This window comes from Dyadobacter bucti (assembly GCF_005869225.1).
GTDB classification, from domain to species: domain Bacteria; phylum Bacteroidota; class Bacteroidia; order Cytophagales; family Spirosomataceae; genus Dyadobacter; species Dyadobacter bucti.
This window is the reverse complement of record NZ_SWFP01000014.1, coordinates 1-57671: the sequence shown is the minus strand read 5'-3', so window position 1 is coordinate 57671 and position 57671 is coordinate 1. Positions and strand designations below refer to the sequence as shown.

Below are 57671 nucleotides of genomic sequence, written 5' to 3'. Positions count from 1 at the left end.
ATTGAACTGGCTGCGCTCGCTCTGGCACTCGATTGGAACGAAGCCGAAGAAACAGACCGCGAGCGCGAAGTAGCTGATCATGCGATCAGTGTATTGCAGCGTTTTCCTGGTGCGATGCTGAATACAGTCCAGATTCCTACCGGGCGCCATAATCTCGAAGAACGCCAGAAAAGGCTCGTCAATATCGTAAACCGGGTATCTGCCCGTGCGGCTGAAAAAGGTGTGCCTTGCAGCTACCATCCCAATTCCCCGCATACTTCGATCATCAGGACCGAGGAGGATTATAAAATTGTCCTGGAAGCATTGGACCCGTCGGTTACCGGCTGGACACCCGATGTGGGACATATTATCAATGGCGGAATGGATCCGCTGGCCAAGATGAAAGAGTACCAGTCGCTGATCAATCACGTGCATTTTAAGGATTGGGACGGAAATCCTGAGTTCACTTTGATGGGCAAGGGGAAAGTAGACCTTTTGGGCGTAACCCAGTGGCTGAAAGACATTAATTACAGCGGTTGGATTATCTGCGAAGACGAAGGGGAAGAAGCCCTGGAAGATCCTGATTTTGTAACCTTGCACGACGGAAAGTGGATCCAGCAAGATCTTATCCCGGCATTGAAATAGTTTTGGCAGCCGGCTGTCAGCAGTCGGCTTTCGGTTTTCCTGCCAGATTCTTTAAAAATCAAACTAATTATTAAAAAAAGCCGACGGCCCATAGCCGAAGGCCGACCGTCTCCAAAATGCCCACGATTAAATCAAACGGAATCAATTTCTATTATGAAGAAAGAGGCAGCGGAGAACCGCTGTTGCTGATTATGGGAATAACTGCCCCCGGAGCTGTCTGGAACGTGCATGTTGCCGACTGGAAACATCATTTCAGGTGCATCATCGGGGATAACCGCGGGGTGGGGCAAACCGACAAACCGGCAGGGCCCTACTCTTCCGAGCAAATGGCAGATGACTATGCCGGTTTGCTGGATTCGCTTGGCCTGGATAGTGTGCATGTGGTAGGCTGCTCCATGGGCAGTACAATTGCTCAGCAACTGGCGATCCGTCATCCGCATAAAGTGAAATCCCTGGTGCTGATGTGCCCCTGGGCCCGGTGCGACAATTACGCAAAAGGTTTGTTCCGCCATATCATGAATGCCAAAGCCAAATTCCGTCCGGAAGAATTCAGTCTTTATATACAGCTGCTGATTTTTTCAAAATCATCGTGGGACAATGAAGAAAAACACGCCGAACTGGAAGCCGGGCGGAATCAGGATGCAGTTAATCCCTTTCCCCAACCCTTACATGGATTGGAAGGGCAGGCGGCAGCATGTATCTCTCATAATGCATTGAATGATCTGGGCAAAATAAATAAACCGACATTGGTCATAGGCGGTCGCGAAGATATTTTCACGCCGGTATGGATGGCCGAAGAAGTGGCCGGGGCTATCCCGGGTGCTGAGCTTTTTTTATACGAAAAACTGGGGCACGCGTTCCATTTTGAAAATACGGATGACTTCAATATCAGGGTTAAGAACTGGTTATCCAGTGTGCCTGCCTGACAGGTGGAAGGTGTGTTTTTTATTTCAAAGACATTAAAACCGTATACGTTAAGCCTTTTTTAGTTTTAGACATTATCAGAATAAATTACAATGGAGCGTGCGGATTCAATAAACCAGGACTGGAAAGATAAGGTATCCAATCATTTGCAAGTGGGTGGAATTGAAACATCCGTTATCGATAATGGAGCTGGCCGGGGTACCCGTATCGCTTGGATTAATACAGGTACAGGCCTTCGTTTTAAAGTAGTGATTGACCGTGCGATGGATATCGCGGATGCTTTTTATAATCAGCACAGCCTCGCCTGGCTGAGTCACGGCGGTATAACCTATCCGCAGCCTTTTTCCGACAAGGGAATTGATTGGCTGCGCACTTTCGGAGGCGGCTTGGTCACTACCTGCGGACTTACGCACGTGGGCGGCCCGGAATCTGACGAATATGGAGATCGTGGTTTGCATGGTCTGATCAGTAATTCACCAGCTGAAATAGAGTCGATCATCCAGCCTGACCCGAGGACCGGCAGGCTCGAAATGAGCATAACAGGGATTATTAAAGAAACCAAACCATTTGGCCCAAGCCTTGAACTCAGACGAACGATATCTGCAACTTTAGGACAACCTTCGATCCGTATTCATGATGAAGTGATCAACCGGGCTAATACTGCTTCACCGCACATGCTGCTGTATCATTTCAATTTCGGCTGGCCGCTGGCAGATGAGGGTACAGAGATTCTTTGGAACGGAAAATGGTTTCCGCGGCATGGAGAAGAAAATGCGAAGATCTTTAAAGAAGGAAATGATTTCAAAACCTGCCCGGCTCCGCTGGAAAGTCACTTGGGAAGCGGAGAAGAAGTGGCGCTCATCGATATTGAAGCCGATATTTTTGGAGATAGCGTCTGCGGGCTGCATAATGCAAAATTAGGTCTGGCGGTTGCATTAAAGTTTAAAAAAGAACAGTTGCCCTGGCTTGCCAATTGGCAACATTGGGGAAAAGGGGAGTACGTGACTGGTCTGGAACCAAGCACGCACCCGCTGTCGGGACAAGCCAAAGCAAGGGAAGACGGAACGCTGATTTTCATTGAACCTGGCGAAGGTCGTTCCTATGACCTGGAACTGGAAATTTTGACAGAAGAAAGGGAGATTGAGGAGTTGCTCTTGAAAGTGAAAGTTGTTTGAGGGAGGAAGGGGAGTAAGGAGGAAAGGGAGAATGGTAGGAAGGAAGAAAGGGGATGAAGAACGAAAAACATACTTTTTCTAAAAAGAGCCCAACGGGCTCCCATATCTCCGCCCCGGGCAAAGCCCGGGAGAGCAAAACTAAAATTGAAGAGTGGGGCAAAAAGAGATTTTTTAAGAAATGAATATTAGAGTTTTATCAATATTAAATTTTAACTAAACCAAATTTTTAATCAATAACAATGGGACTTTCAAGTATAGCAGAGAAGGCTTTAGAACAGGGAAAAGGAATATTGCGTTTGGCCCCAACCTGGGTGCCAAGGTCATTTTGTGTTCCCGGCCGCAGGATCAAGCTGCACCCGGACGATTACTATGTGCTTGGAGGAGAACGTGGCGGTATCGACGAGCGTTGGTTGTCATCTACGACTCCTGCGGAAAATGGGCCGCTTACAGGCGAAAATGAAGGTTTGAGCCAAATCGTTTTGGAAGATGAATCAGGGGTTCAAAAAGTCACATTGCGCGACGCGGTGGAAGAACTGAAAGGTCAGATCATAGGCGACAGACTTTGGGATCAATACAAGAGCTGGCCGATGTATTCCAAGTTTTTTGACAATATGGGGCCGCTTCCGCATCATATTCACCACAGAGATGAGCACGCCGCGATGGTTGGCCAGAACGGAAAGCCGGAAGCCTACTATTTCCCACCTCAATTGAACAACCACGGCGGTGATTTTCCATACACATTCATTGGTATCGCTCCAGGTACTACCAAAGAGCAGATCAAAGAGTGCCTGATGAACTTCACCAAGGGCGACAATAAGATTACCAATTACTCGCAGGCATTTCGTCTTGAGCCAGGAACTGGCTGGGATGTTCCTCCCGGCATGTTGCACGCGCCTGGCAGCTTGTGTACTTACGAGCCTCAAAAAGCATCTGATATTTTCGCAATGTATCAATCGCTTGTCAATGAAGCGGTTATCCCGGAAGAGCTACTTTGGAAAGGTACGCCGAAAGACAGAATCGGCGATTACGACCTTCTGATGGAAGTGATTGACTGGGATTTGAATGTGAATCCGAATCTGATGGAAAAACATTTCATGCGTCCGAAACCGGTAAAAGATGTGGCCGAGATGGAAGCGGAGGGATATAGTGAAAACTGGATTTGCTACAAAAACGAGGCTTACAGTGCCAAGGAACTGACCGTTTTCCCGGGGCAAACTGTAATCATCAAAGACGGCGGTGCATACGGAATGATCGTAATGCAGGGCCACGGCAAATTCGGTGAGTGGGATATTGAAACGCCAGCTCTGATCCGTTATGGACAACTTACTAACGATGAATTCTTTGTAAGTGAGAAGGCTGCTTTGGAAGGTGTAACAATCAGTAACCCTTCTAAAACAGATCCGATCGTAATACTGAAACATTTCGGACCAGGAAATCCGGAACTAGGATTGTAAGGGGCTATCGGCGGTCGGCCGTCGGCTATTAAAAAAGCCGAAAGCTGACCGCCGGCTGCCGAAGTTGCAAAAAAATGGCCGACAGCTGAAAGCCGACAGCCGATGTATTTAACAAATAAAAAAACATCTTAAACCATGCCTGAAAATAATTATCCAAAGCTTCACAATGCCACCTGGCCTGGTATTGTAGGCAAAGGTTCTGATTCGGAGCCTATTATTTCTTTTGATACATTGCTTGAAAAAACCGCTGCCGCGGATGTGGACGGTGTGAAATTTGACGGTGTCGATATCGGGCTTTTTGAGCCGCATGTCGGCATCTATATGAACGACGAAGGCGGAGCTGCGCGTCTGGCTGATAAGTTGGGCGGGCTTAACCTGGAAGCTGGAAGTCTGGTCGCCAATGTGTGGGCGGGATCGGCTATGGGAAGCAAGGAAGCCCGTGATGAATTTGTTGAGCAGGTCCGTATCGCATGTGTTTTTGGTAAAAAACTCCGTGATGAGGGAATCCGCAAAGGCGGGGTTATCCGCATCGATTCGGCGGCTTCGCCAGAGGCCTGGTCGGCTGATCCTGCAGGCAATACAAAACAAATTGCTGAAACATGGAGACGTGCCTGTGATGTAGCTGCGGATTTTGGTGAAAAATTAGCCGCCGAAGGCGAAATATGCTGGGGAGGTATGCATAGCTGGAAAACCATGCTGGATACACTCGAAGCAGTTGGTCGCCCGAACATTGGTTTCCAGGCAGATATGTCACATACTTTCCTTTATTTATTGGGTTATAATGCACCGGAACACCGCATTCTTCCCGTGGATTTCCAGTGGAATGACCGCGCTGCATTGGACGAAGGACTGAAAACGATGACTGCCGCGCTTCGTCCGTGGACGTTGGATTTTCACGTTGCGCAAAACGACGGAACTGTTCACGGAACTGGTTCGCATGATAAGACAGGTCGTCACTGTCTGGCTACCGATCCCAATGGAAAACTGGATATTACCCATGACGCAGGTTATTGGTTGCGGGATGAAAATGGCAATATCACAAAAGCTTTCCGGCATATCTGCTGGGATGGTTGTATGTTCCCCAACTCGGTAATGGACAGTCAGCAAACCTGGAATGATATTCTGGCAGCTTTGATCAATGTGAGAAAAGCACATGGCTGGTACCAGGAAGCTTAGTGGAAGCTGTCGGCTTTCAGCGGTCGGCAGAGGTCACTTGTTGAGAATTAATCAATCACAACATTAAACGTTCTTAAGGCACAATAAGAGTCGAAAGCTGAACGCCGACAGCCGATAGCGACAAGCTCTTAAAACTTATTCAATACCATGTCAGACAAAAAAGAAATAAGAATTGGATTAATCGGGACAGGCTTGATGGGCCGTACCCACACCAATGGATATAAAAGAATCGGCGACTTCTTTCCGGAACTGGAATATCGTCCGGTTTTGAAAGCCGTTTGTTCACGCAACGAGGAGAAAGTAAAAGCCTTTGCAGAACAATGGGGCTACGAATCGGTTGAAACCGACTGGAAAGCGATCATTGCCCGTGATGATATTGATGCGGTTGATATTTGTACACCCAATGATACCCATGCGGAAATCGCAGTGGCTGCGGCTGCGGCAGGTAAAATGATCCTTTGCGAAAAACCGCTTGCGAGGACATTGGAAGAAGCAAAAACGATGGTGGATGCGATTGAAAAGTCGGGAGTGAAAAATACGGTCTGGTATAACTACCGCCGGATCCCTGCGGTTACACTTGCCAAGCAGATCGTGGATTCCGGAAAACTGGGCCGGATTTTTCACTACCGCTCAAACTTTCTTCAGGACTGGACCATTAATCCGGATGTTCCACAGGGCGGAGCCGCTACATGGCGTCTGGATGTAGATGCGGCAGGCTCCGGCGTGACGGGCGATTTGCTCGCACACTGTATCGACACCGCGATGTGGATCAATGGAGGTATTAAAGATGTTTCCGCAGTTACCGAGACATTTATTAAAGAACGTGTACACCAGTCCAGCGGCCAGGTACAAAAAGTGGGAATTGATGACGCATGTATCTTCCACTGCCATTTTGATAACGGTTCGCTGGGGCTTTTCGAGTCCACACGTTATGCACGCGGCCACAAAGCGCTGTATACTTTCGAGATCAACGGTGAGCACGCGTCTATTCGCTGGGACCTGCATGATCTGAACCGTCTGGAGTATTTCGACCATTCGGATGAATCCATCGTTCGCGGATGGAGATCGATATTGGTTACAGATGGAGATCAGCCTTATATGAAAAGATGGTGGATTCCCGGTACGAGCATTGGTTACGAGCATTCATTCATCCATCAGGCCGCAGATTTCTTCGAAAGCCTGCAGACAGGAAAGCCTTGCCATCCTACATTCAAAGATGCCTACGAGACGCAAAAAGTCTGTGAGGCAGTTCTCGATTCCGCCTCTTCCAAAAGTTGGAAAGATACAGGCGTGGCTTGGAGCGAGAAGTGATACCACACTGGGCTTTGCCCAGTGGAGAAGTATAAGGCCCTTTCAGGGCTCTGGCGAGTCCAGCCCTGAAAGGGCCTCATACTTCAAGATAGGGCGATAGCCCTATTTTACTACATAATACACACACACATGTCACAATCACTATCAAAAATCTGCGTACACATCGTGTTCGCGACCAAGTACCGTCAGCCACTCATCGATGATAGAATAGAAAATGAGCTTCATAGCTATATAGGCGGGATCTGTAATTCGATGGGCTGTATTCCTGTCAAAGTCGGAGGTTATGTCGATCATGTTCATATTCTCTGTGTACTATCCAGAAAAATTACGGTGATGAAATTGCTGGAAGAGGTCAAGAAAAGTTCGTCCAGATGGCTGAAAACAAAGTTTCCTGAGTATAGCAACTTTTATTGGCAGGATGGTTACGGTGTATTCTCGGTTAATCCGTATGAACTTGAAATCGTAGTAAGGTATATCGCCAATCAGAAAGTACATCATCAAAAGAGAACATTTAAAGATGAATTCAGGGGCTTTTTGAAAAAATATAATGTAGAATACGATGAGCGATATGTCTGGGATTAGCAGATGTATTGTCCCAAAATAGATATGACAGACGTTATCCTCGAAGTTACCAACCTTTCTAAATCCTTCTCAGGCATTAAAGCGCTGGATGGGGTGCAGCTTGCATTGAGAAAAGGTGAGGTGCACGCACTGATGGGGGAGAACGGCGCGGGCAAATCGACCTTCATGAAAATACTGATCGGGCTACTGCAGCCTGATTCAGGAGAAATTATCTTTGAAGGAATCGGTCTGAAAAACCATGGTGTAAATGACATCCTGAAACGGGGGATTTCGATGATCCATCAGGAAATACTCATTATTCCGGAGCTTACGGTCGCACAGAATATTTTTTTGGGAAGAGAAAAGGAAATCACCGGTAAAAGTTCGGGTTGGCTTAATGATAAGGTGCTCAATGCCAGAGCTGCTGAGCTGCTGAGCCAGATGGAGGTAAGTATTGCCGCCGATATAAAAATGAAATATCTGAGTGTGGCTGAAATGCAGATGGTGGAAATTGCAAAGGCAATTTCAAACGAGGCAAAAGTGATTATCATGGACGAACCCACCTCGGCCATATCCGACAAGGAAGTAGACACACTTTTTAAGATCATCCGTAATCTGAAAGAAAAAGGGGTAGCGATCATTTATATATCTCATAAAATGGACGAGATATATAAGATTTCTGATACAATTACCGTCCTGCGTGACGGTAAATACATTGGTACCCACGCAGCATCTGCACTAAGTAACAGCAGCTTGATTTCCATGATGGTAGGAAGAGAGATTGACAGTATGTTCCCTGATTCGACATTTGTAAAAGGCGAAAAAGTGCTGTCTGTCAGGAATTTGAGGTCTGGTAAAAAGTTTTCAGAAATCAGTTTTGATGTTCACGCCGGAGAGATATTGGGTATTGCCGGTTTGATGGGAGCGGGAAGAACAGAAATTGCAAGGGCTATTTTTGGCCTCGACAAACCTGACAGCGGTGATGTGCTGATTAATGATGAGACGATATCGGTAAAATCTCCCCGAGACGCGATTAAACTTGGGTTGGGATATGTAAGTGAGGATAGAAAGGCCCTGGGTTTTGTACCTGCACTTTCTATCAGGCACAATCTCACATTGGCCAGTCTGCCCGATCACAGGAAAGGGATATTTGTAAGTGGCCCGAGCGAGAGCAAAACTGCACTTCAGATGATCAGCGATCTGCGCATAAAATCTTCCGGAATGGATCAGAAAGTGAAGTATCTCAGCGGAGGTAACCAGCAGAAAGTGGTAATCGGAAAAGTGCTTCTGGCATCTCCTTCAGTCATAATTCTTGACGAACCTACCCGGGGCGTCGATGTGGGCGCGAAATTCGAGATTTATAAATTGATCCGTGGCCTGGCGGAAAAGGGAATTGCTATCATCATGATTTCATCCGAATTACCGGAAATAGTAGGTATGAGTGACCGGATTATGGTTTTATCAAAAGGGAAACAAACTGCGATGCTTTCAAAAGAGGAAGCAACCCAGGAAACAATTATGAAATATGCGGTAGCGTAAGGCTTTCAGCTGTCGACATCGGTGAAAGCTGAGGCCGAGTTGTACTTTGGTGCCGACTATTCCCTGAGTGATAATCGAAACAACAAAAGCCCGCCAAAATATATTAATAAAAAGCCTAAAGCGGATTGCTGGCGGCCGATAGCCCAAAAATTTGCAATCGTGAACAATACATTAAATGCCCGTTTCAGGAATTTCGGCCAATATGGTATTTATCTGGCTTTTGCGGTAATCTGCCTGGCATTGGCGTTGAGTACCCCGAAGTTTTTTACAATTCCCAACCTGAAAATTATTGGAACGCAGGTTTCTATCAATGCGCTTCTGGCATTTGGAGTTACGTTCGTGATCATTACCGGAGGGATTGATCTTTCGTTGGGATCGATGGTGGCCGTCACAGGCGTAGTTACGGCTACGTTCGCACATCCTGACACTTATCCCGTATTGGTCCCTTTGCTGGCCGGATTGGGCGCAGGAGTTGTGTTCGGCGCTTTTAACGGTTTCGTTATTACAAAGAGCAAAGTGCCGCCTTTTATTGTAACATTGGGAACAATGACCATCGGCAGGGGGCTTGCGCTTATTCTGAGCAAAGGACGGCCGATTTCCAATTTGTCCGATTCGTTCAATTTCATAGGAGGAGGGAATGTTTTTGGCATTCCTTTTCCAATCGTTATTCTGATTGTCGCGTTTGTGTTATGCTCCGTACTTTTAAACAAAACCATTTTGGGCCGGTATATGTATGCCGTCGGTGGAAATGAGCCTGCGGCCATTGCCTCGGGAATCCGCGTGAACCGGGTAAAAATTTGGGTATATACGATGTGTGGGCTGCTTTCTGCACTGGGCGGCATTTTACTGACTTCACGAATTACAACGGGTCAGCCCAACGCAGGAGCAGGTTTTGAGCTGGATGCTATTGCAGCGGCGATCATAGGCGGTACCAGCACTTCGGGCGGCACCGGAACGATGACCGGCACGCTGATAGGCGCGTTGTTGATCGGAGTGATAAGTAACAGCCTGGACCTGCTGAATGTAACATCGTATTACCAGCAGGTTGTTATGGGCATCATCATCATAGGCGCCGTAGTACTGGACAGCATCGGCAAAAAACAGTAGATAAAGGATTATTCATAGTAACGCACACGTAAAGCCCGCAAGGGCAAAAAAAGGCCTGAAAGGCCCCATACCTCAACCCCGGGCAAAGCCCGCAGGACCCCAACCATACCACGAAACCCCATGAAGCACATAACCATCCTGGCCCTGGCCATCATTATCGCAAGCTGCAATCAGTCCAAAACAAGCGAATCGGAAGAATCCGGTGAAGGCAAAAAGCTCGTAATCGGCGCGACGATGCTAAGTATGCAAAATGAGTTCATCGTCAGTGTCAGCGACGAAATGGAAGCCAAAGCCAAAGAACTGGGTGTTGAACTGATTACGGTTGATGCCGAACGTTCCGCATTAAAGCAGGTGGAGCAGGTTGAAAGCTTTATTGCGCAGGGTGTAGATGCAATTGTAATGAACCCTTGCGAAGTAGAGGCAAGCTCACCTGCTATTAAGCTGGCCATGAATGCCAATATTCCGATCATTAATGTAAATTCCGAAACCAGCACAAAACCTACTGCTTTCATCGGGTCTGATGATACCGAATCGGCCAGGATAGCTATGAAATACATTGCTGAAAAGCTGGGAGGCAAGGGGAATGTAATTATGATCCATGGTTTTATGGGGCAGGCTGCACAGCTGAAAAGGGATCAGGGAGCAAAAGAAGTACTGAAAGCAAATCCGGGATTGAAGCTTCTGGCAGAACAGTCCGGCGAATGGGATCGTGCCAAAGGCATGTCTCTGACGGAGAACTGGATACAATCTTTTGGGCCGCAGATCAACGCGATCTTTGCCCAAAATGATGAAATGGGAATGGGCGCCGTAAAAGCATTGGAAGCAGCCGGACTGAAAAACAAAATTATCGTAGTAAGTGTCGACGCTATTCCCGACGCACTTCAGGCTGTTAAAAAAGGTGTGTTGGATGCTTCCGTCTTTCAGAACGCCAGGCTACAAGGAGGGACCGCCATAGAAACTGCTGTAAAAGCTGCGAAAAAAGAAGCCTTTGAAAAAGAGGTACTCATTCCTTTTCAATTGGTTACGAAAGAAAATGTAGGGGAGTTTTTGAAGTGATTCAGGCGAATCAAACAGATTTCTTGACAATATTGCTTAAATCAACCTTTTCTAAACTTTTTAAGGCCTTTTCTAATTTTGCCTGAGTAAAAGCACCCACAGAAGCGTGCTTCTGTGGAGCTTGGTTTGATTGAACCGGATTTTTGGTCGGTGTTTTCATAGTACTTCACAAGTTTTAACATTACCGCAATCCAATAACGAAAGAATCGTAAGACCGGTTCGGATGAAAAGATTCTATTTCAGATTCAATTATACCATAAATTTGAAAATACTTATTAGCCTCAGTTATTTCTCTGGCAATAATTATCCGGTAAAGCCTGGTTCTTTCGGCCGTACTTCCAATAATATAAATTAAACAGTCGGGATACTTTTTGAAAAAGTGGAACATGGTTTGAATCACTGTGGAAATGACCTTCTCCATATCCGAATTGTTACTAACACTCATATCACTTACTTCACCATTATCTAATAAATCCCCTAGTGCCAGATTAAACAGATTTGGATTGTCAGGAAAGGGCGAGTAAGCAATAATTTTCCGAATGATCTTTAAGTCGCTGATACTATTAAATTCAAATAGCAAGCAACTTTCATCACTTATGTACGAATAGAACTCTGATTTCATCCAAAATACATCATCCTGTTATAATTTATATAAGTTGAGTAAGTCGGATCCTCAAATATAAAATATTAAATTAATAAGGGTCGTCAAAAATCCCCTGGCTCGAAACAAAGTTCACCATCATCAAAGTATACCAAACCTGAAAATCTCTTTATAAAGTCGTACAGAGAAATTCGCTGTCTTATAAAATCCTGAAAACAATCATTTTGTCAATGAATAATTTCAACATCAACCGTCGTAGTTTTCTTCACGGAGCCACTGCTGCGCTTGCATTGTCTTCTTTTGGTGCCCGTGGAATGGATTTGATAAACCCTGCCAAAACGCTTCGTGTTGGTTTGATCGGTACCGGATGGTACGGAAAAAGTGATTTGTTCCGGTTGATGCAGGTGGCACCTGTGGATGTGATCGCACTTTGTGATGTAGATAAAAATCAATTGAACGAAGCGGGAAAGCTGGTAAGCCAGCGCCAGAAATCGGGCAAAACACCTAAGCTTTATGGGGATTATCAAAAGCTACTCTCCGAAAATGAGCTGGATATCGTGATCATCGGCACACCGGATCATTGGCACGCACTGCAAATGATCGATGCAGTAAAAGCCGGGGCCCATGTATATGTCCAAAAGCCGATCAGCGTGGATGTAATGGAAGGTGAGGCGATGGTGGCTGCGGCAAGGAAGTACAAAAAAGTGGTGCAGGTAGGTACTCAACGCAAAAGTACCCCTCACCTGATCGAAGCAAAGAAAAATATAGTGGACGCAGGGCTGCTCGGAAAAATTTCCCACGTGGAAATGTGTTGCTACTTTCACATGCGAAACAATGGAAATCCGCCCGTTGAAGCAGTTCCTGATTTCCTTGACTACGAAAAATGGACAGGCCCGGCACCACTTCGTCCATACGACGGACTCCCGCATATCCGCTGGTGGAGAACTTTTATGGAGTATGGAAATGGCATTACCGGTGATATGTGTGTGCACATGTTCGATACTGTGCGCTGGATGCTGAAACTTGGCTGGCCCACAAAGATCAGTTCTACCGGAGGCATTTATGTCCAGAAAGAAGGGAAATCAAATATATCTGACACACAATCGGCAATTTTTGAATATCCTGAATTGAATTGTGTGTGGCAGCACCGTACCTGGGGAACTCCTAACAACCCGGATTATCCCTGGTCGTTTACACTCTATGGTGAAAAAGGGACTTTGTGGGCGAGTACGATGGCTTACGATTTTATTCCGCAGGGAAAAGGGGAAAAAATCCATAAGGATGTGGTTTTTGAAAAAGAAAAATATCCTGAAGATTTAAAAGAAGAACGCATAGAATTGAACGCCGCACCAGCAACCCGGCTGCACATGCTCGATTTCCTCAGTGCAATCGACAACAGTACCAAGCCGGTGGCAGATATTGAGGAAGGACATATTTCGACAGCAAGCTGTATCCTGGCAAATTTGTCCATGAAAACGGGCCGGCCGATTGTATACGATCCGGTAAAACGTGAAATTGTCGGTGACCGGGAGGCCAATGCATTGCTGGCCAGGCCATACCGCGATCCCTATAAACATCCGGACTATAAAAAAGTTTAAAGTCAGTTAACAAGAATTTGTGGTCCTCGAATAAATCCCAGTACGAAGCGCGTCCGACTAAACCCGGACGCGTATTTTGTTTTAATTATTAATAAAAAATCATGAAAATACGGCCTGGTTCTATCTTTACCTTAATTCTGATCTTTATCTCAAATCTGACGCAGGCCCAGTCGGATACTTACTTGTTTTCATATTTCGTGGATAACGGGCAGGACGGCCTTCATTTTGCTTATAGCAAGGATGGTTTGAAATGGGAGGCACTCAAAAACGGGAAATCATTTCTGACACCCACCGTTGGCAAGGACAAGCTGATGCGAGATCCTTGTATCATTCAAGGCCCGGACGGAACATTCCACATGGTTTTTACAACCAGCTGGACTGATAAAAACGTCGGCTATGCATCTTCGAAGGATCTGATACACTGGTCTGAGCAAAAGGCTGTTCCGGTCATGGAGCACGAACCGGCAGCCAGAAATACCTGGGCCCCCGAGATTTTTTATGATGATAAGAAAAAGAACTTTATCATTTACTGGGCCACTACAATTCCCGGGAGGCATTCGGAAATCAAGACATCGAAAGCAGAAGATGATTACAACGACAGGATATATTATACTACGACAAAAGATTTCAAGACATTCACTCCCACAAAGATGTTCTTTAACCCGGATTTTAGCGTAATAGACACAAGCATACTGAAAAAGGGTTCGTGGTATTACATGTTTTTGAAAAATGAAAACCCTGAGCCTGCTGAAAAGAATATCCGTATCACCAAATCAAAAAATGCGGAAGGGCCATACCCTGTAAAAGTATCTCCACCTTTGACGGGAAATTACTGGGCAGAGGGCCCAACAGCAGTGGATATCAACGGAAGCGTTTATGTTTATTTCGACAAATATATGGACCACCGGTATGGTGCGATCAAGTCGGACGATATGCAAAGCTGGACAGACATTTCCGATCAGGTTTCATTTCCCAAGGGAATCCGCCATGGAACCGTTTTCAAGGTTACTGACCAGGTTTTTAAGGCTTTGCGAGCACTCGAATAGACTAAATTTTTGAACGGATATAATAAGCGTAATTGTTATTAGTTTAATAGATATTGCTGTCGGAGAATTAAACTTTTACCCTCCGAAACTGTCAGATAATTGTTAACTAAAAACTCAAACAAATATGAAAAGCATAGTGAAGTTGATGAAAACTGCCGCAGTGGTGGTTGTGGCGGGAATCTTAATGATGGCATGCAGCCAGGCACTTCAGGTAAGTTACGATTACGACTCCTCTGTTAATCTCAAACAATTCAAAACCTTCAAAGTAGAGGCAGAGCACAACATGGAAACAGATCCTTTGCTGGGTAGTGAGCTGAACAGGAGAAGATTAGGTGATGCCGTAGTGGAAGTAATGCAGTCCAAAGGATATAAGCTAGATCAGCAAAATCCTGAGATTATCGTGAGGTTTATGACGGATGTCAAAGATCGTCAGCAGGTTCGTTCCAACAACATGTACTCACCTTACATGTGGTGGTATGGCGGCGGAAATAACATTTCTACGTATAACTACCAGGAAAGCCGTTTTATCCTGAATATTTATCAGAAAAACAGCGACAGGATGATCTGGCAAGGTTGGGCGTCCGGTAAAGTAAAAGCGCCCACCAAAAAAGACGACCGTGAAAGTATGGTTAAAAATACCATGGCTGATATCCTGAGAACCTTCCCGGAAGCTACCGGCGATACTTACAGCAGGAAGTAATTCACAAAGTCTTGTAAAGCAAGAGCCCGGCTTCGGAATTGTCCCGAGCCGGGCTCTTTTTATTGTCCAACCTTTTAACCGTCTGCTAAATAATAGCTCCTTTTGCTCATTGGTTTATGATGTAGTTTGAAGTAAATGCAAAATTTGAATGTGGCTTAAAGGCCTAATTCAAATTTTTCTTACCACCTCAGATTTAAAATCAGATGAAACCACACTACAAGGTTGTCTTTGTTGCACTATTGGTGCTCGCAATTTCCGCCATTGGCTTTTGGCCAATTGTTAATGTTCATGTCCCGAGCAAGTCTGCCGGGCAAGGTCCTGTTGGCACAAAGCCCGAAGGCCGGAAAAACGATGTAATCCCCGAAAAAACAGTTTCCAGCATCCAGCAAAATTTGGCCAAAAGGGAATATAACATGTCCTTTGACGAGCAGGCCCGGTCGTTTCAAAGCCCCAACCGCAAGCATAACCTGCGGGCCTACTACAAGCCGGGAAGCTTCAAAGTCCGCAACCGTATAGATTCCACCGGTCACAACTTTCAACTGGAACTGGTCAACAAAGGTATTTTTGCCAACGGCAAACAACTTTATGCCCCACAACCCAATGCTGCCATCGAAAACCTGGACAATAAGCTGCTGATCAAACACCGGGGCTTTACCGAAGAATTCGTCAACAGCGAAGATGGTGTCCGCCAGAATTTTATCATCGGGACGGCACCGGCAGATACCAAACAATTGCAGGTACGGCTTGCCGCAAATGGGTTGAAAGTAAATGATCTGCAAACCAACGAACTGCATTTTTACACACAAAACAAAACTGGTGCGCCCGAAAAACAGCTCGTGTACAAAGACCTCAAATGCTGGGATGCCGATGGGAAAATACTCGCTGCGTCGCTCCACTATCAAAACGGGCTTGTTGTACTTTCTGTAAATGTTGAAAACGCCGCATACCCCGTCACTATCGACCCGCTCGTTATCCACGGCAACCCCGATAATGCCAAAGCCAAACTGGAAAGCAACCAGGCGGGTGCCCAGGCAGGCTACTCCGTTTCGTCGGCGGGGGATGTCAATGGCGATGGGTACAGCGATGTGATCGCGGGCGCACCTTTTTACGATAAAGGCCAGACCAACGAAGGGGCCGTGTTTATATACCACGGCTCAGCAACAGGGCTGGGGGGCAATCCGGCACTGGTACTGGAAAGCAACCAGCCAGAAGCGCAGTTTGGTACCAGTGTCTCCACAGCAGGCGATGTCAACAAGGACGGGTACAGCGATATTATAGCCGGGGCACCCATGTATGACAAAGGCGAGGCCAACGAAGGGGCCGCTTTTGTATACCACGGTTCGGCAGCCGGTATCAACGCCAATAACCCGGTGATTTTGGAAAGCAACCAGGCCGATGCCAAGTTCGGCAGGGCCGTGGACGGGGTTGGGGATGTAAATGGCGACGGGTACAGTGATGTGGCCGTTGGCGCGCCGCTTTATGACAAGGGGCAAAGCAACGAGGGCGCAGTGTTTGTGTACCAGGGTTCTGCATTGGGCATCAATGTAAATACGGCCCTGACACTCGAATCCAACCAGGCCGAAGCATCTTTCGGGCAATCGGTGGCGGGTGCGGGCGATGTGAACGGCGATGGGTTCAGTGACCTGGTGACAGGCGCTATTTTATTTGATAAGGGGCAAAACAACGAAGGGGCGGCATTTGTGTTCCACGGCAGCGCGGCAGGGGTTAATACCAATGCGGCGGTTGTGCTGGAGAACAACCAGGCCAGCGCCGCCCATGGCTGGTCAGTGGCATCGGCAGGCGATGTGAACGGCGACGGATATGGTGACCTTGTTGTGGGCAGCTATCTATACGATAACGGGCAGGTGAACGAAGGGGCGGCATTTGTATACCATGGCTCACAAGCAGGTGCTAACCCGGTAGCTGCTGTAACCCTTGAAAGTAACCAGGCCGAAGCCCGGGGCGGTATCTCTGTGGCCTGCGCCGGAGATGTGAACGGGGACGGGTACAGTGACATCCTGGTAGGAGTCTGGCAATTTGACCAGGGTGAAGCCAATGAAGGGGCAGTAATGGTCCACCAGGGGTCTGCCACAGGGATTATCAAAACACCCGTCTCTACGATGGAAGGCAACCAGGCCCATGCAGCCATGGGCTGGTCGGTAAAAAGTGCAGGGGACGTCAACGGCGACGGTTACAGCGACATCATCGCCGGTGCCAATATGTTCGACAACGGGCAAGTTGATGAAGGCGCGGCGTTTGTCTGGTGTGGTGGGGCTGAGGGGGTGAATATAGCACCTGTATTTTCTCATAAAGGCAATCAGAACGAGGCGCAATTTGGATGGAGCGTCAAAGGTGCCGGAGATGTGAATGGAGATGGGTTTGGGGATATTATCGTCGGGGCACCAGCTTACGACAATGGCCAATCTGACGAAGGCACCGCATTTATCTATCACGGTTCGGCAAACGGAATCAGCAATGTAAATGCTTATGTTGAAAGCAATCAGATAAATGCTGCAATGGGAAAATCTGTATCGGGAGCAGGAGATGTAAATGGTGATGGATACGATGATGTGATAGTCGGTGTAGCATATTATACTAACCAACAGCAATATGAAGGGGCTGCATTTGTATACTATGGTTCAGTAAATGGAATCATTACGAACGCCCCTTCCATCTTAGAAAGTAACCAGCAAAACGCTTGGATGGGAAAATCTGTATCGACAGCTGGAGACGTGAACGGCGATGGTTTTAGCGATGTCATTGTTGGAATCGATATGTACGACAATGGAGAATTGGATGAAGGAGCAGCTTTCATTTATTATGGATCTCAAATCGGTGTCTCACCAATTTCGGTAACAAAAATCGAAAGCAACAAAGCTGCTGCACATTTAGGCTATTCCGTCTCTCATGCCGGCGACGTTAATGGTGATGGCTATGGTGATGTTATTGTGGGAGCACCTTTCTACACAAACGTACAAAACACTGAAGGCGTGGCAATAGTTTTTACAGGATCTGCGTCGGGAATAAACTCTTCTATTGGTATTAGACTTGCAATTAATCAATTGGAAGCTCATTTTGGATATGCTGTTTCAAGCGCAGGAGATGTTAACGGGGACGGCTTTGGTGACGTCATAGCAGGAGCTAATGACTATGGATTCCTCTATAACGGTTCTCCTAACGGAATCGCAAATCAAGCGCCAGTCAAAATAGATAACAATCAATCTAATACAAACTTTGGGGAAAGTGTCGCATCTGCAGGCGACGTGAACGGCGATGGTTATGGCGACGTCATCATTGGCGCAATGGGCCATTACAACAGTGCTAATTGGGACGGGGCAGCTTTTTTATACTACGGGTCAAAAGTGGGTATCCTACCAGGGGCAGTTGCTGACGACACGCTTAACAGCACTTCCGGTCAGGAAAATAGCTTTTTTGGCCATTCTGTGGCCGGTGCCGGCGATATTAATGGGGATGGATTCAGCGATGTGATCGTGGGTGCACACCAATACGACAAAGGCCAAAATAACGAAGGTGCAGCATTTGTATTCTACGGCAACCAAGCCAGCCTCAAAAACAACCTCCGCCTTTACAACACCAACCTCACCACCCCGATCAATCAAACGCAATTAGCCAAAAACGATTTCGGGGCGGGGTTGTATGCTAAATCGTTTTTGGGTAAAAATAAAGGGAAGCTGGTTTGGGAAACGAAAGCGAAAGGTCAGGGATTTTCAAAAGGTGCGGACAATAGCATTACGAACAGCACCCAATCCTCAGGTTCCCAAAATATCTACACAAGCCTCGGACTGACAGGATTGGAATTGAAAAACGTGATTGCCAAACAAGGGCCGTCGACCAAAGTAAGGGTGCGGGTAAAATACGATCCTGCCCTGGCAATTACCGGCCAGGTATATGGTCCGTGGCGGTACCTGCCTTCTTACCTCGTCGGTAACGCCATCGCACCGGCCCCGGAAGAAGTAATAAATGATATGTCGCAGACTGTTAAAACAAAAGCCCAATCTTTGGAACCGACCGCCGAAAAAGTCTCAGTATACCCCAATCCGGTTTCAGAAAAGCTGTTTGTAGAAGCAAAAAATACAGACCAGATCTGCCATTTGCAGCTTTTCACGGTAAATGGAAAATCTGTTGGTAAAACAACCCGAAACGATATCGATGTCAGGAACCTGGAATCAGGAATTTATATCCTTGTCATCACCCATAAAGACGGCTCGCAAAGCTCGCAGAAGGTTGTGGTGAAAAGGTGATTTGGTTTAAAATATTAATAGCAAAAAGACCTTCCTCGGATTCGGGGAAGGTCTTTTTATTAAATGCGTTTTTAGCTCCTACAAATCCTGCCCGTTCCGCAATTCCTCGGAAGCTTTCTTCACTATGGCCTCGCCTTCATGAAGGTCTCCGAAAACTTCTACGAGCGAATCCACTACTGTTCCTCTTTTTACAGGAACCCATTCTGCCTTTTTTCCTTTGTCACGAATCACAAATACTTGCTCACTTGAACTTACTACGGAAGTGACAGGGACAAATAATGTGTTGGTTGAGCGTTCGGTGCTGAGCTTTACCTGTGCATACATCCCGGCTTTCAATTCATGTGATTTGTTTTCAACATCGAATTCAGTCATCATTGAACGGTTTTCTTCGGTTAAGGTCTTGGAGCTTCTTGCATAAATTGCTTTGTACTCTTTTTCAGGACTGGCTGATACTGTGAAGGTAATTTCGCCCTTGTCGGGAATTGCGCTGGATAAGTTTTCAGGAATAGCGAGCGTAAGACGCAGTCTGGTGTTGTCTTCCAGAATAAATAATGGCTTTGCATTGCTTTCCCCAGGGCCCACCAAAGCACCCGGACTTATATTTCTCTCTGTGATAATGCCGTCAAACGGCGCCGTCACTGTCAGGTATTTAACAAGTTCTGATTTGGTTTCCATAAACGAGCGTGCAGCCTGTACATTACCTCTGGCCATTGCGGTGGCCGAGCTGTCGGTCATGACCCGCGATTTTGCAATGTCAAGCTCATTCAGCGACACCGCTCCCTTGGTATTGTTGGTGCGGATCAGCCTGCTGTAAGTGAGGCTGCTGGTCTGAAAGCGCGTATTGATTTCATTCAATGATGCCTCTGCTGCAATAAGCTGTGCTTTTGCCTGACTCAGTTCCGACAAAACCTCCGGAGCTTCCAATACAGCCAGTACCTGCCCTTTTCTCACCATTGTCCCCCGGTCGGCATTAACAGTTCTGATGAAACCCTTTACTTTCGGATGAATGCTCACTTTGTTCCACGGCTTCAATTCACCGGGCAGGGCGATTTGCTTCGCAGGTTTCATACTTCTGACAGTCGTCAGTTCAACTGTCGCCGCGTGTTCTGCTTTTGCTTCACTTTTGCTGGTGGTTTCGGCTTCGGAGTGGCATGCTGATATCCCGAGGGTTACCGTCAGCAGGATCAACAGAGATTTAAGGGTGTTCATGGAAATGGATGTTTGAAGTTTTTTACGGAAAAAATTACTTTCGGGATCTTCGGGGTCAAGCGAAACCGAATGCACGGATGCTTTTCTCTGTACCATGGTAAATACCGCGGGCAGAATTAAAAGCGAGGCAAGCGTAGAAGCGATCAATCCTCCGATCACAGCCTGGCCGAGCGGAGCGATCTGGTCGCCGCCTTCACCAAGTCCGGAAGCCATAGGTACCATCCCTGCGATCATCGCGATACTGGTCATCAGAATAGGTCTGATCCGGCTGCCGGCCGCTAACTTCACTGCTTTGGCGGAGTCCCCCAGTTCGAGCCGGAGGTTTTCAGCATTGGTAACCATCAGGATCGCGTTTGCGACAGATACACCGACGGACATGATCAGCCCCATGTAAGACTGCAGGTTCAGAGTTGCGCCGGTCAGAAGCAATAACCCTAGCGAACCGACAACCACCGCAGGAATCGTCGAAAGTACTACCAATGATAGTTTGAAGGACTGATATGTGGCAGAAAGCAGCAGGAACATGATCACGATCGCGATCATCAATCCCACCTGAAGACTGCTCAGCGTTTCTGTCAGCAAGTTCGATTGTCCCTTGAGTTCAACCAATACGCCACGTGGAGGCTCGCCGGCATTCTTAATAGCGGTTTGGACGGCTGTTGTCGCTGCGCCCAGGTCTTTCCTGTGAATATTGGCGGTCACTGTCACAAGGCGGTTGGGGCCTGCGCGGTCATATTCTCCCGGGGCTGTTTTTTCGGAAAACGTGGCTACGTCAGCAAGTAGAGGGTTACTGGCCCCGGTTTTCAATGGTATGGTACCGATATCCTCTACGGAGGTCATCTGATATTCCGGGATCTGGACCTGCACCTGGTAGGCAAGTCCTTTGGCATCATCCAGCCAGAGGTTTTTATCCGTAAAACGACTGGACGAAGTAGCTGCGACCATAGATCTGGCAACTTGCGTAGAGGTAATACCAAGCTGTCCGGCCCGCTCGCGGTTAATTTTTACATCAAGAATGGGATACTCAAGCGGCTGGGCGATCTGGATATCACGCAAAAACGTGATATGCTGCATTTCTTTCTGGATTTTTTTTGCAAACCTTCCTGCTTCCTGCACGTCCTTGGCGGCGACGCTCACCTCGATAGGCGTGGAAGCTCCCTGGCTCATGATTTTGTCTACCAACTCAATAGGTTCGAAGGATATCTTCAAAGATGGGATTTCTTTGCCAATCCGCTCCCGCAGTTTTTCCTTCAATGCATCCATGCGGACGGGGAAATCTTCATGCAATGAAACCTGTAAAACTGCTTCATGCGGCCCGCTGTTGAACACAAAAATATTGGATGTACCATAGCTGGACGGAACCGTCCCGACGTAGGCAGAAGAAATTTCTACATGTTCTTTCCCTACTTCCGACTTGATCAGATCGAGGACTTTAAGGGTAGCTTCTTCGGTACGTTCTACCCTTGTTCCGTCAGCGACGCGTAAACGCATCTGAAACTGGTGACTGTTGGCTTTGGGTAAAATATCGGTACCGATAAGGAAAAATCCGCCGACAATCAGTGCCACTGTGCCAACGAGATAAACCGGCACTACAAATGATCCTCTACCCATAATCCTGTTCAGGACATTCAGGTATTTCAATTTGAACTTCTCAAAACCGGTTGGCGGCAGCGAAGGATGGACGCCTTCTTCAATCACATCATGTACTTCTTGAGAATCCAGCGCCAGGGTTGGCGCCTCATGTTTTGGATGGTCTTTCAGAAGCCAGTTGGCGAGTACCGGTACCAATGTCTGGGACAGCAAAAATGAAGCGATCATGGCAAAACCAACAGCCAGTGACAAAGGCAGGAACATGGAACGCGGAATACCGCTCATGACAAAGGAAGGAGCAAAAACGGCGAGGATAGCCAGCAAAATTAGGAATTCCGGAAACGCAATTTCTTTACACGCATCCCAGATCGCCTGTTCTTTCGGTTTGCCCATTTCCTGATGCTGGTGAATGTTTTCGATCGTCACCGTGGCCTGATCCACCAGTACCCCGATGGCCAGCGCAAGTCCGCTGAGTGTCATGATATTGATCGTTTGCCCAAAGAGGTTCATCAATATCACCGCCGACAGGATGGAAATTGGAATGGTGACAATGACAATGATCACACTCCGCCAGTCCCTCAGAAAAAGCAATACCATCAAACCAGTAAGCAGGGCACCGAGTATGCCTTCGGTAATAAGGCTTTTCAGAGAGTTGGTCACATATACCGACTGGTCAAATTCATAGGATATTTTTACATCTTCCGGCACAGCATTTCTCAGCTGCGGCAGAGCGGCACGGATATTGTTAACCACATCGAGCGTTGATGCATCTGATTTTTTAACAACAGGAATATATACTGCCCGCCTTCCGTTGATCAGCGCATAGCTCACGGTAACGTCGGCTCCGTCTTCAACAGTACCGATATCACGGACAAAAACAGTAGGGCCGGCACCGACACGGATGGGAATGTTGAGAAAATCTTCCGGTCTACTGATCAGTGAATTTACAGGCGTCATCAGCGTGCGGTCTCCCATGCGGATGTTACCGGCAGGTGATGGCTGATTGTTGGTGATAATGGATTTAATAATCTCTTCGGGCGTAAGATGGTAGCTTCTGATACGCTCGGGATCTACTCGGATCACGATGGTCCGCTGGTTACCACCAAAAGGCGGGGGGCTGGAAACACCTTCTATCCGGCTGAACATAGGCCGGACACGGGAAGAAGCGAAATCCTGAATTTCATTGAGCGACCGCGACGAGCTTTCAAACACCATTTGACCAATGGGCACAGAGCTTGCGTCAAACCTTACCACCTGGGGAGGAACGGTACCTTCTGGCATATAAGCCTTTGCACGGGACACGTTATTGGCGACCTCCGCGGCGGCTTGCGCCATATCTGTTCCGGGATAAAATGAAAGTTTGATCAGCGAAAGCCCCTGAATCGTTTTTACGTCCACATCCCTGATCCCCGATACATACAGAAAGTGGTCCTGGTAGCGGGTGGCAATGAAGCCGTCCATCTGGTCGGGTGCCATCCCGCCATAGGGCTGCACCACATAAATGGTAGGCAGGTCAAGGTTTGGGAAAATATCCACCGGGATCGTGCGGATCGAAAGTATGGAAAAGAAGAGGATGCCGATCACAACCACCACAATGGAAATGGGTTGCCGGAGGGCAGTTCTAATGAGTTGATACATGAAAAAATATCGGTTACGGGATGAGCAATATGTTAATTTCCTATCTGGTCGAGAAAGATGGAAAGGTCACCGGATGCAGCTGCTTTCATCAGCAATGCACGCCAGACATTACCATTGTTGATAAGCCTGTCAATCTCCGCGCGGTTAAGGGTATTTACACTTTGCGCGAGTGTGAAAAGGTCGGTTAACCCGCTTTGATATCTTGCCTCAGCCTGATTGAATGCAGTCTGGGCTGCTTCTAGCTGGACCGGGATGAGCCTGGCTTGCGCCAGTGTAAGGTCAAGCTGAATAGCCGATTCCCTTAGCTGACGGTCGACCTGGAGTTTCTGTGTCTCATATAGTTCCTTAAAACGTTCAACCTGAAACTGTTCGCTTTTGTAATCATTTCTGACCCTGGCGATGTTGGTCAGGTTCCAGCGGGTGGAAATGCCGAACATATAGTTGTAAACCTGATAACCGACCCCACTCGAAAAATCTGTGCGGAACGAATCGTCTTTGTTGGAAACACCCGATCCCCGCGCCCAGCCGGCTGCCAGAATGGAGACGGAGGGCAAAAATGACTTACGAATCGCCTGGCTTCTTGCGAGAGAAGCGTCGATCTGTGATTGGGAAAATAGCAGCGATGGATTTTTCAGAAAAGAACCGTCTCCGTCGAGGGTATTGGGCAGCTTACTATAAAATACCATGCTGTCTACCTGAATGCTGTCCTCCAATACACCGGCAAGTTCCGACAATCTCAACCGCTGTGACTTTTCGGACCGCTGACTTTCCAGCAAGAGCAGACGCGCTTTGGCGAATTCTGCTGCTGCCAGCGAACTGTCAACGCCGGGGCGCATTCCAGAACTTACGGCTGCGTCGGTTACACTTTTAAAAACGAGCGCGCGTTCCAGGTTCTGACGTTGTGCTTCAACAAGTTTCTGATTAATAAGCAGGACCAGATATGCATCCGCAATTCTCACCTGGTGCTGGAAAACCTCATTTTCATAGTCCGTCTGGCTGCGCGAGAGCTCTGCTTTGGCGGAATTAATATTGGCCTTAACCTTTCCGAAATTAAAAACCCGCCAGTCGACGACTGCCGAAGTTGAGCTTCCGAAGGTACCCGTATAAATATTCTCCGGCCGGATGCCGCCCGAAGGTGAAAGTGCACTTCCTTCATTGGGCCAGAAAGCGCCGGTCACGTTGTTATTGGTGGAAAAAGTGTACTGATCTTGTACGACCAGCGCCGGCAGATAGTCGGTTTTAACAGATTTGATCCTGTTTTCGGCGCTGTGGATTTCCGCCTGTTTGGCTTTCAGAAACGGATAATTTCGCTTTCCGTCTTCCAGAATTTGCTGCAATGTCACTTTTTGCGCAAGCCCGGCGCCAGCAGGGATGAAAAAGACCAGAAGTAAGAAAAGCTTTAAATAGGGGTTCTGGTAATGAACAGGTTTTCGAAAGTGAGGGTGAAATTCTCCTGGCGGATTTTTTTTAGAGCGCAGATGTAACATGATAATTGACAGAACAATAAGGGAATTTTCTGACGAAATTATAGGCCAATTCTGGAAACATTTGGGAATAGGAGCATGCTAAACGACTGTTTCATAAATTATTGGTTTCCTAAATGTTTCCAGTTTTCCTGCTTTAATTTTGTCCGTTATCGTCCTTTTTTAATATGAAAATACTAGTCGTGGAAGATGAAAAAGGCCTGGCGGAAAGTATCGTTGACTATCTGACTAAGGAAGGGTTCATTTGCGAGGTAGCCAATACATTCTGGCAGGCCGATGAGAAAGTGAGCCTTTACAAATATGATTGCACCATCGTCGACCTTACTTTGCCTGATGGCGAAGGTTTCGGGATTATACAAACATTGAAGAAGATTGCTGCTACGACCGGGATTATAATTATTTCGGCAAGAAACACACTCGAAGACAAGATAAAGGGCCTGGAAATCGGGTCGGACGATTACATAACAAAACCCTTCCATCTCTCGGAATTGAATGCCCGTGTGAAATCGCTGATCCGCAGGCGGCATTTTGGCGGCAATAATGATATGATATGGCGGGAAATCAGGGTGCAGCTTCCATCTCGCAAGGTTTTTATCAATGAAAAAGAGGCGCTGATATCTCGGAAGGAATACGATCTTTTGCTGTATTTTCTTTCCAACATTGATGTGGTACTGACGAAAGAATCCATTGCCGAACATCTCTGGGGGGATCACATAGATTCGTCGGATTCGCTGGATATGGTTTATTCGCATATCAAAAATCTAAGGCGAAAAATTTTGGACAAAGGGGGAAAGGATTACATTCAGTCCGTTTATGGGATAGGCTACAAATTTTCTGCTTCTTGAAACTACTCGCAAAAACCAGCCGGATTTACTTGATGGCGTCGCTCGTTACTTACCTGGCGGTGGGCCTCGCATTTTACTGGATCATCAAATATATGATCTACGACGAAGTTGAAAGCCGCCTGAAAGTTGAGAAGCGCGATTTCGAGACCTACATACGGCAGCACGATACCTGGACGAACAATTCTTATTTCGTCGAAAATAAAATCGAGGTTTATCCCATCACAGGTAACTTTAAGAATGAAGTGATTTTCAAGGATACGGTCATTACCAACCGCTATGAGGGGAATGAAGATCCTTTCCGGCAATTGACTTTTTATACGCTGATTGGTGGAATACCCTATCGTGTGGCGATCCGGAAATCCATGATCCAGTCGTACAAACTCATTGAAGCAATTTCAGCGGCTTTGATCACATTTTTAGGGCTGCTGATGGTTTGTATGTATGTGTTTCACAGGAGATTGTCTGATAAATTGTGGCAACCGTTTTACGACACACTTGTAAAAATAAAAGACTTCGACTGGACCCAAAATAAGAAGCTTGAACTGGCCAGCAGCGAAATCACGGAATTTAACGAGCTGGGCGATGTACTGGAAAAGATGTCGGGTAAGATGCAGTACGATTACAAAAGCTTGCGGGAGTTTACGGAAAATGCCTCCCACGAAATCCAGACTCCCCTGGCCTTGATCAACGCGCGCGTGGAACAGTTTATCCAGGCAAAGGATCTTGGCAAAGACCACACTTATTGGATAGAAGAAATTTACCACGCTTCCAGAAGGATGTCCAGACTGAACCAAGGGCTACTTTTACTGGCAAAAATTGAAAATCAGCAGTTTACGGATCAGGAAGAAATTGACCTGTCGGGGCAGGTGGAAAGCAAGCTCAGGGATTTCGAGGATATTCTCAGCCACAAGCAGATCAAGGTCACTATGCGGTCTCAAGGGATTTTCAGGAAGGTGATGTCACTTTCCCTGGCGGATATCTTATTGACGAACTTGCTGAACAATGCTATCAAACATAATCTCCACGGCGGTGAAATAACCATTGAAACGGGCAACCGGCATTTGCTGATCAGTAATACGGGGCATCCGCTAAAAGCTGATCCGGAGAGTCTTTTTGACCGGTTCAAAAAAGAATCGACAGGTGCGGAATCATTGGGACTAGGATTGGCAATCGTAAAGCAGATCTGCGATAATTATGGGCTTGCACTGGATTATCAGAACAGAGAAAATATTCATTCTATTAAGATCAGCTAGAGCTGGTCCGAAGCTACACGTGTTGGTTCGAAGTTCCACTTCGGACCTCTTATTCCAAGGCCTCCGGCCGTTTTTCTTATTCCAAGGCCTCCGCCGTTTTAGCACAATTTCCCGGCCAGAGGCCTTAGAATAGTGGGCACGAAGCGGAGCTTCGCGCCATTTCTACTTACCTACCGCCTTCTGCAATTCGGCATCCAACGTTTTGTTGGCGGGAAACTCTTGAGGGATCCAACGGCTTATTATTTTTCCCGCTCCGTCAGCAACCAGAAAAGGGTAGCGGATATCTATGGCGTGTTTTTCGGTCAATATTGAGATGTTTTCATCCGATGCCCACAAATGTTTTACGCCCGGCCTGTCTTTAGCATATTGTTTCCAGGTGCCCAGCGGAATCCCCGACGCGACCGAGACGTACAGGAATGTTACCTTTCCAGCATATTTATCTTCCAGGGCTTTCATCCCCGGTTCGTGCTGGCCGATGCTGAAAGCATAAACAACACAGAGTGGTTTACCGGATAATTTGCTGAATGAAACGGCAGCACTATCAGTTCCCAGCAACGTAACATCCGGTACGGGCGATCCGGGCTGCAAAGTTTCCTTGACCGCAATCAGCTTCGTAATGTAATCTGAGTAGGGCGACTGTGGAAATGTAGTTTTATAATCTTGGAGCAAGGTCTTTGCTGTTTCAAGTGTGGGTATGGCCGTTGCGGCGTAGTTGAGCCAGTAGGTTAGCAGGTACTCTTTCTGTTTCGGATTATTGGCCATTTTTTCTTTGCTGAAAGCATATACATCTTTTAATGCCTCCGGACTGATTTCATAACGTGTTTCTGCGCCCAGCGGAAATTTTCGTGTGGAAGGTATCAATGTCCAGTTGCGCAGTTCATCACGGTAAGCCTGGCTCAGCAAAGCATCATCGGGGAGGACCTTAAAATCCGTCAAAGTGAAATCTTCCAGTTCCTTGCGCTGGGCAGGATCCAGCTTTATAACCCGGTTACGGCGCATGATTTTTTCCTGGATCATTTTTCGGATCAGCGACGGCTCGGTGGCTGTGGTAGCCAGCACATAAGCTTCAAATGCAGGTGAGGCCGGATTTGCTGATTTGAATTTTTGATATGCATCCAGGCGTATTTGTTTCAAACTGTCACTTTGCTGAACCACACTCTTATTTTCGATTTGAGAAGGCTTATATCCGAATACCGGCAAATACTGATATTGATTTTCCAGAAAATAATTCTTTAAAAAAGTCTGGTAACCTGCATTTTTTCCGGTGTAGGAAACATCACCGTTCGCAGACAAATTGATAGTAAGGTCATCGCCCGGCTGGATAAAGAGCATCCAGGTTTTGCTGATACCTTTCCCAGCGTACTGAAGACGCATCATTTTGGGTTCATTCAGTTGTATAACAGTACTTTCGGTAGTTTTTTCTTTAAAATTGACAGATACTACCGTTTCCAGTTTGGTATCCGCCAGGCCAGTTCCCAGATTGGGATGAAAGTGAACATCTTCAAGCACCAGCGTAGCGGTGATATCGTCTGGGCTGGATGCAGATAGTGTGAGATTTGCCGTATTCTGAGCCTTTGCCAGCAGGCAGGGCAGGAATAGCAGCAACAGTGCCAGTTTTTTCATTTTGTGGAATTTTCGGTTTTATACCCGGTTAGTACAGTAAAAAGTATGCCAATATACGTTGCTAGCCAACGATAAAAATCAGGGAAACATATTAATTTATAATGGTTTTGGAGCATGAATCCTTTATTCTTCCCTTAAATTAGCTGTCCTAAACCTTGCCCTTTTAAGAATGAACCGCGTTTCACTGTTTAATTTCAATGGACTCCGCTCGGATTTTGAAGGGGAGTTATATTACGACGACTCCACCTTACATGCAGCCCAAAAGTCAATTTATGCAACCGATGCGTCGGTATACCAGGAAATGCCTGTGGCGGTGGCGCTGCCCAGGACTGTCGAAGATATCCGCAGGCTGATCCGGTTTGCGCATGACCAAAAGCTGACATTAATCCCCCGCGCAGCCGGAACATCCTTAGCCGGACAGGTGGTGGGAAGCGGTTTTGTAGTGGATATTTCCAAGCATTTTGGTAAAATACTGGAAGTGAATACGGAAGAAAAATGGGTACGGGTGCAACCGGGCGTAATCCGGGATGATCTGAACAAATATCTTGCTAAATACGGTTTGCTCTTTGGCCCGGAAACTTCTACGGCCAGCCGGGCGATGATCGGCGGGATGATCGGGAATAATTCTTCCGGCCTGCACTCGATCACCTGGGGCTCCACGCGGGACAATCTTCTGGAAGTTAAGGTGCTGCTATCAGATGGTTCTGAGGCGGTTTTTAACAATCTCAGTATACCGGAATACACCGGGCAATTTGCGGGTGCCGATACAAACAAGCTTAGGAAATCCATCCTGGCAGGAATGTGGGGTATGCTTTCCAATCCAGTGGATCAGGAACTGATCAAAAAGAAGTTTCCTAAACCTACAGTGACCCGTCGCAATTCCGGATATGCGCTGGATACGCTGGTAACCAATTTTGAAAAAAATAATATTAATCTCTGTAACCTTATCGCAGGTTCGGAGGGGACTTTGTGCTTTGTTACCGAGGCCAAACTGAGCCTGGTGGATGTTCCTCCTGCCGCAGTAGGCGTCGTGTGTGTACATGCCAATTCGTTGGCCGAGTCGCTGCATGCGAACCGTGTGGCCATGAAACACGATCCCAAAGCGTCCGAGCTGGTGGACCGGTACATTATGGATTTTACCAAAGACCATACCGTTTATTCGCAAAACCGGTTTTTCATGGAGGGCGACCCGGCAGCCTTGCTGATGGTGGAGTTTTGGGGGAATACAGAAGAGGAAGTACGGTTCCGGGCCGACGCACTCATTGCAGAGCTACGACTTGAAGGGCTGGGATATGCTTTTCCGCTGCTATTTGGTGACGAGGCCAATAAGGCCTGGGAAATCAGAAAAGCCGGACTCGGGTTGATCCGAAACCTTCCCGGCGATACCCAACCTGTAAATCTGATCGAAGACTGCGCCGTGGCGGTTGAGGACTTACCGGATTATATCGAAGACCTCGCCGCCCTTTTGGCTGCGCACGGGCTCCATGCTTCCTATTATGCACATGCCGGGGCGGGTGAGCTGCACGTGGAACCGATGATCAATCTGAAAACGAGTGCAGGAAAGCGACAGTTCAGGGAAGTACTTGCCGATACTGCAAAGCTGGTCAGGAAATACGATGGGGCGTTGTCGGGCGAGCATGGTGACGGTCGCCTGCGTGGGGAATTTATCCCATATATGATGGGTGAAGAGGTTTATGAGATGTTCAGGCAGGTAAAAAGGCTTTGGGACCCGAACGGAATTTTTAATGCCAATAAAATTGTGGATACCCCGCCGATGAATGAGTTTCTGAGGTACGAACAGGACAAACCGCAGCCACTGGTTTCCACGATTTTTGATTTTACCAAAGACGAAGGCATGCTGCGTCTTGCCGAGAAATGCAGTGGTTCGGGCGATTGCCGCAAAACCGAGCTTACAGGCGGTACCATGTGCCCGAGCTACATGGCAACCCGCAGCGAGCGCGACACTACCCGCGCCAGGGCCAATATCCTTAGGCAATATCTCACGCCCGACAATAAAAAGGCGGAGATATCCACAACCCAGGACATGGTGAAAGAAGTACTGGATCTTTGTTTGTCTTGCAAAGGGTGCAAATCGGAATGCCCGTCGAGCGTGGACATCGGAAAAATGAAGGCCGAGTTTACCCAGCAATACTACGAAAGCCACGGCATTCCGGTGCGCAGCCGCCTGATCGCCAATTTTTCAAAACAAATGAAACTGGCTTCTGTGGCACCCTGGGCGTTTAATGGTGTTTTCGGCACGCCTTCTCTCAGAAAAATTGCGAACAGGATGGTCGGTTTTCATCCCGAACGTTCGATGCCATACCTGCACAGCACGACTTTAAAGAGCTGGTTTTCAAACAGAAAAACGAAACCGGCCTCTCAGCCGGGTTCAAAGAAGGTATTTCTTTTTTGTGACGAGTTCACCAATTACAATGATGTAGAAATTGGTGAAAAGGCAGTTGAATTACTGGAAAAACTCGGATATGAAGTATTAATTCCCGAGCATCAGGAATCGGGCAGGTCGTATTTATCAAAAGGTTTTGTAAAAGAGGCCCAGAAACTTGCGATCGCGAATGTTGAGCTGTTGAGCGGGCTGATCGCATGCGAGACACCGCTGATCGGAATTGAGCCTTCGGCTATTTTGTCTTTCCGGGACGAATACATAGATCTTGTACCTGAGCGTTTAAAAGAAGCTGCCAGGGGTATTTCCGCACATGCATTGCTTTTTGAAGAATTTATCGCTCGGGAACTCGATGCAAAACGGATCAGTAAGGAAGTTTTTACCAAAGATACGAAGCTGATCAAACTGCACGGACATTGCCATCAAAAAGCTTTATCGACACTAAGTGCTTCTAAAAAAGCATTGTCAATTCCTGAAAATTATAAAGTTCAATTGATTCCGTCGGGTTGCTGCGGAATGGCTGGTTCTTTTGGCTACGAGGAAGAACACTATGAGGTTTCTATGAAAATCGGTGAGCTGGTTCTTTTTCCAACGGTCCGGCTGCAGCCTGATGAAGTGTTGATAGCTGCCTCCGGAACCAGTTGCCGTCATCAGATTAAAGACGGTACAGGGCGTAAATCAAAACATCCTGTCGAGATATTGTGGGATGCGCTTGTGATATGACCTATTGGGTGCCACGAACGTTTTCCATGATCGTGTCTGTGTGTATTTCCATGGCCGTATCCGAAGCAACCGAGTCAGCTGCGGGGATACTGTTTTCTGACGGGTTGTCTGATTCCTGGAAATTTTCGTCGTGGTTAAAGAAACCGCCCCAAAATGCAATCAGCATCAGTACAACACCGACACCTAAAATCCATTTCCAGACATTCTTTGTATTTTTGGTTGCCTTGGCTTCTTTATCTGTTTCTCGCCTGTCCATTGCTTCAATGATTTAGTTTGATTGTAGTTCTACCAATTTTATACCAAGGCCAAATCCGCATTTCCAGGGCTATTTATATAATATTGTGTTGATAAAATTTCCCCAAATCAAGTCTTGATCAAAAAATGTAATAAAACGGAAGGGTTTGTTGTTACCTATGGTGAAATTCATTTTAGCCCTGGAAATACTCATAAACATATTGACTCACACATGAAATTATTCCTCAGTTACTCTACTTTCCTGATTATATTATTTGTACTGGTTAACTCAGACAGTTCTGCACAGAACACCCGCAGCTTCTTTTCCGTCACCGGGGGGTATAGTCTGCCGGTCGGCGAAATGGCAAGGGAAAAGCTGGACGATCCTTTTGCCGGACTTACTGGCTCGGGGTATTTTGGGCAGGCCAACTACGATTTCAGGATCGCCCGATGGGTCGGATTGAGGTTGTCGGGAAGCATGAACCAGAATAAAACCAATTCCAAGCCGATTGTCGACAAAGCCAATTCCTACGCTGAGATCCTGGGGGAAAATTTTGCATGGCAAAGTGACGTTTCCCGCTGGAAGCTGAACGCAGTGATGGCAGGGCCGGCATTGTATATCAATATCAACCGCGTTCAGCTGGAAGCTCATGTACAGGCCGGTAAGGTCTGGGCCAACTCTCCGTCTGTGAAACTGGTGGGGACCTCGGAAGGCGGTGGGGAGCCAATCAGCGTAAATCTTCAACCTGCGTCAACCAGTGCATTCGGGCTTGCGGGTGGTGCCAGTCTCCGGCTTCCTCTGGCTGGAAACTTGTTTTTTCAGCTCAGCGGGGATGTGATCGGCGCCGAAGCGGCAATCAATGATGTCACGATCCATGCAAAAAGAGGTTCTTTTGATTTTTCGGAAAAAGTAAGTGAAAAACGATTTATCGGGGTGGTCAATGTGGGCGCAGGCCTCGGGATCGCATTCTGATTTCCTCGTATCTGTTAATATATATAAAAGAAAACAGGTCAGTTGCCGGGTGCATGCCGACCTGTTTTCTTTTATGCGGGTTTTAAAAGCCAGGGTGAAATATGGGGCGTTTGAATTGTTATATTTGCACTCAATTCAAAAAGGGGTGGCAGTGAGCCACTTATTATCTGAGTATTCGAATATAGCTTTAAATGAAGGTTCTTAAATTTGGCGGCACTTCTGTCGGTTCGGTCGACAGCATCAAAACAGTAATCAGTATTCTTGAAAAAAACCTTGAAAAAGGCGAGCGGATCGCGGTGGTTTTTTCCGCCATGGGAGGTGTCACGAACCGTCTGATCGAAATTGGCAAGATGGCCGCGGCCGGAAATGCCGAGTATCTCGAATTCCTGAAAGTTGTTGAAGAACGTCATTTTGCGGTAGTAAGAGGCCTTATTCCTGTCAAAAACCAAAGCAGTACTTTCGCGGCTGTAAGAGGTATTTTCAATGAACTGGAAGATATCCTGCGTGGAGTTTCCTGGATCAAGGAACTGTCCGAACGTACTTTGGACCTGGTGATGAGCTTCGGTGAACGCCTGTCAACGCTCGTCATCACTGAAATACTTAAAAGCAAAGGTGTAGCGGCCGAATTTTGTGACGCGCGCCAGATCATCCATACCAATGCAACGTATGGAATGGGCGATGTGAATTTTGAAATCACAAATCATCAGATCCTCGAATATTTTGCCAAAACCTCTGCGCTGCAGTGCGTAACCGGCTTTATTGCGTCCACCGCCGAAGGTATCACGACAACGTTGGGCCGCGGGGGTTCAGACTATACAGCTTCTATTATTGCAGCAGCCCTGGATGCGGACTCTATCGAAATTTGGACGGATGTGGACGGGATGATGACCGCCGACCCTCGTAAGGTTGCGAATGCGTTCACTATTCCATCGATTTCGTACTCAGAAGCAATGGAACTTTCGCATTTTGGTGCAAAAGTGATATATCCGCCCAGCTTGCAGCCCGCTTTTGCAAAAAATATAACACTTAAGGTTCTCAATACTTTCAATGTTGATTTTGAAGGTACTTACGTGCAGAAATCCGCGAACGGTAAAGAATATGCGATCACCGGGATTTCCTCGATCGATGAAATTGCGTTAGTGAACATTCAGGGCAGCGGCATGATCGGCGTGGCCGGTATTTCCGGGCGGCTTTTTACAGCCCTTTCTAATAATGCCATCAGCGTGATCCTGATTTCACAGGCTTCTTCCGAGCATTCTATCTGCTTTTCCATTGACCCGAAAAATGCGCAGCGGGCCAGCGAAGTGCTGGAAAAAGAATTTGCTGTTGAAATCGGCCTTGGATATATAGACAGTATTGTCATTGAAAAAAGCCTTTCGATCATTGCTATCGTAGGTGAAGGCATGAAAAAAAGTACTGGTGTTTCAGGAAAGCTTTTTTCTGTTTTGGGAAAAAACGGTATCAATGTTGTAGCTACGGCACAGGGTTCTTCGGAGCTGAATATATCGGTGGTAATTGCCAAAAGTGATTTGTCAAAAGCCCTGAATGCGATCCACGGCGTATTTTTCCAATCGGAAACGCGCTCGCTGAACCTTTTTATAGTAGGTGTGGGACTCATCGGCGGGACTTTGCTCGAACAGATCAGGAACCAGGCAAAGTACTTGCGGGAAGAAAAATTGCTGAACCTGAACATAGCAGGGTTATCGAATACAAAAAAAATGCTGCTTGACCCGGACGGTATCAAGCCCGACAATTGGCGCGACCGGGTGATGGACGAGGGCGTGAAAACAAGTCTGCCTGCATTTGTCCAGCGAATGATCGAATTGAACCTGCCTAACAGCGTTTTTGTCGATTGTACTTCGGATAAAGATATCGTCCAGTATTATCACATGCTGCTGGATGCCAGTATCTCTGTGGTAACGCCCAATAAAGTAGCCAATTCTGGGTCCTATTCGGAATATGTTTCTTTACAGAGAACAGCACTTCAGCGGGGCGTCAAGTTCCTTTATGAAACCAACGTGGGCGCGGGGTTACCCATCATCAATACCATCCAGGGCTTGATGGCGAGCGGGGATAAGTTTCTGAAAATTGAGGCTATTTTGTCCGGAACACTTTCTTATATCTTCAATAATTTCGGGTCTGATGTGCGTTTCGCAGATGTCGTTAAAGAGGCAAAAGCCAAGGGCTTTACCGAACCCGATCCGCGGGATGATCTGAGGGGAACGGATGTGGGACGGAAGATCCTGATCCTTGCCCGTGAAGTAGGTGTTCCCCTGGAAGCCGAGGAAGTGAAAATCACACAAATCCTGCCTGGAAACTGCCTGAATGCGCCGACTGTGGACGCATTTTTTCAGGAGCTGGAAATATCAAATCCTTATTTTGTCGATCTTCAGTCGTCGGCGGAGTCGAGGGGTGAAAAATTAAGGTATATCGCTACGCTTGAAAACGGGAAGGCCAGTATCGAGCTGAAAACTGTTGGCCCGCAGCATCCTTTTTACACGCTTTCGGGCAGTGATAACATTGTTTCTTTCACGACAGAACGTTACAAAGACCGCCCTCTGGTAATCAAAGGCCCCGGCGCAGGAGCAGAAGTTACTGCCTCCGGCGTATTCGCAGATATTATGAGCATCAGTAGCTATTTGGGGTAGAAGGGTTTCTCGATAAGAAGTTCTATATCTAACTAAAGTACTCACGTTCCATTATTGATCATTTTTATGTCAAACCATGGAGCCAAATGAAAGAAATAAGAGTTGAAGACATCCTGGCAAAAGCACTTGATTCTTTGACGCTGACACAGTATTTAATCGAAAAAAAACGATTTGAATTTGCTTTAAACCGTGCGTATTATACGATGTATCATAGTATTCAGGCCTTGCTCTTTGTGAAGAAAATCAGGATTCGGTCACTTCCAAGAACACACACTACTTTTAATCGGGAGCTGATGTTAACTGATGAATTACCTCGGGGACTTGGAAAGATTTTGAAAAAAACATTCAAAAAAAATCAGCGTGCTGAGTACAACTATGACAAAGTAGAAGAGACAGACGCAATTGAGGCATTTACCAACGCCGAAATTTTTTTTAGTGCCACCGTACAGTATTTAATAGCCAACAATCATTTACAGTGAATTACATAAAAGCTTTTGCGCCGGCTTCGGTTGCTAACGTGGCCTGCGGGTTTGATATTTTTGGTTTTGCCATTCAGGAACCGGGAGATATAGTTGAAATATGCCGTCGCGATGAACCAGGTATTGTCATTACCGATATTACTGGTGACGATGGCCGTTTACCAAGGAGCGCGGACAAAAATGCGGTGACGGTTGTGATGCTTCACTTGCTCAAACATCTCGGAATTAATGACTTCGGCTGCGAGGTTGTATTGCACAAAAATATGCCGCTCGGAAGTGGTATGGGTTCTAGCGCAGCCAGTGCGGTAGCGGGTGTAATAGCGATGAATGAATTGCTGGGTAATCCGCTAAGCCGGAAAGAATTGCTGCCGTTTGCGATGGAAGGTGAAAGAATTGCCTCCGGCTCGGCACACGCTGATAATGTCGGCCCTTCGCTTTTGGGAGGTTTTGTAGTGATAAGAAGTTACAATCCGCTGGATATTTTCACGATTCCTGTGCCGGATGATTTGTATTGCACGCTGGTTCATCCTGATATTGAGATCAATACGAAGGATGCAAGGTATATTTTGAGAAATGAAGTTTCTCTGAAAAATACGATAGCCCAAATGGGCAATGTGGCCGGGTTGGTAGCCGGACTGATGAAATCCGATTACGACCTGATCAGCCGCTCTATGGTAGATGTGATCATAGAGCCGGTAAGGTCGATATTGATTCCCGAGTTCAAAGAAGTGAAGGAAGCAGCGCTTAAAAATGGTGCCCTTGGCTGTAGTATTTCCGGCGCTGGACCATCGATGTTCGCTTTGAGCAAAGGACTGGAGAATGCGAAACAAGCAGGGGATGCCATGCAGAAAAGATTTGCTGAAGCTGGTATAGAAGCCAGTACACATGTATCTGCCATCAATATGCAGGGAGCTGCTGTATTGAATGATTAAACCAAATAATAACAATCTTGAAATCCGGGTGAACTTTCCTGATTGTTTCAGACGTTAAGGTTTTGTAATAAAAAATCAAAAGAACATGGTTACCGTAAGTGAAACTGCCAAAAATAAAATCGTAGAATTACGTAAAGCAGACGGACATCTGGATGATTATCAGATCCGTGTTGGTGTTTTGGGAGGAGGTTGTTCAGGCCTGACCTATAATCTTGAATTCAACTCCGATACGAATCCCAATGACATGGTTTTTGAGGATAAAGGTGTAAAAATCATTGTTGATAAAAAGAGTATCCTATACCTCGCTGGTACCACCCTGGATTTTTCCGATGGTTTGAATGGTAAAGGTTTTCAGTTTGTAAATCCGAATGCAACCCGCACCTGCGGATGCGGCGAAAGCTTTGCCGTATAGCTATATTTAAAATATTTTATTTTTGAAAAACGCGCTGTCAACCGACAGGGCGTTTTTTTTATAGTCGCGAATGGAGTTAATTTGCTTCCGAAACAGGCCGCATTTCCCAGGGTATAACACATCAGATCAGGGAATTCCGCGGGGGACTATTTTACACACAACGGTTCGTATCCGTTCAAAATTATTTAAATGAAACCAACACTTTTGATTTTAGCTGCCGGCATCGGCAGTCGTTACGGAGGTATCAAGCAGCTCGACCAGTTTGGTCCAAATGGAGAAACAATCATTGATTATTCATTATATGACGCAATCCGCAGTGGTTTTGGGAAAGTGGTATTTATTGTGCGGGAAGAAATAAAAGAAAGTGCGGAGGCATTATTTGCCCCCAAACTGAAAGGTAAGATCGAATATGATTTTGCGATCCAGGGAGTCCAGTCTTATTTGCCGGAGGATCTTGGTACAGTGGAAAGGGTGAAACCATGGGGCACCGGTCACGCAACTTTATGTGCCTGGGAACAAACAGACACGCCTTTTGCCGTAATCAATGCCGATGATTTCTATGGCCGGGATGCTTTTGCAACGATGGCGGAATTCCTGACGACCGACACCAATGATAACCAGCATGCCATGATCGGTTATGAATTGAAGCGAACCCTTTCCGAAAACGGCACCGTTTCCCGCGGTGTCTGCATAGAGCGTCCCGATCATAATCTGGAATCTGTGATAGAGCGTACCAAAATATTTGAAGATGACGGTGTCATTTATTTTGAGGAAAATGACGTACGCACAGCATTAGCACCCGAAACACCGGTTTCCATGAATTTCTGGGGTTTCAAACCATCCATGTTCCCGATTACAAAAGATCTTTTCGATGCTTACGCCCGCGAAAATGTAAACACACCGAAAGCTGAATTCTACATTCCAACAGTAATGACGCATATCATCAAAAGTGGGCTCGGCGACTGTCGCGTCTTCCGCAGCTCATCCGACTGGTTTGGTGTGACTTACCCTGAAGACAAGCCAACTGTGCAAGCTTCATTGTCGGCTTTGCATGAGAAAAACGAATATCCTGACAAGCTTTGGTAGAAGTTCATTCAAGTAATGGCAAAAAAGGCCTTCCCTGGATTCAGCGAAGGCCTTTTTTGTTGGCTAGATATCCCAAATCTCTACTTCTGCACCAGCGCTTCCAGCATTTTTTCTGCCAGGAATTTGTTTCCGGCGTCTGTTAAATGAACGCGGTCGGAGGTGAGAATGCCTTTTTCTTTGTTTTCAGGATTGTTTTGAACCAGGTAATCCTGGAAATATTTTCTCAGGTCGCATAACTGTAAGTTGTTGCGGGTCGCGATTTCACGGATCAGTTTGGAGTATTGGTTCAGATCTCCATCCTGCGCGTTGGAGTTATCGTTTCTCTCTCCGATCACCGTAGGCGTGCAAACAATGACGCGGATGTTCTGGGCTTTCATTTTCTTGATCAGAGCCTCGTAGAACTTCACATATTTGTCAGGGTCCGTACCGGTGCCGGAAGAGGTTTTGTGCCACACATCATTGATGCCGACATAAATAAATACCACATCAGGTTTCTTGGAAAGCACATCATCTTCCAAACGAAGGTATAGATCGTAAACTTTGTTTCCCCCAATGCCGGCCCCGATCAGCTCATACTGGCTACCCTGATTTTTAGCCTTCAGCATTTCACCTACCTGTGTAATGTATCCGGTAGGGCTTACGCCGGCCTGGGTTATCGAATCACCAAAAAAAATGACACGTAAAGGTTTATCCTGACGCATGGCCAGCATAGGCAATACAATGAAAGTGATTTGTAAAAATTTGAAAAATAGGCGCATAAGAAAATTGAAATAAGTTTTAGTGCAAAAGACAATGAACAGAAAAAGTTACCCTCGGATATCAACCCGGCCGGTTGCCATCAATGATCTGAACACCGGCTGTATTGAGCGCATAGCGGAAAGCAAAGGTAGTGCCCGGAACAAGCGTTTGAACGAAATGGACAGGCAGCCGCAGCTCACGGATTTTGCCCTGAACCAGCGCGCGAACCCGAATTTCCCCGTTTTGGATTTCGCTTGTCAGTACTTCGGCATAAAGTATCAGATCATTTGTATCGCCGGCATCGTTGAGATAAATTTCAGGAGGTGTGCCATGCTGGATCATTTTCCCATTTTCCATTACAGCAACCTTATCCGCCATCCTGAATATCTCGGCCACATCATGTGTGACGATGATCATCGTGAATTGAAACCGCCTGTGAAATTGAAGCAGCAGGTCCTGTAAATCCTTTCTCATAGTAAAATCCAGGGCTGAAAGAGGCTCATCCAGAAGCAGAAGATCCGGTTTCCGGACGAGTGCCCTGGCCAAAGCAACGCGTTGCTGCTGTCCGCCGGATAGCTGAAAAGGTTTGCGGGAGGCAAGTTGAACGAGATCTGTTGCTGCTAGCAGTTCGTCGGCGAGGTCGCTGTCTTTGCTGTCGGGAAGTGCGAAAAGCAGATTTTCCCTGACAGTCAGGTGTGGAAACAGGGCGTAATCCTGAAATACAAATCCGATGTTGCGTTGTTGAACCGGCAGTTGTTTTTTTGCCGAGCTGTCGAGCCAGGTTTTCGAGCCAAAAGTTATTTTTCCCGATTGGGGAAGCATAAGTCCGGCGATTTGTTTTAATAAAGTCGTTTTTCCGGCACCCGAAGGGCCTGTGATCGCAAGTATATTTTGCCAGGGAACCTGTATCGAAACTTCCATAGGCAACGTGCCCTGCGCCGTGTGGAGGGAATGCCGGATATGTATGTCAAGAAGATTGTCGGACACTTAATAGTCGGTTGTTAACAGAATAGACCATCAGCAAAATAACGAATGTAATTGCAAAAAGCACCATCGCGTAAAGGTTTGCAGCGGAATAGTTCAGGGCCTCCACTTCATTGTAAATGGCCACGGACGCCACTTTGGTCACACCGGGAATATTGCCCCCGATCATCAGCACCACACCAAATTCCCCGACAGTATGCGCAAAAGTGAGTACGAAGGCAGTCAGGATTGCCGGTTTGCAGTTGGGCAGGAGTATTTTATAAAAAGTTTCCCATTTGCTTTTACCCAAAGTATAAGATGCCTCTCGCAATGAAGCAGGCAATGATTGTAAGCCCGCCCGCAAGGGATAAACCATGAAGGGAAGGCTGTATAAAATGGACGCTATGACCAAGCCAGGGAAGGAAAATACCAGCCGCAAACCGAACATGCTTTCAATCCAGGAGCCGAACCAGTAGGACGGACTGAACGCCAGCAACAGATAAAAGCCGATTACAGACGGCGGTAGAACCAGGGGCATGCCAATGATCGCTTCAATGATACCCCGCCCTTTGAACTTTCCGAACGCCAGCCAATAAGCCAACGGCATAGCCAGTCCCAGCAAGATAACGGATGTTATCGTTGCGAGACGAAAAGTAAGCCAGATCGGTTGCCAGTCCATTTTAATTTTGAATGATTGAATGATTGAATGATTGAATGATTGAATGTGTGAATGGTTATTTTAGACATTTATTGTCATGGGTTGTCATTTTTAGTCATTTGTTGTAAGAAGTTATGGGGTAACAATTTATGACAATCAGTGACTATTCCTGACCAAACATGACTACGGCCTGACAACCAATGACAACCAATGACAACCAATGACAACCAATGACTACCAATGACAACACAGGGCTACCAATGACCACAAATGACAATCCCCGACCACTTCATGAGTATTTTATTTGTATCCGTACTTCCTGAAAATCTCCTTTGCTTTTTGGGAGTACAAAAAGTCGTAGAATTGTTTGCTGGATTCTTTTTTGGGGGAATTATCGCTGTGTCTGAGCAGGATTGCGGCTTGTTCGATCGGTTTGTAGGCGGCTGAATCGATGATAACGTAGCTGCCTTTTCCCTTCATCTCAGGGGATAGTACAATAGACAACGCGTTAAAGCCTGCCTCAACCGAGCCTGATGTAATATATTGGGCGGTCTGTGCGATACTTTCACCAAAAACGAGCTTTTTCTCCACTCTTTCATAGCTTCCTTCATTTTTCAGAACCTGAACCGCAGCCTCACCATAAGGCGCGGTAGCCGGATTAGGAATGGCTATTTTTTTGATTTTTTCGTCTCCTAAAATTGCCGTATTCAATTCGGTGGACGGAATGTTTTTAGACCATAATACCAGCGTGCCAAGGGCATAGATTTTCGGCTGTTCGTCGGAACCGCCGTTTTTAAAGATTTCAAGGGGATATTTGGTGTCTGCTGAAACGAAGACGTCGAAAGGGGCACCTTCGCGGATCTGCGTGGTGAGCTTGCCGGACGACCCTACGATAATTTCGATTTCCTTGCCGGATTCCTTTTCAAAAGCCGTTTTAATTTCCTTCATCACATATTGCACATTGGCGGCCGTGGCGACGACGATCTTTTCTGAAGGTTTGGTACAGCCTGCTAAAAAAACAACCAGAAAAAGGGATAGACAACGTAAGTTCATATTGCTAAGTTAAAGGAATTTTGGGCTGTATTGTTACCATTTGCCAATGCAGAGGCCTTCGGCAATTAACATAATCTGTTTTTATCGTAAATTGCGCCCCGTTTCGGCCTGGCTTTCAGGAAGGAGCGGCTGATAACTTGGAGCTAATGGCAATTGGCTTAAAATAACAACGAATAAATGATAATAGAAACCGCCCGGCGGACAAAACAAACGTCGGAATATTACTTTTCCGTAAAGCTGGCCGAAGTACGCAAACTGGTTGCCGAAGGAAATGATGTGATCAATCTGGGAATTGGAAATCCGGATATGATGCCGTCGGAAAAAACACTCAGTACTTTATCGCAGGCTGCGTTAAAGCCACAGGCCCACGGCTATCAGCCGTACATCGGAACCCAGGCTTTCCGCAATGCGATCGCAGATTTCTATTATCGTATCTATGGTGTTACATTAAATCCAAATACTGAAATATTACCGCTGATCGGTTCGAAAGAGGGTATTACACATATATCGCTTACTTTTCTGGATCCGGGCGACGAAGTGCTGGTGCCCGAGCTGGGGTATCCTGCCTACCGTGCTGTGAGCCAGATGGTGGGTGCGGTGGTGAAGGAGTATCCGCTGCTGGAAAACTTTGGCTGGCAGCCCGACTGGGAAGCGATGGAAGCCTTGGTGACGCCAAAAACCAAGATCATTTGGCTGAACTATCCGCATATGCCTACCGGCGCCCCGGCTACCAGGGAATTGTTCGAGCAGGCGGTCGCTTTTGCCGCTAAGCATAAAGTGCTGCTCTGTCACGACAATCCGTATAGTCTGATTTTGAATAAAAAAGAACCTATCAGCCTGCTGTCGGTTGATGGCGCCAAAGAGGTGGCCATCGAGCTTAATTCGATGAGTAAGTCACATAATATGGCTGGCTGGCGGCTGGGCTGGCTGGCGGGTGCGAAACCCTATATCGATGCTGTGCTGACGATCAAAAGCAATGTGGACTCCGGTATGTTCTGGGCATTGCAGGAGGCTGCTGTGGCTGCGTTGAATAACCCCACCGAGTGGCACGATGCACGAAATGCTGTTTATCAGGGCCGTTTAGAGGCTGCTGAGGCATTTTTGGCGACGATCGGCTGTACCTGGAATAAGGATCAGGAAGGTATGTTCCTCTGGGGGAAGCTGCCTGAATCGGTTGAATCTGCCGAAAAACTGGTCAACGAGCTCTTGGTTGAAAAGCATGTTTTCATTGCGCCCGGATTCATATTCGGTCCCAAAGGGCAGCGTTATATCCGTTTATCGCTTTGCATGCCGAAGGAAAGGATTTGGGAGGCGGTGGAGAGGATAAGGGGGTAGGGGAGAAAGGAGGAGAGGGACGAATGGGAGATTATTTGTTTTGATTGATTTTTTAAGATTATGGTAATCAGTATAATAGGTGTTGGGTTGCTTGGGGGATCGTTTGCCTTAAGCCTTCGTGAAAAATATCCGAATATTAAGTTTGTCGGTGTCGATAATTCGTCGGTTAATCAGAAAATTGCGCTTGCCAAAGGAATCGTGGATGATATTGTTTCCCTTGAAGAAGCATTGGCAATTTCAGAGTTGAATGTGCTGGCAACACCGGTGGATGCAATTACGGGATTAATGCCTCATCTGCTGGATATTATCCCTGCGGGACGGACGCTGATGGATCTTGGATCAACCAAAGAGCTGATCTGCAAAATAGCAGATGCACATCCGAAACGGGAGCAGTTTGTGGCGGTACATCCCATGGCGGGGACTGAAAACTCGGGGCCGGGCGCAGCTTTTAAGGAATTGCTGACATACAAAAACGTCATTATCTGCGATAAGGAAAAAAGCCACCCCGACTCGCTGGGACTGGTAGAAACGTTTCTTTTTGATGTAGGGATGAAGATACATTACATGAAGCCGGTTGAACATGATCTGCATCTTGCCTATGTGTCCCATTTGAGCCATATCAGTTCCTTTGCGCTGGGTTTGACTGTTCTGGACAAAGAGCAAGACGAGAAAGCGATTTTTGATATGGCAAGCACGGGCTTTTCTTCTACGGTGCGTCTGGCAAAAAGTTCTCCTCAGATGTGGGCACCCATTTTTGATCAGAATAAAATCAATGTTTCAAAAGCGCTCGGGGACTACATTGAGTTATTGAAAAAATTCAAGGATGCCATCGATAAAGAAGACCTCAAAACCAGTCTCAATTTTATGAGCCGCGCCAATGACATCGGTCGGGTACTTGCGGGTATTGAAAAGAAATGAGTCAATATAATGTAAATTTATAATCGACTTAAAGTTAGATAGTTACTATGTATAAAATTGCCGTTTACAAACGGTGAAACGCCTGCTCAGGAACCATTTTAGCAAAGCGAGCTGTTTATCCAGGTACCTCCTTTTAAATAAGATATAGTAGATTTTTCAATTAAACTATTCGAAATGACAAAGGCTTTGGCAGTTTATGTTGCAGTAGTAGTGGCGCTTACCGTTTCCTTCGGACTTTACCAGTTTAACTCTTCCCCATATTTTTCTTCAAACTCCAGACCGGCTGTTGCTAGGGTGGATTCTGTCGCACCAAAACCATCGTGGGTTGCCCTCTACGATTCGCTTGATCTGAAAAGCCAGGGACTTTCGCTGGCGGCTTTCAGGTGTGCGTGGTTTGGTTTTCAAAAAATGAACCTTAATAATCCGATGATGGCCATTGCAGATTTCAGCCAGTCGTCGCGGAAGAAAAGGCTTTATGTCATTGACCTGATCAGAAAGAAACTGGTGTTGAACACTTATGTTGCCCACGGCAGGAACTCGGGACAGGAGTTTGCCGAGCGTTTTTCCAATAAAAACTCTTCCTATCAGTCCAGCCTCGGATTTTACAAAACTTTGGGGACCTATCAGGGCAAGCACGGGCTTTCGCTCAGGCTTGAAGGTGTTGAGAAAGGAATCAATGACCAGGCTTTCAGCCGTGCTATTGTGATGCACGGAGCGGATTATGTAAGTGAAGATTTTATTAAAAATACGGGCAGGCTCGGTAGAAGTCAGGGATGTCCTGCCGTTTCCATCGCCGATTCTAAAAAGCTGATCAATATGTTGTACAACGGTGCGGGCCTTTTTATTTATTCTCCCGACCAGACCTACTTTAAAGCCTCCCGCTTATTGTCCGGGTTATTTTCCGATCAAGAAGATCAGACCTTGGGTAATCCTCTTTTATACACGTCTGCAAAATAAAGCAGGTCCCCTTTTTCATTACAGTCGGCACCGAGATAAAACAGGAAAACGGGTATCCGCGCTTTCAGTTTGTGCCATTTCGGCGGGATAGAGACGGTGTCCGGCTCGGTCAGAAAATCGTTATCCAGCAACTTCGTACCCGCCATGTAATTAGCAAGCTCTGTCGGGTGCTGAACCCTTACGCAGCCATGACTTCTCCATCGCTGATTGCTTTTAAACAGATACCGTGCATTGGTATCATGCAGATAAATAGCGAGGGGGTTTTTGATTTCCACTTTCAATAGTCCGAGTGAATTGTCTCCGCCCGTTTCCTGGCGAAACCTGTAAGGAAATTTTTCAGCAGTTAATTCTTCCCAATCCACATCTTCGGGGTTCACCGCTTCCCCTTTTGTATCAATGATCTCGATCCGGTTTCTGGAAAGATATTCGGGATCGCTCGCAGCTTTTGGGAATATTTCCTTGATTGCGATGCTTTTCGGCACATTCCAATAGGGGTGCGTCACAATGCTGGTTGCATAAGTGTCAATAGTGGGCGTTTGTGTGTCTTGCTTGCCTACCACTGTCCGCATAGATAACACATTCTTTCCTGCCGAATCCATAGCAGTTAGGTATGCGCCCCGGATATTGACCATCACAAAACGAGGGGACCCTTTTGACTGTCGGTGAATCCAGCGGTAAGCATTCAATGAGTTTGCAACCACGGCCGCACTGTCTTTTTTGTTTTCGGATAAAAGGCGTTTGTAATGCACTTTAAGGTGATTATACACTGGAAAAACAGGTTCCAGCTGTTCCATCACCTCTTCCACGGATTTCCCCTTTACAAGCTGGACGGCGGCCGCGCGAAGTACAACCGTATCCGCCTGGATTTTTTTCTCTGTATATCTCAGATCAGGCTTGTGCCCAAAACCGACCTCTTCCAACAGGGCAAATACTGGGGTATTCTTTTCGGTGTACGCAAATTTGGTGGTGTCGATCCCTGCATCGCGGGCAAAATCCAGGATTTTCGAGTAGTTTTTCTCTTTGCTGAGTGCTTTATAAAGCTCCTGATTGGTCATGGTATCAGGGTCTTTTTTACAGGATTGGAAAATGGCGAGCGCAAATAAAATGAGAAGAGGGATGTACTTTGATCGGCCAACGCCAGACAATATTTGCATAACAGAGGTTTTTGGTAATAACGTTTTTAAAACAATTCCCGTGCCAGCAAATGGCGCGAAGTTCAGCTTGGTCTGAGAATGGCGCGAAGCTCAGCTTTGCGCCGCCTATTCCAAGGCCTCTGGCAGGTGTCAGCTCTCCCGCCGGCCGGAGGCCTTGGAATATAGGGTACGAAGCAGAGCTTCGCACCAGCTTGTGCGCGTCATTGTGCCGGCTTAACCAACAAAATCCTTTTTGCGTAGATTCTTATCCTTTTTGCGTAGGCTGTTATCGATCTCTGTCGGCGAATTTTGCAGGGTCAAACATTTATTATTAACAGCCATGAAAATTAAAATTATTGCCTTTTTAGCCATGACAGCCGTGTTATGGAACTGTGATGACCGTGATGTAGAGACTTCTGTTTACAAGCTTGATACGGAACAATCGAATGCCCGGTGGAAGGGATATCTGAAAACAGGTTATTTCAACGAAGGAACCATTGCCGTGAAAAGTGAAAACCTGACTGTCCGCGATGGAAAAATTTCGGGCGGATCATTTACGATTCCGGTTTCTTCGATTGTCAATCTCAACCTGCCTACAGACGAGCTGAAACAGCAGCTGGTACATCACCTCCAGAGCTCCGATTTTTTCAATATGGCGCTGCATCCCGAGGTCAAATTTGAAATTACGGATGTGACAACATATACCGGCACCAGTGACGGCGACATTCCCGGGGCCAATTACCAGATCAAAGGTTCGCTGACGATCCTGGGGAAAACTAACCCGGTAAGCTTTCCTGCAAAGGTTACCCTGACGGGCGATCAGCTGATGGCGGAAGGAAAACTGAAATTTGACCGCACCCTGTGGGGAATGACTTACGCCAGTGACGAAACGCTGCCGGACGAAAACCAAATCGAGTCGCTGATCGATGTGCATCTGAAACTTTCCGGAAACAGGAAATAGTTATGATACGTAAAATATTCAAATGGACGGGGATCGCATTGCTCTCCGTCCTGTCCCTTCTGGGCATAGGATATGCGGTGGCAACTTTCAGTATCAACGGCCGTATTCGTAAAAACTACGCTTTTGCAAAGGAAAGTCTCGAAATTACTTCTGACAGCGCTACACTGGCGAGGGGTAAGCACCTGGTTGCGATCAAAGGATGTCAGGATTGTCACGGAGCCGATCTGAGCGGGAAAATTATGATCGACGACGGAGCCGTAGGCAGGCTGCCTGCTTCCAATCTTACGCGTGGTAAAGGCGGGCTTCCGGACAATTATTCAACCGCTGACTGGGTAACTGCGCTGCGCCATGGTATTGATAAAACTGGCCGCCCGCTGATCTTTATGCCTTCACACGAAACAACACTGTTATCGGCCCAGGATATGGCGGCAATTATTGCTTTTTGCCAGACAGTACCTTCTGTAGATCACGAGCTTCCGGCCATCGATTTAGGTCCTGTTGCCAAGGTAATGGGTTATCTGGACAAAATGCCTTTGCTTTCGGTAGAAAAGATCGACCATGCCAAAGCCATGGTTGCAGAAATTGATACGGCAGAAGGAGCTGTCCAGGGAAAGTATCTGGCGATTTCATGCAGTGGCTGTCACCGGGCGGATTTCAAAGGAGGCGATCCGCTGGCTCCGGGATTACCGCCGGTGCCCGATCTGTCTCTCTCCGGAAACGTTGGCAAATGGACGAAAGAACAATTTATCAATACCTTACGGACAGGAAAAACTCCATCGGGACATCAGATGAACAGCGATGACATGCCCTGGAAAATGACCGCTCAGTATGAAGACAAGGAACTATCTTCTCTCTACGCGTTTTTTCAGACCATTGAATAGCAGATTATACCAAAGGTATTTTTACGGTGAAGCTCGATGCTTTTTCAATGATCTCTACCGGGCGGGGCGAGAGGTACCTGTACAGGGATACCAGGTTGTTCAATCCCTGCCGGTTGCTGGTTTCTACAAAGTTCTTCTTGTTCACATTATTGTGGATCACGAGCATTTCATCCTCAATAAAAATGTCGATTTCCAAAGGGGAATCATAGCCCATGACATTGTGTTTGATGGCGTTCTCGATCAGGTTCTGTAATGTCACCGGCGCAATTTTAAGATGATTGGAATCTTCCGGCACATCGATATTAACCAGTAATCTTTCCCCGAAACGTGTTTTCTGAAGCTTGACATAATTCTGGGCGAACTCAAGTTCATCCGACAGGGATACCAGTTCATTTTCACGGTTTTTCAGGATATACCTGTAAGTTCTGCTAAGTTCGTCCAGAAAAGTGCTGGCCATTTTTGCATCGAGCCATATCAGGCTGTCGAGAGAGGTAAGGGAATTGAAAAGAAAATGAGGGTTGAGTTGCTGTTTCAGGCTTTCGTACATCGCCAGTACCTTTTCCTTTTCAAGCGCATTGGCCTTGTTTTGTAATGCATAAAGCTTTGCTTGCTGCCGCTGGATCGTTTTTACCCGGCTGCGAAACAGATAGTAGCCGCCGCTGCCTGAAATAAGCAAAGCCAGTATAATAAACCATGCTCTTTTCCAGATCGGAGGGGAAATTGAAAAAAGGAAAGGCTGGCGTGTTTCATTCCAGGTAATTCCGTCGAGGCTGGCAGCTACGCTGAAGCTATAGTTTCCAGGAGCAAGTGACGAAAACCGAACGCTATTGTTACGACCGTTGGCGACCCAGCTTGTATCCAGGCCCGTAAGCCGGTAGCGGTACTTTAGTTTCTGCGTGTTTTGAAAATAGGTCGTAACGTACCGGATTTCCACGGAATTCTGGTGCCAGTCTAAGGCCAATGGTTTTTCGTTCAGTGTAGGCTGACTTTTCAGAATGTTGCCGCCTTGCATTTGTCTCAGGCTTTCAGTTTTGTAAAGCTGGAACAGGGAATCATCCTGGTTGATCCGTGCACCGGTGATCAGGACATTGAGGTCCTGTCTGCGGGACTTGATCTTGAGCGGCTCAAAATAGTTAAGGCCATTATTTCCGCCCATATAAACCATGCCATTTTTCGATTCATACAAACTTCCCGGATTCAACTGCTTGTTCTGTACATTGTCCCAGATATCAAACCATTCCAGCTTTTTATCCTTCTCACTGTACCGGTACAGCCCGTCATCCGCGCCGATCCATATATTGCCTGTTTTATCCTGGTATAAAACCGTTATCTGCTGATTGTCAAGTTCGGGCAAAATCCTTTTTTTTATCAGGCCCCTGGCTGTCGTCGTTACTTCATAAATACCAACACTTCCGGCCCAGACCGTGGAATCGTTTCTGGTGAGCAGTGCGGTGACAAGCCTGCTCGGGAAAAATGTTGTATCACTTTGTACAGTCCTCAAATTCTTGTCCAGGTACAGTAGTCCTTTGAAAGTGCCGATCCAGATATGTCCCGTTTGATCCTGAGAGGCAGTCTGGCCGATATAATCTGAACCTTTAAAACTGGCTTCTCTAATCTTGTAAGTATCTTTTTCGATCAGATAGCAGGACGCATCCGCTAGTACCAGGTGATTCCCGTCGGCAAGGGTATAAATGGAATAGATGTAGTCCAGATCCGTTTTGGTCTTTAGGCGCAAACCTGTCTGCCCGGGTGGGAAAACCGGTTTCTCAAACTTCTGGGATTCAGGGCTGAATATCAATGGTCCTCCCGCACCGGGCCCGAGGATCAGATTTTTACCGTCGAAAACGAGCCCCTGAACTGTCGGAAATTGAAATGTGCTGAATGGATGACTGTCCGGATGGAACGATTTGACTTTTCCGCTACGGGGATCAAGTTGTGAAATACCGGCTGCCGTTGCAAGCCAGATGTTTCCCTCATGATCGCCCGCTATGTCCCGAATATTGTTATTCCAGCCGCTGCCTTTCGGACTGTAACTCCGGAGCCAGCTGATAGTATGCCATTGAGGGCGAAAAAAAATGATCCCCTGCTGCCCGAGCATCCACAGTATTTTGTCATTGTCGTAGTAGCTCGTATAAATTTCATTGTTGGCAAGTTCGCTGCCGTAATGGTAGAGTGTAGCTTTGGTGAAAATACCGGAGGTCCTGTTGTATTTAAAACACCCCTGGCTTGTATTGATCAGATATTCAGGATGATCGAGGGGAATGATCGTGTTGATTTCCAGGAATGGGTAAGCTAGTTTCGGAGCAAACCTGCCCATTGAGATGGGTGTTACCTTACCTGTTTTGAAGTTCAGCTCGAATATTTGCAACCGGGCATTTGTGGCCCATATAATATCGGGCGAAAATGGAGCGATCACCGAGACCGACTCGAATGCGATGCTCCTGACTCTTTTTGTTTTGGTATTATACGAAAACAATGTATGTGTGTCGCCTAAAAAGTACTCGTCGCCCAGCTTCTGGAATATTTTTCTGTAAAAAAGCTGGTTGGGAAGGCTTGCGATCACGTGATGTCTGAAAACCCCTGCTACCGGTTCGTACACAAACAGCCCTTTGCCGCTGATAATCCATACCTTATTATCGGATGATACCTGTATGACATTGAATTTTGTCGGTAAGGGCCCTTCTATCCCGATGTTTTTAAAGCCTTTATAATCATTGATATATAATCTTACCGACGATTGAGTGCTTACCCATATCCGCCCTTCCAGGTCAACTGCTATGTCGAGCAGATCTTCGCCCTGTATGTCGAAACGCTTTAAATTCTGACCGTCAAACCGCTGCAGATAACGTGGCGAAAGCAGCCACAAAAATCCCTGCCTGTCCTTCACCATTTTCAGTACGTTGGACGTACGGATTCCGTCCCCTTCGTCCAGGAGCTGGACGTTGAAGTCCGAGAGCTGAGCACGGCAGGGCTTTGGCAATAAACATAATGCGGTGATGAGGAAAAGCAGGAAGCGGATCACTTGTTCATCTACTGTTAGCTTTATCTGTCAAACCATTTTTTAAACGCCGGGGCTTTTTCACGGCTTACATCAATTTCTATTTTCAGGGGACTTTTGAGGATAACCGTCAGTTTTTGATTTTCATGCAGCCTCACGGCCTGAATTGCGTCTACATTGACGAGATACTGGCGATTGGCACGGTAAAATTGCCTTGAATTCAGGAGTTCTTCCAGTTGATCCATAGAGTCGTAGTCCAGTGCGTGCCTGTCGCCCTGGAAAGTGTGCAGGTAATAAATGTTATCTTTTGAAAAACAGGCGATGTTGCTGGTTTCGATGGGGATCCACTGATGGCGGACACTGATGATGAATTTTTCCTTGTACTTGTGTTGAGCAGCTCCGGGAAGGGCCAGAGCTTTAATCAGTTCCTGCACAGCCAATGTATTTTCAGGATTACTTCCGATCAGCCTGCGGCATTTTTCCAGAGCCTTTTTTAGCTCATTTTCGCCAACCGGTTTCAGCAGATAATCTATTCCGTTGACCTTGAAAGCACGGATCGCATATTCATCATAGGCCGTTGTAAAAATGAGTGCACATTTAAGATCATAATAATCAAAAAGCTCGAAACTGATGCCATCGCTGAGCTGGATGTCCATGAAGATCAAATCCGGTTCGGCATTTTCCATCAGCCATTTACGTGCGGTTTTCAGGCTGGGCAGGATTTCTATGACGGATATATCATTTGCCACCAGGCTTATTTTTCTTTCCAGTTGCCTGGCTACAAGATGTTCATCCTCAATAATAATTGCCTTTATCATGTCAACGGGGCAAAAACAGTATACAAGTTTATAAAAATAGCGTTGCTTATCCGCATGTCTCACAGCGGTCTGTACGGATTCTTTCCTGTTCGTGGCCTGGTACATTGTTCAGACGTAGCAATTCGTGGGAAGTAACAACAGATATGCACATTGCCCAGGCATTATGGATTTGCTGAGTCCAGTAATAATTTCCGAGTTTTTGTTGAAAGGTCCAGAGCAGAGCCTGTGCGATTTTATGGTAATCAGCAGGCCTGATATTGTGATTCTGACCAAAGACGACCAACTCGATGGCCAATTTTAGCTCTTCCGGGCGGTCGAAGCGGTTTACGGCCATACCCAGTATTTCCCTCAATTGCGTGTAATTATTTTCCATATCCGGCGAAAAAGCATTTTCCAGTTCGGGATTTTCTGAAAACAACCTGCTGTAAAATACGTCTCCGAGCATATAATCGGATACATTACGGATACTTTTCCAAGTCTGTTTTACCAGTCTGATTTGATCATTTGTAGGATTCATAAGGGGTCAGGTATTTTAATTTTTAATTTAAAATTTGTCAAAACCCTTCGCCGGGGCAACTTTTTCTTTTTGAAGCGTGGGGAAATGGATTTGAAGTGTGTAAAAGTGTTGTTTCTCCGTTTTTTCGGTTTTTTTGAAAAGGCCCGATCTATTTTCCGGAGTTTAGCGCAGTTGCCGGGGACGCAGTTGATTTATACACCGGAAATTGGATTAAATTTGAATAGGAGTCTCTAATAACATGATACACAAATGCTACCCGGCAAAGAAAACTATAAAAAATCCGACAGAGCTGAATGGATCAAACCGCTCGCATGGTCGCTTCGGTTCTGGTTGAGGTATCTGGGTCCCATTACATTTCTGATGTTGGTTGCCGCATTGGGGCGTGCCTTTCAGATGAAAGCCGCCGGTCCCGTTTCGCCATTCCTATATTGGTTTCTTGAGATGCTGGTTGCTGTTGCGCGGATATTGACGTTACTGGTAATTGGCGGTCTCGGGAGTATCAGGCAGGGCGGCCGCAATTTTATCGGCATATTGAAGATGAAAACTCAAGACTGGCGCCAGGCAGGCGCTGCGACAATGAAGACATTCAGCAATGATTGGGCAGTTTTTCTGATGAGTATCATTGTTTTCAGCTGCATCGCATTTGTGATAAACCGGAGTATCACCATGGTAGCCGCAAACGACAAATTTTTGCAAGCATTAAAAGACAACCATATCCTCGTACAATCTGCTTCCGGAATGCCCGTTGTGTTTTTCCTCAAAAACCTGACCGTAATCCCCTTTACAATGATTTTCGACGTCGCGATTGTTTTGTGGCTATGCGGGAAGTTGACGAAAAGGGTTTGAGGAGATTTTGCAGGTCTAACAGGACCGAAACGCGAAACCCGGAGAGGGTGACTTCGTTCGTCAAACTATATCACCCTTTCAGGGTTTCCGCTTTGACTACTATGCCGTTGATCTAGAATAATTTCATCCCGTTGGGATTGGCATAGGCATATGTTGGAAAGTGTCTCAACAAAAAAAGGCCAGGCAAAAAGCCTGACCTTCGGTGACCGCGACGGGAATCGAACGGCACCGGCCGCCCGGCCATATCTAGAGTTTAGGCCGGGGTCGCGCTCGACAACTCGTGTTCTATGCGCTGAACAACTTCCATTTTTATGTAAAACCTACAAAAAAAAGGCCAGGCAAAAAGCCTGACCTTCGGTGACCGCGACGGGAATCGAACGGCACCGGCCGCCCGGCCATATCTAGAGTTTAGGCCGGGGTCGCGCTCGACAACTCCTGTTCTATGCGCTGAACAACTTCCATTTTATATAAAACCTACAAAAAAAGGCCAGGCAAAAAGCCTGACCTTGTGTGACCGCGACGGGAATCGAACGGCACCGGCCGCCTAGCCATATCTAGGGTTTAGGCCGGGGTCGCGCTCGACAACTCGTGTTCTATGCTTTGAACAACTTCCATTTTATATAAAACCTACAAAAAAAAGGCCAGGCAAAAAGCCTGACCTTCGGTGACCGCGACGGGAATCGAACGGCACCGGCCGCCCGGCCATATCTAGAGTTTAGGAAACTCGCTAGGTATAAAAACAAAAAAGGCCAGGCAAAAAGCCTGACCTTCGGTGACCGCGACGGGAATCGAACCCATATCTAGAGTTTAGGAAACTCCTATTCTATCCGTTGAACTACGCAGTCCTGTATTCCCAATTTCGACTGCTGCCATATCTAGAGTTTAGGCCGGGGTCGCGTTCGACAACTCCTATTCTATCCGTTGAACTACGCAGTCGAATCGGGGTGCAAAACTGGCAAAAAATCATTTGAATTACAAATGATTATTCTTCAGTTTGTACTGCGGTATATCCTAAATCCAGCCAGTTCGGGTAAATAGAAAAGTGTTTTTCCTTCACCAATGCAAATAAGGTGTTCCTCAATTCCTCGATATTCTCTTTTTTCTCAGCAGAAATGAACACAACCTGGTCGGCTTTTTCAGCTATGTAGCTCTTTTTTAATTGCGCCAGCGTGCTTTCCTGTGATGGTGCAGGTTCTTCTTCCGGATCATCATCATTGTAGGTGGGCTTGTAAAGATCTATTTTATTGAAAACCAGAATGCTAGGCTTGTTTGCCGCGCCAATTTCCTCCAAAGTTTTGTTCACAACGTCCAGGTGCTCTTCGAAAGACGGATGCGAGATATCCACCACGTGCAGCAAAATATCCGCCTCGCGCACCTCATCCAGCGTTGACTTAAAGGATTCGATCAGTGTGGTGGGCAGCTTACGGATAAAACCGACAGTATCCGTCAAAAGAAAGGGGATATTTTCCATATTCACTTTCCGTACCGTAGAATCTACGGTAGCAAAAAGTCTGTTTTCTGCGAAGACATCGGCTTTTGAGAGTCCGCGCATCAGAGTGGACTTTCCTACATTGGTATAACCCACAATAGCGACACGCACCAGCCGATCCCGTTCCTTTCTCCTCGTTGTACTTTGGCGGTCTACTTTTTCAAGTTTTTCCTTTAAAAAAGCAATCCGGTCTTTTACAATCCTTCTATCCGTTTCAAGCTCTGTTTCCCCAGGCCCGCGCATACCTACACCCACCCCGGACTGCCGGCTTAAGTGCGTCCACAAACGGGTTAACCTTGGATACATATATTGGTACTGAGCAAGCTCCACCTGTAATTTTGATTGCGCAGTCTGTGCGCGCATCGCGAAGATATCCAGGATCAGCAAACTTCTGTCTATCACCTTGATATCCTTGAAAACCGCCTCCAGGTTCCTAACCTGCGAAGGCGTGAGGTCATCATCATAAATGATCATATCCACCGGCGTCGCAGTGACAAACGTCAGGATCTCCTCCAGCTTGCCCTTGCCGGTGTAAGTCCGTATATCGGCCCGTTCAAGATTTTGTGTGAAAGTTTTAATGGTTTCTACCCCAAGTGTCGTCGCCAGAAACGCAAGTTCGTCCAGATATTCCCTTGTTTTTTCAGCAGGTTGTTTCTGGGTGCTTACAGCTACCAAAACAGCGGTTTCAGCCTTCACGGCAGTAGAATACAGTTTTTTCTTATCAATCATGCAAAGTTGTTTATTTCAATTATTACGTCATTCAGTTCCCGTCAATCGCGCCGGAACGAACCGCAAGAAGTAGAGAGGCAACGGTTTATCCCGGTCAAAAGTTCACGCACGGTTCTGGTGAAGATACATTTACATCTCAATAAATCCATTTTTTTGCTTGAATATTAAAAAACTACTTTTGTATCTTTGCCCAAATTCTATAAGCCTATGTTGGTGCTCATCCTCGGTTAACAACCACTCCGTTTTTTTCTGATCCTTTTCCGGGTCGTTCTCTGCCGCTTTAAAGCAGCAGTTTTTCTATTTATCATTTCAATTTTATTTTATCCATGAAAAAGTGGTTTCAACTGCTTCTACAGGCTGTTCGTGGCTCTGAGGAAAGTTTTACTGACGGGAGTATCAATCGTGCCATATTTTTACTTTCTGTACCCATGATCCTTGAAATGGTCATGGAGTCTCTTTTTGCCGTAGTCGATATATTTTTTGTTTCAAAAGTAAGTACGGAGGCGGTCGCGACGGTTGGTCTTACCGAGTCTGTCATTACGCTCGTTTATTCCGTTGCGATCGGATTAAGTACTGCTGCCACCGCGACGGTCGCGAGGCGTATCGGCGAAGGGAATGCTGCGCAGGCGCGGCACGCAATAGGCCAGGTAATCCTGATCTCGCTGGTAATATCTTCAATTGTGGCCGTCACCGGGGCTGTTTTTGCCGGTGATATATTGAGAATGATGGGTGCCGATGAGAAGGTTATTGCAACCGGGACAGATTTTGCCAGAATTCAGTTTTTGAGCAGCCCCGTGGTAGTATTACTGTATTCACTGAGTGGTGCATTGCGCGGGGCCGGATCCGCCGCTACTGCCATGCGGTCGCTTATCATTGCAAACGGGCTCAATATGATCCTAGGGCCGATCCTCATTTTTGGTGTGGGGCCTTTTCCGGAGCTGGGCGTGACCGGGGCTGCGATTGCGACAGCTATGGGGCGGTCGGTAGGCGTGGGGTACCAATTGTATTCTCTGAGCCGCGTGCACAAAACATTGGGGCTGATCTGGGAGGATTTACGGCCAAACCGCGAAACGATCATCACAATTGTGAAAGTAGCCACTGGCGGGACAGTGCAGTTTCTGATCGGTTCGGCGAGCTGGATTTTCCTGACGAGGATACTTTCGGAGTTTGGAAGTGATGTCGTGGCCGGGTATACGATCGCCATCCGTGTGATTATGTTTACGCTGTTACCAGCCTGGGGACTTGCCAATGCGGCTGCAACGCTGGTTGGCCAAAACCTTGGCGCCAATAAACCTGACCGGGCAGAAAAATCAGTCTGGAGATGTGCGTTTTACAATCTGATATTCCTGGTGGGGTTGTCGGTGTTCATGTTTACGGGCGCGGAGATAATTATTGGCTGGTTCAGCACAAATAACGAAGTAGTACAAACGGGTAAAATGGCTCTGCAGGTACTTTGCCTTGGCTACGGTTTTTACGCCTATGGAATGGTCGTGATACAGTCGCTGAACGGGGCGGGGGACACCAAAACACCTACGGTTTTGAATATTATCGCTTTCTGGCTGATTGAGATTCCCGTTGCGTATGTGCTAGCCGTTATGCTGGATCTTGGCCCGGTAGGGGTATTTGCGTCGGTACCTATTGCGGAGTCAACGCTGGCGCTGATGGGGATCTGGCGGTTCAGGCTTGGGAAATGGAAGTTGGTGAAGGTCTAGGCATTTTTGGTCATGAAGTTGTCATTTGTCGTCATGTTTAGTCATGTGTTGTCATTCATTGTTCCAATACATGACCATCCGTGGCTACAAATGACCATTCATGATCATGCTGACTACAAATTATGACCATACCCGACTACAAATGACCATTCATAACCATCCCTGACTACAATGACCTGACGTGGTTCCGTTTTGGTTTACACTTTTGCGGGTTAGTAAATATTTAAAACTTCAATTCTCAGCCGGTTTGCCGATAATATTCTGCCTCGAAAGCTGCTGGATTTAGATAGTTCAATGACGA

General features: G+C 46.7%; 45 protein-coding genes and 1 tRNA gene (1 of these 46 running past the window's edge). 30 read left to right on the top strand and 16 right to left on the bottom strand.

Annotated features, from left to right (window positions below; translation table 11 throughout):
* The 10 genes from FBF61_RS31050 to FBF61_RS31005 all read left to right on the top strand — a co-directional run.
* Nucleotides 1-624, top strand: the 3' portion of a protein-coding gene (locus FBF61_RS31050) for a sugar phosphate isomerase/epimerase family protein (protein ID WP_138484887.1). The gene continues 204 nt to the left of window position 1, outside the view; only the last 624 of its 828 coding nucleotides appear in the window; the start codon falls outside the window, past its left edge; the stop codon is at nt 622-624.
* Between the two features lie 116 nt (nt 625-740).
* Nucleotides 741-1550: an alpha/beta fold hydrolase gene (locus FBF61_RS31045; protein WP_138484886.1), complete on the top strand. Its 810-nt coding sequence runs from the start codon at nt 741-743 to the stop codon at nt 1548-1550.
* A 90-nt stretch (nt 1551-1640) separates the two neighbouring features.
* Nucleotides 1641-2723: an aldose 1-epimerase family protein gene (locus FBF61_RS31040; RefSeq protein ID WP_138484885.1), complete on the top strand. Its 1083-nt coding sequence runs from the start codon at nt 1641-1643 to the stop codon at nt 2721-2723.
* Nucleotides 2724-2962: 239 nt separating this feature from the next.
* On the top strand, nt 2963-4177 hold the full coding sequence (locus tag FBF61_RS31035) for a class I mannose-6-phosphate isomerase (RefSeq protein ID WP_138484884.1): 1215 nt from the start codon (nt 2963-2965) through the stop codon (nt 4175-4177).
* Nucleotides 4178-4312: 135 nt separating this feature from the next.
* Nucleotides 4313-5353 (top strand): sugar phosphate isomerase/epimerase family protein, encoded by a 1041-nt coding sequence (locus FBF61_RS31030; protein ID WP_138484883.1) that lies wholly within the window; start codon nt 4313-4315, stop codon nt 5351-5353.
* 147 nt (nt 5354-5500) lie between these two features.
* Nucleotides 5501-6664, top strand: a complete 1164-nt coding sequence (locus FBF61_RS31025; protein ID WP_138484882.1) for a Gfo/Idh/MocA family protein — start codon at nt 5501-5503, stop codon at nt 6662-6664.
* A gap of 129 nt (nt 6665-6793) precedes the next feature.
* Entirely contained in the window at nt 6794-7246 is a 453-nt protein-coding gene (gene tnpA / locus FBF61_RS31020) for an IS200/IS605 family transposase (RefSeq protein ID WP_138484881.1), read from the top strand.
* 24 nt (nt 7247-7270) lie between these two features.
* On the top strand, nt 7271-8764 hold the full coding sequence (locus FBF61_RS31015) for a sugar ABC transporter ATP-binding protein (protein WP_138484880.1): 1494 nt from the start codon (nt 7271-7273) through the stop codon (nt 8762-8764).
* Between the two features lie 159 nt (nt 8765-8923).
* Entirely contained in the window at nt 8924-9871 is a 948-nt protein-coding gene (locus FBF61_RS31010; RefSeq protein WP_229215308.1) for an ABC transporter permease, read from the top strand.
* 120 nt (nt 9872-9991) lie between these two features.
* On the top strand, nt 9992-10927 hold the full coding sequence (locus FBF61_RS31005) for a sugar ABC transporter substrate-binding protein (RefSeq protein ID WP_138484879.1): 936 nt from the start codon (nt 9992-9994) through the stop codon (nt 10925-10927).
* A 10-nt stretch (nt 10928-10937) separates the two neighbouring features.
* Here the strand turns inward: FBF61_RS31005 and FBF61_RS34790 are convergent, their stop codons facing one another.
* Both FBF61_RS34790 and FBF61_RS35685 read right to left on the bottom strand, forming a co-directional pair.
* Nucleotides 10938-11087 carry a hypothetical protein gene (locus FBF61_RS34790; RefSeq protein ID WP_166444658.1) on the bottom strand — a complete coding sequence of 50 codons (150 nt, stop codon included), beginning with the start codon at nt 11085-11087 and terminating at the stop codon, nt 10938-10940.
* Nucleotides 11088-11108: 21 nt separating this feature from the next.
* Nucleotides 11109-11549: a DUF6934 family protein gene (locus FBF61_RS35685; protein WP_374756638.1), complete on the bottom strand. Its 441-nt coding sequence runs from the start codon at nt 11547-11549 to the stop codon at nt 11109-11111.
* A 209-nt stretch (nt 11550-11758) separates the two neighbouring features.
* Between FBF61_RS35685 and FBF61_RS31000 the strand changes: the two genes are divergently transcribed.
* The 4 genes from FBF61_RS31000 to FBF61_RS30985 all read left to right on the top strand — a co-directional run bounded on the left by FBF61_RS31000 (nt 11759) and on the right by FBF61_RS30985 (nt 19134).
* Nucleotides 11759-13126 carry a Gfo/Idh/MocA family protein gene (locus tag FBF61_RS31000; RefSeq protein WP_138484878.1) on the top strand — a complete coding sequence of 456 codons (1368 nt, stop codon included), beginning with the start codon at nt 11759-11761 and terminating at the stop codon, nt 13124-13126.
* A 101-nt stretch (nt 13127-13227) separates the two neighbouring features.
* Nucleotides 13228-14172, top strand: coding sequence for a glycoside hydrolase family 43 protein (locus FBF61_RS30995; protein ID WP_138484877.1), 945 nt, complete (start codon nt 13228-13230; stop codon nt 14170-14172).
* Nucleotides 14173-14296: 124 nt separating this feature from the next.
* Nucleotides 14297-14872 carry a DUF4136 domain-containing protein gene (locus FBF61_RS30990; protein WP_138484876.1) on the top strand — a complete coding sequence of 192 codons (576 nt, stop codon included), beginning with the start codon at nt 14297-14299 and terminating at the stop codon, nt 14870-14872.
* 203 nt (nt 14873-15075) lie between these two features.
* Nucleotides 15076-19134 carry an FG-GAP-like repeat-containing protein gene (locus FBF61_RS30985; RefSeq protein ID WP_138484875.1) on the top strand — a complete coding sequence of 1353 codons (4059 nt, stop codon included), beginning with the start codon at nt 15076-15078 and terminating at the stop codon, nt 19132-19134.
* A gap of 78 nt (nt 19135-19212) precedes the next feature.
* On the opposite strand, the gene FBF61_RS30980 is transcribed toward FBF61_RS30985, so the two are convergent.
* Nucleotides 19213-23571, bottom strand: coding sequence for an efflux RND transporter permease subunit (locus FBF61_RS30980; RefSeq protein WP_138484874.1), 4359 nt, complete (start codon nt 23569-23571; stop codon nt 19213-19215).
* A 32-nt stretch (nt 23572-23603) separates the two neighbouring features.
* On the bottom strand, nt 23604-25058 hold the full coding sequence (locus FBF61_RS30975; protein WP_138484873.1) for a TolC family protein: 1455 nt from the start codon (nt 25056-25058) through the stop codon (nt 23604-23606).
* A gap of 164 nt (nt 25059-25222) precedes the next feature.
* Between FBF61_RS30975 and FBF61_RS30970 the strand changes: the two genes are divergently transcribed.
* Together FBF61_RS30970 and FBF61_RS30965 are read left to right on the top strand one after the other, a co-directional pair.
* Complete coding sequence (locus FBF61_RS30970; protein ID WP_138484872.1) at nt 25223-25900, top strand: response regulator transcription factor; 678 nt, start codon at nt 25223-25225, stop codon at nt 25898-25900.
* Complete coding sequence (locus FBF61_RS30965) at nt 25897-27153, top strand: sensor histidine kinase (protein ID WP_166444657.1); 1257 nt, start codon at nt 25897-25899, stop codon at nt 27151-27153. The genes FBF61_RS30970 and FBF61_RS30965 overlap by 4 nt, the downstream gene beginning before the upstream one ends.
* A 162-nt stretch (nt 27154-27315) precedes the next feature.
* Here the strand turns inward: FBF61_RS30965 and FBF61_RS30960 are convergent, their stop codons facing one another.
* On the bottom strand, nt 27316-28776 hold the full coding sequence (locus FBF61_RS30960; protein WP_138484871.1) for a TlpA family protein disulfide reductase: 1461 nt from the start codon (nt 28774-28776) through the stop codon (nt 27316-27318).
* Between the two features lie 169 nt (nt 28777-28945).
* Here FBF61_RS30960 and FBF61_RS30955 point away from each other — a divergent pair, with 169 nt between their 5' ends.
* The gene (locus FBF61_RS30955; protein WP_138484870.1) at nt 28946-31900 is read left to right on the top strand and encodes an FAD-binding and (Fe-S)-binding domain-containing protein; all 2955 of its coding nucleotides are present in this window, start codon (nt 28946-28948) and stop codon (nt 31898-31900) included.
* Nucleotide 31901: 1 nt separating this feature from the next.
* Here the strand turns inward: FBF61_RS30955 and FBF61_RS30950 are convergent, their stop codons facing one another.
* Nucleotides 31902-32156, bottom strand: a complete 255-nt coding sequence (locus FBF61_RS30950) for a hypothetical protein (RefSeq protein WP_138484869.1) — start codon at nt 32154-32156, stop codon at nt 31902-31904.
* Nucleotides 32157-32366: 210 nt separating this feature from the next.
* On the opposite strand from FBF61_RS30950, the gene FBF61_RS30945 reads away from it, so the two are divergent.
* From FBF61_RS30945 to FBF61_RS30920, 6 genes are all read left to right on the top strand, one after another.
* Nucleotides 32367-33107: a hypothetical protein gene (locus tag FBF61_RS30945; protein WP_138484868.1), complete on the top strand. Its 741-nt coding sequence runs from the start codon at nt 32367-32369 to the stop codon at nt 33105-33107.
* Between the two features lie 191 nt (nt 33108-33298).
* Nucleotides 33299-35755 carry a bifunctional aspartate kinase/homoserine dehydrogenase I gene (gene thrA / locus FBF61_RS30940; RefSeq protein WP_138484867.1) on the top strand — a complete coding sequence of 819 codons (2457 nt, stop codon included), beginning with the start codon at nt 33299-33301 and terminating at the stop codon, nt 35753-35755.
* A gap of 86 nt (nt 35756-35841) precedes the next feature.
* The gene (locus FBF61_RS30935) at nt 35842-36234 is read left to right on the top strand and encodes a HEPN domain-containing protein (RefSeq protein ID WP_138484866.1); all 393 of its coding nucleotides are present in this window, start codon (nt 35842-35844) and stop codon (nt 36232-36234) included.
* A complete protein-coding gene (locus tag FBF61_RS30930) occupies nt 36231-37166 on the top strand; it encodes a homoserine kinase (RefSeq protein ID WP_138484865.1) in 936 nt (311 codons plus the stop codon). Before FBF61_RS30935 ends, FBF61_RS30930 begins: the two co-directional genes overlap by 4 nt.
* An 85-nt stretch (nt 37167-37251) precedes the next feature.
* Nucleotides 37252-37578: a HesB/IscA family protein gene (locus FBF61_RS30925; RefSeq protein WP_138484864.1), complete on the top strand. Its 327-nt coding sequence runs from the start codon at nt 37252-37254 to the stop codon at nt 37576-37578.
* 189 nt (nt 37579-37767) lie between these two features.
* Nucleotides 37768-38664, top strand: a complete 897-nt coding sequence (locus FBF61_RS30920; protein WP_138484863.1) for a nucleotidyltransferase family protein — start codon at nt 37768-37770, stop codon at nt 38662-38664.
* Between the two features lie 80 nt (nt 38665-38744).
* On the opposite strand, the gene FBF61_RS30915 is transcribed toward FBF61_RS30920, so the two are convergent.
* The 4 genes from FBF61_RS30915 to modA all read right to left on the bottom strand — a co-directional run bounded on the left by FBF61_RS30915 (nt 38745) and on the right by modA (nt 42076).
* On the bottom strand, nt 38745-39422 hold the full coding sequence (locus FBF61_RS30915; protein ID WP_138484862.1) for an SGNH/GDSL hydrolase family protein: 678 nt from the start codon (nt 39420-39422) through the stop codon (nt 38745-38747).
* 61 nt (nt 39423-39483) lie between these two features.
* Nucleotides 39484-40389 carry a sulfate/molybdate ABC transporter ATP-binding protein gene (locus FBF61_RS30910; RefSeq protein ID WP_138484861.1) on the bottom strand — a complete coding sequence of 302 codons (906 nt, stop codon included), beginning with the start codon at nt 40387-40389 and terminating at the stop codon, nt 39484-39486.
* A complete protein-coding gene (gene modB / locus FBF61_RS30905) occupies nt 40370-41044 on the bottom strand; it encodes a molybdate ABC transporter permease subunit (RefSeq protein ID WP_138484860.1) in 675 nt (224 codons plus the stop codon). Before modB ends, FBF61_RS30910 begins: the two co-directional genes overlap by 20 nt.
* A 279-nt stretch (nt 41045-41323) precedes the next feature.
* Entirely contained in the window at nt 41324-42076 is a 753-nt protein-coding gene (modA, locus tag FBF61_RS30900; protein WP_138484859.1) for a molybdate ABC transporter substrate-binding protein, read from the bottom strand.
* Nucleotides 42077-42253: 177 nt separating this feature from the next.
* On the opposite strand from modA, the gene FBF61_RS30895 reads away from it, so the two are divergent.
* The 3 genes from FBF61_RS30895 (at nt 42254) to FBF61_RS30885 (ending at nt 45286) form a co-directional block, all read left to right on the top strand.
* Nucleotides 42254-43411: a pyridoxal phosphate-dependent aminotransferase gene (locus tag FBF61_RS30895; RefSeq protein WP_138484858.1), complete on the top strand. Its 1158-nt coding sequence runs from the start codon at nt 42254-42256 to the stop codon at nt 43409-43411.
* Between the two features lie 60 nt (nt 43412-43471).
* Nucleotides 43472-44329, top strand: a complete 858-nt coding sequence (locus FBF61_RS30890; RefSeq protein ID WP_138484857.1) for a prephenate dehydrogenase — start codon at nt 43472-43474, stop codon at nt 44327-44329.
* A 174-nt stretch (nt 44330-44503) separates the two neighbouring features.
* Entirely contained in the window at nt 44504-45286 is a 783-nt protein-coding gene (locus FBF61_RS30885; RefSeq protein ID WP_138484856.1) for a murein L,D-transpeptidase catalytic domain family protein, read from the top strand.
* Here FBF61_RS30885 and FBF61_RS30880 read toward each other — a convergent pair.
* Nucleotides 45244-46440 (bottom strand): L,D-transpeptidase family protein, encoded by a 1197-nt coding sequence (locus FBF61_RS30880; RefSeq protein WP_138484855.1) that lies wholly within the window; start codon nt 46438-46440, stop codon nt 45244-45246. The genes FBF61_RS30885 and FBF61_RS30880 overlap by 43 nt on opposite strands.
* A gap of 319 nt (nt 46441-46759) precedes the next feature.
* Between FBF61_RS30880 and FBF61_RS30875 the strand changes: the two genes are divergently transcribed.
* Both FBF61_RS30875 and FBF61_RS30870 read left to right on the top strand, forming a co-directional pair.
* Nucleotides 46760-47380 (top strand): YceI family protein, encoded by a 621-nt coding sequence (locus tag FBF61_RS30875; protein ID WP_138484854.1) that lies wholly within the window; start codon nt 46760-46762, stop codon nt 47378-47380.
* A 2-nt stretch (nt 47381-47382) separates the two neighbouring features.
* On the top strand, nt 47383-48261 hold the full coding sequence (locus FBF61_RS30870) for a c-type cytochrome (protein ID WP_138484853.1): 879 nt from the start codon (nt 47383-47385) through the stop codon (nt 48259-48261).
* A 4-nt stretch (nt 48262-48265) separates the two neighbouring features.
* Here the strand turns inward: FBF61_RS30870 and FBF61_RS30865 are convergent, their stop codons facing one another.
* From FBF61_RS30865 to FBF61_RS30855, 3 genes are read right to left on the bottom strand one after another with little or no spacing between them, the layout of a single operon-like run.
* Nucleotides 48266-51283 (bottom strand): sensor histidine kinase, encoded by a 3018-nt coding sequence (locus FBF61_RS30865; protein WP_138484852.1) that lies wholly within the window; start codon nt 51281-51283, stop codon nt 48266-48268.
* A 20-nt stretch (nt 51284-51303) separates the two neighbouring features.
* Nucleotides 51304-52077, bottom strand: a complete 774-nt coding sequence (locus FBF61_RS30860; RefSeq protein ID WP_229215307.1) for a LytR/AlgR family response regulator transcription factor — start codon at nt 52075-52077, stop codon at nt 51304-51306.
* Between the two features lie 46 nt (nt 52078-52123).
* Complete coding sequence (locus FBF61_RS30855; RefSeq protein ID WP_138484851.1) at nt 52124-52594, bottom strand: globin domain-containing protein; 471 nt, start codon at nt 52592-52594, stop codon at nt 52124-52126.
* A 249-nt stretch (nt 52595-52843) separates the two neighbouring features.
* On the opposite strand from FBF61_RS30855, the gene FBF61_RS30850 reads away from it, so the two are divergent.
* Nucleotides 52844-53440 carry a hypothetical protein gene (locus tag FBF61_RS30850; RefSeq protein ID WP_138484850.1) on the top strand — a complete coding sequence of 199 codons (597 nt, stop codon included), beginning with the start codon at nt 52844-52846 and terminating at the stop codon, nt 53438-53440.
* 773 nt (nt 53441-54213) lie between these two features.
* Here the strand turns inward: FBF61_RS30850 and FBF61_RS30845 are convergent.
* A tRNA-Arg gene (locus tag FBF61_RS30845) sits at nt 54214-54285 on the bottom strand.
* A 137-nt stretch (nt 54286-54422) separates the two neighbouring features.
* Entirely contained in the window at nt 54423-55658 is a 1236-nt protein-coding gene (gene hflX / locus FBF61_RS30840) for a GTPase HflX (RefSeq protein ID WP_138484849.1), read from the bottom strand.
* A 326-nt stretch (nt 55659-55984) separates the two neighbouring features.
* On the opposite strand from hflX, the gene FBF61_RS30835 reads away from it, so the two are divergent.
* Nucleotides 55985-57370 carry an MATE family efflux transporter gene (locus FBF61_RS30835; RefSeq protein ID WP_138484848.1) on the top strand — a complete coding sequence of 462 codons (1386 nt, stop codon included), beginning with the start codon at nt 55985-55987 and terminating at the stop codon, nt 57368-57370.
* Nucleotides 57371-57671: the final 301 nt, after the last annotated feature.

Bases quoted from the DNA above. Each gene is read 5' to 3' on its own strand.
- FBF61_RS35685 (WP_374756638.1), bottom strand. From the start codon at position 11,549: ATGAAATCAGAGTTCTATTCGTACATAAGTGATGAAAGTTGCTTGCTA.
- FBF61_RS30850 (WP_138484850.1), top strand. From the start codon at position 52,844: ATGCTACCCGGCAAAGAAAACTATAAAAAATCCGACAGAGCTGAATGG.
- FBF61_RS30855 (WP_138484851.1), bottom strand. From the start codon at position 52,594: ATGAATCCTACAAATGATCAAATCAGACTGGTAAAACAGACTTGGAAA.
- FBF61_RS30915 (WP_138484862.1), bottom strand. From the start codon at position 39,422: ATGCGCCTATTTTTCAAATTTTTACAAATCACTTTCATTGTATTGCCT.
- FBF61_RS31000 (WP_138484878.1), top strand. From the start codon at position 11,759: ATGAATAATTTCAACATCAACCGTCGTAGTTTTCTTCACGGAGCCACT.
- FBF61_RS30960 (WP_138484871.1), bottom strand. From the start codon at position 28,776: ATGAAAAAACTGGCACTGTTGCTGCTATTCCTGCCCTGCCTGCTGGCA.
- FBF61_RS30955 (WP_138484870.1), top strand. From the start codon at position 28,946: ATGAACCGCGTTTCACTGTTTAATTTCAATGGACTCCGCTCGGATTTT.
- FBF61_RS30890 (WP_138484857.1), top strand. From the start codon at position 43,472: ATGGTAATCAGTATAATAGGTGTTGGGTTGCTTGGGGGATCGTTTGCC.
- FBF61_RS30895 (WP_138484858.1), top strand. From the start codon at position 42,254: ATGATAATAGAAACCGCCCGGCGGACAAAACAAACGTCGGAATATTAC.
- FBF61_RS30920 (WP_138484863.1), top strand. From the start codon at position 37,768: ATGAAACCAACACTTTTGATTTTAGCTGCCGGCATCGGCAGTCGTTAC.
- FBF61_RS31030 (WP_138484883.1), top strand. From the start codon at position 4,313: ATGCCTGAAAATAATTATCCAAAGCTTCACAATGCCACCTGGCCTGGT.
- FBF61_RS31005 (WP_138484879.1), top strand. From the start codon at position 9,992: ATGAAGCACATAACCATCCTGGCCCTGGCCATCATTATCGCAAGCTGC.
- FBF61_RS30875 (WP_138484854.1), top strand. From the start codon at position 46,760: ATGAAAATTAAAATTATTGCCTTTTTAGCCATGACAGCCGTGTTATGG.
- FBF61_RS30990 (WP_138484876.1), top strand. From the start codon at position 14,297: ATGAAAAGCATAGTGAAGTTGATGAAAACTGCCGCAGTGGTGGTTGTG.
- FBF61_RS30995 (WP_138484877.1), top strand. From the start codon at position 13,228: ATGAAAATACGGCCTGGTTCTATCTTTACCTTAATTCTGATCTTTATC.
- FBF61_RS30885 (WP_138484856.1), top strand. From the start codon at position 44,504: ATGACAAAGGCTTTGGCAGTTTATGTTGCAGTAGTAGTGGCGCTTACC.
- FBF61_RS31025 (WP_138484882.1), top strand. From the start codon at position 5,501: ATGTCAGACAAAAAAGAAATAAGAATTGGATTAATCGGGACAGGCTTG.
- FBF61_RS30835 (WP_138484848.1), top strand. From the start codon at position 55,985: ATGAAAAAGTGGTTTCAACTGCTTCTACAGGCTGTTCGTGGCTCTGAG.
- FBF61_RS31035 (WP_138484884.1), top strand. From the start codon at position 2,963: ATGGGACTTTCAAGTATAGCAGAGAAGGCTTTAGAACAGGGAAAAGGA.
- FBF61_RS30970 (WP_138484872.1), top strand. From the start codon at position 25,223: ATGAAAATACTAGTCGTGGAAGATGAAAAAGGCCTGGCGGAAAGTATC.
- FBF61_RS30975 (WP_138484873.1), bottom strand. From the start codon at position 25,058: ATGTTACATCTGCGCTCTAAAAAAAATCCGCCAGGAGAATTTCACCCT.
- FBF61_RS31040 (WP_138484885.1), top strand. From the start codon at position 1,641: ATGGAGCGTGCGGATTCAATAAACCAGGACTGGAAAGATAAGGTATCC.
- tnpA (WP_138484881.1), top strand. From the start codon at position 6,794: ATGTCACAATCACTATCAAAAATCTGCGTACACATCGTGTTCGCGACC.
- hflX (WP_138484849.1), bottom strand. From the start codon at position 55,658: ATGATTGATAAGAAAAAACTGTATTCTACTGCCGTGAAGGCTGAAACC.
- FBF61_RS30980 (WP_138484874.1), bottom strand. From the start codon at position 23,571: ATGTATCAACTCATTAGAACTGCCCTCCGGCAACCCATTTCCATTGTG.
- modA (WP_138484859.1), bottom strand. From the start codon at position 42,076: ATGAACTTACGTTGTCTATCCCTTTTTCTGGTTGTTTTTTTAGCAGGC.
- FBF61_RS30935 (WP_138484866.1), top strand. From the start codon at position 35,842: ATGAAAGAAATAAGAGTTGAAGACATCCTGGCAAAAGCACTTGATTCT.
- FBF61_RS30950 (WP_138484869.1), bottom strand. From the start codon at position 32,156: ATGGACAGGCGAGAAACAGATAAAGAAGCCAAGGCAACCAAAAATACA.
- FBF61_RS30860 (WP_229215307.1), bottom strand. From the start codon at position 52,077: ATGATAAAGGCAATTATTATTGAGGATGAACATCTTGTAGCCAGGCAA.
- FBF61_RS30870 (WP_138484853.1), top strand. From the start codon at position 47,383: ATGATACGTAAAATATTCAAATGGACGGGGATCGCATTGCTCTCCGTC.
- FBF61_RS30945 (WP_138484868.1), top strand. From the start codon at position 32,367: ATGAAATTATTCCTCAGTTACTCTACTTTCCTGATTATATTATTTGTA.
- thrA (WP_138484867.1), top strand. From the start codon at position 33,299: ATGAAGGTTCTTAAATTTGGCGGCACTTCTGTCGGTTCGGTCGACAGC.
- FBF61_RS30985 (WP_138484875.1), top strand. From the start codon at position 15,076: ATGAAACCACACTACAAGGTTGTCTTTGTTGCACTATTGGTGCTCGCA.
- FBF61_RS30880 (WP_138484855.1), bottom strand. From the start codon at position 46,440: ATGCAAATATTGTCTGGCGTTGGCCGATCAAAGTACATCCCTCTTCTC.
- FBF61_RS30925 (WP_138484864.1), top strand. From the start codon at position 37,252: ATGGTTACCGTAAGTGAAACTGCCAAAAATAAAATCGTAGAATTACGT.
- FBF61_RS31045 (WP_138484886.1), top strand. From the start codon at position 741: ATGCCCACGATTAAATCAAACGGAATCAATTTCTATTATGAAGAAAGA.
- FBF61_RS34790 (WP_166444658.1), bottom strand. From the start codon at position 11,087: ATGAAAACACCGACCAAAAATCCGGTTCAATCAAACCAAGCTCCACAG.
- FBF61_RS31015 (WP_138484880.1), top strand. From the start codon at position 7,271: ATGACAGACGTTATCCTCGAAGTTACCAACCTTTCTAAATCCTTCTCA.
- modB (WP_138484860.1), bottom strand. From the start codon at position 41,044: ATGGACTGGCAACCGATCTGGCTTACTTTTCGTCTCGCAACGATAACA.